Annotated in this window: 39 protein-coding genes; 25 read left to right on the forward strand and 14 right to left on the reverse strand. The window is 68.7% G+C overall.

Features of this window, described 5'->3' with window-relative positions; genetic code table 11:
* Positions 1-77: 77 nt before the first annotated feature.
* The 4 genes from ACFUN8_RS21515 to ACFUN8_RS21530 all read right to left on the reverse strand — a co-directional run bounded on the left by ACFUN8_RS21515 (position 78) and on the right by ACFUN8_RS21530 (position 3,492).
* A complete protein-coding gene (locus ACFUN8_RS21515; RefSeq protein WP_383639915.1) occupies positions 78-1,166 on the reverse strand; it encodes a pyridoxamine 5'-phosphate oxidase family protein in 1,089 nt (362 codons plus the stop codon).
* Between the two features lie 299 nt (positions 1,167-1,465).
* Positions 1,466-1,912: a MarR family winged helix-turn-helix transcriptional regulator gene (locus ACFUN8_RS21520; protein WP_383639918.1), complete on the reverse strand. Its 447-nt coding sequence runs from the start codon at positions 1,910-1,912 to the stop codon at positions 1,466-1,468.
* 46 nt (positions 1,913-1,958) lie between these two features.
* Positions 1,959-2,330 carry an antibiotic biosynthesis monooxygenase family protein gene (locus tag ACFUN8_RS21525; protein WP_382559711.1) on the reverse strand — a complete coding sequence of 124 codons (372 nt, stop codon included), beginning with the start codon at positions 2,328-2,330 and terminating at the stop codon, positions 1,959-1,961.
* Positions 2,331-2,625: 295 nt separating this feature from the next.
* Positions 2,626-3,492 (reverse strand): fumarylacetoacetate hydrolase family protein, encoded by an 867-nt coding sequence (locus ACFUN8_RS21530; RefSeq protein ID WP_383639921.1) that lies wholly within the window; start codon positions 3,490-3,492, stop codon positions 2,626-2,628.
* Positions 3,493-3,610: 118 nt separating this feature from the next.
* On the opposite strand from ACFUN8_RS21530, the gene ACFUN8_RS21535 reads away from it, so the two are divergent.
* Both ACFUN8_RS21535 and ACFUN8_RS21540 read left to right on the forward strand, forming a co-directional pair.
* Complete coding sequence (locus tag ACFUN8_RS21535) at positions 3,611-4,105, forward strand: VOC family protein (RefSeq protein ID WP_383639924.1); 495 nt, start codon at positions 3,611-3,613, stop codon at positions 4,103-4,105.
* Positions 4,106-4,208: 103 nt separating this feature from the next.
* Positions 4,209-5,012, forward strand: a complete 804-nt coding sequence (locus ACFUN8_RS21540; RefSeq protein WP_383639927.1) for an IclR family transcriptional regulator — start codon at positions 4,209-4,211, stop codon at positions 5,010-5,012.
* Between the two features lie 76 nt (positions 5,013-5,088).
* Here the strand turns inward: ACFUN8_RS21540 and ACFUN8_RS21545 are convergent, their stop codons facing one another.
* The 3 genes from ACFUN8_RS21545 to ACFUN8_RS21555 are packed head-to-tail and all read right to left on the reverse strand — an operon-like array spanning position 5,089 to position 8,164.
* The gene (locus ACFUN8_RS21545; RefSeq protein WP_383639930.1) at positions 5,089-6,009 is read right to left on the reverse strand and encodes a VOC family protein; all 921 of its coding nucleotides are present in this window, start codon (positions 6,007-6,009) and stop codon (positions 5,089-5,091) included.
* A gap of 15 nt (positions 6,010-6,024) precedes the next feature.
* A complete protein-coding gene (locus tag ACFUN8_RS21550) occupies positions 6,025-6,882 on the reverse strand; it encodes a fumarylacetoacetate hydrolase family protein (RefSeq protein WP_383639933.1) in 858 nt (285 codons plus the stop codon).
* A 34-nt stretch (positions 6,883-6,916) separates the two neighbouring features.
* Positions 6,917-8,164: an acyl-CoA dehydrogenase family protein gene (locus ACFUN8_RS21555; RefSeq protein WP_383639935.1), complete on the reverse strand. Its 1,248-nt coding sequence runs from the start codon at positions 8,162-8,164 to the stop codon at positions 6,917-6,919.
* A 122-nt stretch (positions 8,165-8,286) separates the two neighbouring features.
* Here ACFUN8_RS21555 and ACFUN8_RS21560 point away from each other — a divergent pair, with 122 nt between their 5' ends.
* From ACFUN8_RS21560 to ACFUN8_RS21595, 8 genes are all read left to right on the forward strand, one after another.
* Entirely contained in the window at positions 8,287-9,078 is a 792-nt protein-coding gene (locus tag ACFUN8_RS21560; RefSeq protein WP_383639938.1) for a FadR/GntR family transcriptional regulator, read from the forward strand.
* Between the two features lie 267 nt (positions 9,079-9,345).
* Positions 9,346-10,326, forward strand: coding sequence for a TAXI family TRAP transporter solute-binding subunit (locus tag ACFUN8_RS21565; RefSeq protein WP_383639941.1), 981 nt, complete (start codon positions 9,346-9,348; stop codon positions 10,324-10,326).
* Positions 10,323-11,030: a class II aldolase/adducin family protein gene (locus ACFUN8_RS21570; RefSeq protein ID WP_383639944.1), complete on the forward strand. Its 708-nt coding sequence runs from the start codon at positions 10,323-10,325 to the stop codon at positions 11,028-11,030. Before ACFUN8_RS21565 ends, ACFUN8_RS21570 begins: the two co-directional genes overlap by 4 nt.
* Positions 11,031-11,072: 42 nt before the next feature.
* Positions 11,073-11,819, forward strand: coding sequence for a dienelactone hydrolase family protein (locus tag ACFUN8_RS21575; RefSeq protein ID WP_383639947.1), 747 nt, complete (start codon positions 11,073-11,075; stop codon positions 11,817-11,819).
* A 91-nt stretch (positions 11,820-11,910) separates the two neighbouring features.
* Positions 11,911-12,897, forward strand: coding sequence for a hypothetical protein (locus tag ACFUN8_RS21580; RefSeq protein WP_383639950.1), 987 nt, complete (start codon positions 11,911-11,913; stop codon positions 12,895-12,897).
* An 86-nt stretch (positions 12,898-12,983) separates the two neighbouring features.
* On the forward strand, positions 12,984-14,084 hold the full coding sequence (locus tag ACFUN8_RS21585) for an alcohol dehydrogenase catalytic domain-containing protein (RefSeq protein ID WP_383639953.1): 1,101 nt from the start codon (positions 12,984-12,986) through the stop codon (positions 14,082-14,084).
* Positions 14,081-15,706, forward strand: coding sequence for an FAD-dependent monooxygenase (locus ACFUN8_RS21590; RefSeq protein ID WP_383639955.1), 1,626 nt, complete (start codon positions 14,081-14,083; stop codon positions 15,704-15,706). Before ACFUN8_RS21585 ends, ACFUN8_RS21590 begins: the two co-directional genes overlap by 4 nt.
* 154 nt (positions 15,707-15,860) lie before the next feature.
* Positions 15,861-16,304 carry a TIGR03618 family F420-dependent PPOX class oxidoreductase gene (locus ACFUN8_RS21595; protein ID WP_383639958.1) on the forward strand — a complete coding sequence of 148 codons (444 nt, stop codon included), beginning with the start codon at positions 15,861-15,863 and terminating at the stop codon, positions 16,302-16,304.
* Positions 16,305-16,330: 26 nt separating this feature from the next.
* Here ACFUN8_RS21595 and ACFUN8_RS21600 read toward each other — a convergent pair whose 3' ends face one another.
* Positions 16,331-17,779 carry an MFS transporter gene (locus ACFUN8_RS21600; protein ID WP_383639961.1) on the reverse strand — a complete coding sequence of 483 codons (1,449 nt, stop codon included), beginning with the start codon at positions 17,777-17,779 and terminating at the stop codon, positions 16,331-16,333.
* Positions 17,780-18,164: 385 nt separating this feature from the next.
* Between ACFUN8_RS21600 and ACFUN8_RS21605 the strand changes: the two genes are divergently transcribed.
* The 3 genes from ACFUN8_RS21605 (at position 18,165) to ACFUN8_RS21615 (ending at position 22,406) form a co-directional block, all read left to right on the forward strand.
* Positions 18,165-20,426: an MMPL family transporter gene (locus ACFUN8_RS21605; RefSeq protein WP_383639964.1), complete on the forward strand. Its 2,262-nt coding sequence runs from the start codon at positions 18,165-18,167 to the stop codon at positions 20,424-20,426.
* A 118-nt stretch (positions 20,427-20,544) separates the two neighbouring features.
* Entirely contained in the window at positions 20,545-21,744 is a 1,200-nt protein-coding gene (locus ACFUN8_RS21610; RefSeq protein ID WP_383639967.1) for a sensor histidine kinase, read from the forward strand.
* Complete coding sequence (locus ACFUN8_RS21615) at positions 21,741-22,406, forward strand: response regulator (RefSeq protein WP_383639970.1); 666 nt, start codon at positions 21,741-21,743, stop codon at positions 22,404-22,406. The genes ACFUN8_RS21610 and ACFUN8_RS21615 overlap by 4 nt, the downstream gene beginning before the upstream one ends.
* Before the next feature lie 327 nt (positions 22,407-22,733).
* Here ACFUN8_RS21615 and ACFUN8_RS21620 read toward each other — a convergent pair whose 3' ends face one another.
* Positions 22,734-24,179: a hypothetical protein gene (locus ACFUN8_RS21620; RefSeq protein WP_383639973.1), complete on the reverse strand. Its 1,446-nt coding sequence runs from the start codon at positions 24,177-24,179 to the stop codon at positions 22,734-22,736.
* Positions 24,180-24,672: 493 nt separating this feature from the next.
* On the opposite strand from ACFUN8_RS21620, the gene ACFUN8_RS21625 reads away from it, so the two are divergent.
* The 3 genes from ACFUN8_RS21625 (at position 24,673) to ACFUN8_RS21635 (ending at position 28,932) form a co-directional block, all read left to right on the forward strand.
* The gene (locus ACFUN8_RS21625; RefSeq protein WP_383639975.1) at positions 24,673-24,993 is read left to right on the forward strand and encodes a CU044_2847 family protein; all 321 of its coding nucleotides are present in this window, start codon (positions 24,673-24,675) and stop codon (positions 24,991-24,993) included.
* A gap of 5 nt (positions 24,994-24,998) precedes the next feature.
* Complete coding sequence (locus ACFUN8_RS21630; RefSeq protein ID WP_383639978.1) at positions 24,999-28,511, forward strand: ATP-binding protein; 3,513 nt, start codon at positions 24,999-25,001, stop codon at positions 28,509-28,511.
* Between the two features lie 205 nt (positions 28,512-28,716).
* Positions 28,717-28,932, forward strand: a complete 216-nt coding sequence (locus tag ACFUN8_RS21635; protein WP_383639980.1) for a hypothetical protein — start codon at positions 28,717-28,719, stop codon at positions 28,930-28,932.
* A gap of 427 nt (positions 28,933-29,359) precedes the next feature.
* Here the strand turns inward: ACFUN8_RS21635 and ACFUN8_RS21640 are convergent, their stop codons facing one another.
* From ACFUN8_RS21640 to ACFUN8_RS21650, 3 genes are all read right to left on the reverse strand, one after another.
* Entirely contained in the window at positions 29,360-30,511 is a 1,152-nt protein-coding gene (locus ACFUN8_RS21640) for a caspase domain-containing protein (protein WP_383640017.1), read from the reverse strand.
* A 2-nt stretch (positions 30,512-30,513) separates the two neighbouring features.
* The gene (locus ACFUN8_RS21645; RefSeq protein ID WP_329388656.1) at positions 30,514-30,879 is read right to left on the reverse strand and encodes a hypothetical protein; all 366 of its coding nucleotides are present in this window, start codon (positions 30,877-30,879) and stop codon (positions 30,514-30,516) included.
* 442 nt (positions 30,880-31,321) lie between these two features.
* Positions 31,322-32,659: a tetratricopeptide repeat protein gene (locus ACFUN8_RS21650; protein WP_383639983.1), complete on the reverse strand. Its 1,338-nt coding sequence runs from the start codon at positions 32,657-32,659 to the stop codon at positions 31,322-31,324.
* Positions 32,660-33,009: 350 nt separating this feature from the next.
* On the opposite strand from ACFUN8_RS21650, the gene ACFUN8_RS21655 reads away from it, so the two are divergent.
* From ACFUN8_RS21655 to ACFUN8_RS21690, 8 genes are all read left to right on the forward strand, one after another.
* Entirely contained in the window at positions 33,010-33,393 is a 384-nt protein-coding gene (locus ACFUN8_RS21655; protein WP_383639986.1) for an ATP-binding protein, read from the forward strand.
* A gap of 119 nt (positions 33,394-33,512) precedes the next feature.
* On the forward strand, positions 33,513-33,830 hold the full coding sequence (locus ACFUN8_RS21660) for a DUF6415 family natural product biosynthesis protein (protein ID WP_383639989.1): 318 nt from the start codon (positions 33,513-33,515) through the stop codon (positions 33,828-33,830).
* A 258-nt stretch (positions 33,831-34,088) separates the two neighbouring features.
* Positions 34,089-34,493 carry a hypothetical protein gene (locus tag ACFUN8_RS21665; protein ID WP_383639992.1) on the forward strand — a complete coding sequence of 135 codons (405 nt, stop codon included), beginning with the start codon at positions 34,089-34,091 and terminating at the stop codon, positions 34,491-34,493.
* 37 nt (positions 34,494-34,530) lie between these two features.
* Positions 34,531-35,556: a thymidylate synthase gene (locus ACFUN8_RS21670; protein WP_383639995.1), complete on the forward strand. Its 1,026-nt coding sequence runs from the start codon at positions 34,531-34,533 to the stop codon at positions 35,554-35,556.
* Entirely contained in the window at positions 35,553-36,164 is a 612-nt protein-coding gene (locus ACFUN8_RS21675) for a nucleoside-diphosphate kinase (RefSeq protein WP_383639997.1), read from the forward strand. Before ACFUN8_RS21670 ends, ACFUN8_RS21675 begins: the two co-directional genes overlap by 4 nt.
* Positions 36,161-37,339 (forward strand): radical SAM protein, encoded by a 1,179-nt coding sequence (locus tag ACFUN8_RS21680; protein WP_383640000.1) that lies wholly within the window; start codon positions 36,161-36,163, stop codon positions 37,337-37,339. The genes ACFUN8_RS21675 and ACFUN8_RS21680 overlap by 4 nt, the downstream gene beginning before the upstream one ends.
* Positions 37,336-37,938: an exonuclease domain-containing protein gene (locus tag ACFUN8_RS21685; RefSeq protein ID WP_383640003.1), complete on the forward strand. Its 603-nt coding sequence runs from the start codon at positions 37,336-37,338 to the stop codon at positions 37,936-37,938. Before ACFUN8_RS21680 ends, ACFUN8_RS21685 begins: the two co-directional genes overlap by 4 nt.
* Positions 37,932-38,540, forward strand: a complete 609-nt coding sequence (locus ACFUN8_RS21690) for an AAA family ATPase (RefSeq protein ID WP_383640006.1) — start codon at positions 37,932-37,934, stop codon at positions 38,538-38,540. The genes ACFUN8_RS21685 and ACFUN8_RS21690 overlap by 7 nt, the downstream gene beginning before the upstream one ends.
* A 730-nt stretch (positions 38,541-39,270) precedes the next feature.
* Here the strand turns inward: ACFUN8_RS21690 and ACFUN8_RS21695 are convergent.
* Positions 39,271-39,684 (reverse strand): hypothetical protein, encoded by a 414-nt coding sequence (locus tag ACFUN8_RS21695; protein ID WP_383640008.1) that lies wholly within the window; start codon positions 39,682-39,684, stop codon positions 39,271-39,273.
* Positions 39,685-40,013: 329 nt separating this feature from the next.
* Positions 40,014-41,423, reverse strand: coding sequence for a type I glutamate--ammonia ligase (gene glnA / locus ACFUN8_RS21700; RefSeq protein ID WP_383640011.1), 1,410 nt, complete (start codon positions 41,421-41,423; stop codon positions 40,014-40,016).
* Positions 41,424-41,753: 330 nt separating this feature from the next.
* Here glnA and ACFUN8_RS21705 point away from each other — a divergent pair, with 330 nt between their 5' ends.
* Positions 41,754-42,218, forward strand: coding sequence for an RDD family protein (locus ACFUN8_RS21705; protein ID WP_383640014.1), 465 nt, complete (start codon positions 41,754-41,756; stop codon positions 42,216-42,218).
* Positions 42,219-42,267: the final 49 nt, after the last annotated feature.

Consider the following 42,267-nt stretch of genomic DNA (forward strand, 5'->3'; position numbering starts at 1 on the left):
GCTCGGCTTCGGCCGTGCGGGGCGCGCGGTGCGTTCGGGCTGTGCGTTCGCGCGGGACGCGAGGCGCGGGGCCGGGCTCAGGGGCGGCCGGGCCGGCCGGGTCCACCCGGTCCACCGGGGCCACCCAGCTCGGGGTGGGCCTTCGCGTACGCGCCGATCGTCGGCTGCATACGGCCCGACTTCGTCACGACGCTGACCTCGGGCCACGGGGCCGCAGGCAGCTCGCTCTCCGGCGTGGTGATCGCCAGGTCCAGGTGGTCCAGGTGGATGTGCAGGGAGGCCATCATCGGCAGTACGGCGTCGTCCTTGCCGAAGGGGCCGTAGGAGACCTTGAGCGCACCGTCGGTGAGTACGTAGGAGAGCGTGACGTCCGGCGACAGGGCCGGGTGCGTCGTCGTCCACCGGAAGGCCAGGGCGTGCGGGGGCTCGACCCGGGTCACCTTGCCCAGGGCGAACGCCTTGGCCTGCGGGTTGAGATGGGCGAAGACCGTGGCGCCCTCGCGCAGTTCGGGGAAGAACTCGACCGGGTGCTGCCACAGCACCAGCCGCGCCGGCTCGGTCAGCGCGGCCCAGACCGCCTCGGGCGCGTGGGACACGGGGCGCTCGAACTCGATCCACCGGCCCGCCTCGTCCTCCCGGACGACGCCGTCGGGGGCGGTGTGCGGGACCTCGTCCCCGGCCGGTGCGCCGGCGCCCGGACGGCCATCCGGACTTCCGCCCGGCCGGCCACCCGGCCGCTGACGGGCGGCCGGACCGAGCTGACGCGGGTCGAAGCTGTGGTACGTGACCTTGGACGGCGTCACACGGATCTGGAGGACGGTGACAGCCGCCTGCTCCTGGTCGGAGGGCGCCTCCGTGCCGCCCTCCCGCGCGTGCCCCTGGAGGAGCCGGGCCTTCTGGTCCTGCTGGAGTTCGTGGACGGTGGCCGTCCCCCGTACCTCCACGTAGCGCATGGGGGAGGCGGGGTCGATGATCAGGACGTTGACCCGGGGGTCGGCCCGAAGGTTCTTCAGCCGCTTCGCGCTCGGAGCGGTGTTCGTGACCAACTGGTCACCCTCCAGCACGACTCCGGAGACGACGGAGTGCGGACTGCCGTCGGGGAGCAGGGTGGTGAAGGTGGCCGGGGTTTTCGTACTGAGGAGAGCTGCGGCTTCTGGAGGAAACATGGTTACTCCCTGGGTGCGTGAATGGGCTCGGGGTGCGGGGCTCGGGGCGCGGGGATTCGTGAGGTCCGCGGGACCCGTGGGACCCGTGGGCACTGGGGGACCGCGCGATCCTCGGGTCTCGGGTCTCGGGTCGTTCGATCAGCCGGCCGGGGAAGCGGAAGAGGGCCCCTGAGGACGGAGGGGTACCGCTGCTCGGTCCGTCGAGTCTTGCATGTCAGTAGCCTCGTCCCGCAAAGCGGGAATGGGGGCGTGTGTCGCGTCGACCGTGTGTCTCAGGACGTCAGGGCCGCTGCGGGCCCTCAGGGAGCCTGGTGGGCGGCCTCGGCGAGGTCGCGCAGGTCCGGCAGGGCCGCCGCGATCCGTTCGACGGCACCGGGGCTGAGCGTGCTCAGCGCGGCCTCGACGTTGCGGTAGATCCCGGCGTTGACCTCTCGGCCCTCCGCGAGCATGCGAGGGGTGGGCCGCAACTGCGCCTGCCGCCGGTCGTCGGGATGGGGCGACCGCTCCAGCAGCCCGTCCTTCACCAACTGGGTCACCAGGGTGCTGACGTTGTTCGGCTGCATACGGAGCATCCCCGCCGCCTCCCGGACGCTGACCCCGGGCCTGTCGGTCACCAGCTGGAGCAGTTCCACCTGCGCCGGGGGGCGTACGTGCTCGCCGACCGGAGTCCGGGTGGCCTGCAGCAGTGTCCGGTGCAGGGTCCACACCAGGCGGGCGAGGTCGGTGGGGAGATCCTGGTGCGGCATGGGCCGGACTGTACCTCTTGGCCGTACGGGGCACACGGACGCCCGGTCAGGCGACGCAGATGCCGGGCATGGCCATCTTCTGGTACAGGACCGGGTAGGCGACCGAGCCCTCCGGCGGGAGGATGAGGGAGTCCGCGAAGTCCTGGCGGGCGAAGACCGCCTTGAGCGCGTCTCCCGACTCCCACACCGCGATGTTGGTGAGGGCCCTGCTGTCGCCGACGCCGCGGTAGAGCTGCGCCGAGATGAAGCCGGGCTGGGCCGTCATCACCTCACACTCCTTGGCCCACGCCGCGAGGCATGCCTCGACTCCCCCTTCGGGGGCGATGAAGGTGTTGATGACCGTGACGGGGCTGTCGTCCGACTGCTCGACCTGGGTGAAGAAGGGACAGCTCTCGTCGATGTTCCTGATCTCCATCATGGTGTTCTCTCCGTTCCGGGTGCTGGATGGGTGCTGGACAGTGCTGGACGGGTGCGCCGGGTGAGGGCGCGGGACACGTGGTGACGTGTCGTACGGTCGCCGCGTCGTCCGGCGCGCGTGCCGTGGAAGGGCCGGCGGGGAGGGCTCCGAATCGGGAGTGCTCCGGGTTCGGGAGGGCTCCGGAGTGAGGCACCCGCGCCGCGCCGTGATGCGACCGGCCGCTCGCGCGGGTCGCCTTCGACCGCCTCGTAATTGACTCTACTACTAGAGGTTATGAAACGCATCCCGTCGCAGGTCAAGACTTTTCGGGAGATCCGCCGAACCCGCGCGACTCCTCCTGGACGCAGGTGTTGAGCGTCTCGCCCAGCCCTTCGACGACCGTGCGCAGTACCTGTCCCTTCTGTAGGTAGACCTTGGGATCGCGGCCGTCCCCCACGCCGCCCGGCGTCCCCGTGCAGACCACGTCGCCCGGCAGGAGCGTGATGATCTCGCTCAGGTACACCACGATGTCCGCGATCCCGAAGAGCAGGTCGGAGGTGCGGGACCGCTGCATCACGACCCCGTCGACCTCGCAGCTGATCTCCAGGTCGGGCTCCCGGCCCCCGAACTCGTCGGCCGTGACCAGCTCCGGGCCGATCGGGGTGGTCGCCTCGAACGTCTTGCCCGCGAGGAACTCGCGGGTGCGGCGCTGGTAGTCGCGGACCGTCACGTCGTTGACCACCGTGTAGCCCGCGACGTACTCCAGAGCCCGCTCGTGCGTCACATGGCGCGCGGGCCGGCCGATCACGAAGCCCAGTTCCGCCTCCCAGTCGACACGGTCGCTCACGCGCGGCAGCACGATCGCGTCGCGCGCGCCGATCAGGGAGCCGTCGTACTTCGCGAAGAGCGTCGGGTACTTGGGGGTGTCACGCCCCATCTCCTCGATGTGCGAGGCGTAGTTCAGGCCCAGGCAGATGATCTTGTTCGGGTGTGGCACGAGGGGCGCGTAGTTGGCCTCCTCCACGGCGACCCGTCCCCACCGGCCGTCAATCGCCGTCCGCCGGTGATCGCGCCCCGAGGCGAGCAACTCGCCCACGTCGGGCTCGGGAAACAGGGTGTACGAGTCCCCGTCCAGGCGTGCAGCGAAGGTCTGTTCCCGTACCCGCAGTGTGGCGAGTCGCACGGTGCACCCCATCTTTCGTCGTTGACCTACCGCACAGGCGATCGTACGCTAGTAGCGATATGCAGGAAACATGTCCTGCAAAGCGAGACACGAGAGACGCGAGAGACGGGAAGAGGACGTGGCGATCACCAGCCTGGGTCACACGGGGCTCTGGGTGTACGACCTGGAGAAGATGCGCGACTTCTACGAGAGGGTGCTGGGGCTGACGGTCACCGACGCCGACGACGGGCTGGCGATCGTCTTCTTCAGCGCCCGGCCCGACGAGGAGCACCACGAGTTCGTCCTGCAGCGCGGCCGGACCGCCGCGATCGGCGACAAGCAGCAGCACCAGATCTCCTGGCGGGTGGAGACGCTGGAGGATCTGCGCGCCTTTCACGCGAGGTTCGCCGCGGAAGGCGTCGACGTCCAGCAGGAGGTGACCCACGGCAACGCCTTCGGCATCTACTTCTTCGACCCGGAGGGCAACCGCAACGAGGTCTATCTCCGCGTCGAGCGGGACGTCCGCCAGCCGTTCCGCAAGTCGATCGACTTCGGCCTCCCGGCGGAGGAGATCCACGCCGAGGCCGACCGGCTGCTCGCCGACGGGGAGAACCCCTACCAGCCGGTGCGGTAGTCCGCGCCGACCCGTGCGCGCCCCGGTCCCCGGGGCGATGGGGCCCGGTCTCGGGACCGTCGGAGCCCGGCCGGTTCCCGCGCGCCCCTGGTACGTTTCCCGCATGTCAGGAATCACACGGCGGGAGACAGGCGCCGCCCCCGCGTACCGCGGACGCAACTCCACGGCGGACCGGGCCCTGGACATCCTGCTCATGTTCACCGACGACCGGCTCGACCTCTCCGCCACGGAGGTCGCCACCCGTCTGGACGTCGCACGCTCCACCGCCTACCGGTACCTCCAGAGCCTCACCTCCAACGGCTTCCTGGAGGAGAGCGACGGCTCCGGCTTCCGGCTCGGCCCCCGCGTCATCGACCTCGCCCGGCTGGCCCGCAAGGGCGTCGGACTCTCCGACCTGGCCCGGCCCGTCATGCGGGAACTGGCGGAGCGCACCGGGGTGTCCGTCCTGCTCACCCGGCGCTCCGGCGCGGCCGTGGTCTGCCTGGAGCGGGAGGAGGCGAGCACGACCCTGCGCCTGTCCTACGAGCGCGGCCAGGTGCTGTCGGTCAACGCCGGCGCCGCCGCGCTCGCCCTGACCGCCTGGGCCCCGGCGGCGGAACTCGACGAGTTGCTGGCCGTTCCGCTGCCGCGCTACACCGACGCGACCCACACCGACCCCGACCTGCTGCGCGTGTATCTCACGGAGATCCGCGAACAGGGGTACGTCGTCGGCCGAGGTGAGCTGGACCCCGACGTCCTGGGGGTCGGCGCGCCCGTGACCGGGGAGCACGACCGCGTGGTGGCGGCGCTCAGCGTCGCCGCGCTCTCGCACCGCGTTCCCGACCGCGAGGTCCCGCGCTACGTCAAGGCGGTACGGGAGGCGGCGGCCGAACTGTCGGACCAGGTACGCCGCATGGGTGTCGGCTGACGACCGCCCCACTCGGCGGCCCACCCGTCGCCCACCCGCCGTCCGTCCGTCGCCGCCGGGTCCACCCCGCCCGGACCTACTCGTTGTGGGAACCCGTCATCAGGCCCGCCAGATCGTCCGGCCGGATGAACGAAGGCGGCGGGGGCGGACCCCAGTTGAACAGTCCCTTGGCGCCCTCGAACACCTCGGGCTTCCACAACTGGTCGTCGACCACGCAGTCCATGTCGGAGTAGTACTCGGAGAAGTTGCCGGCCGGGTCCTTCAGGTACCAGAAGAAGTTCGAGCCCGCGTGGTGGCGGCCCAGCCCCCACACATGACGTTCGGGGTGGTCCTCCAGCATCGTCATCGCGCCCCGCCCGATGTCGTCCACGTCGTCGACCTGCCAGGAGGTGTGGTGCAGGAAGGTCACGGGCGCGGCCAGCACCAGGACGTTGTGGTGGTCGGTCGAGCAGCGCAGGAAGGCCCCGAAGTCGCCCATCAGGTCCGAGACCTTCAGCCCGAGGCCGTCCCGGAAGAATCCGGTGGTCGCGGTGAAGTCGGTGGTGCCCAGGACGGCGTGCCCCAGCTTGCGCGGCCGGACGCGGTCGTCCCGCGACAGACCGGGCGCGCGCCGGTCGACGCGCTCGGTGCGGCCGGGTCCGTTGTAGGGCGTGGCGGTGGTCGCCGGCTGGCTTGTCCGCGGCTCGACCCGCAGAACGGCGCGCAGCCCGGTGATCTTCTCGATCGAGGTCAGGGCGGAGCCGTCCCGGTGGGCGTGGACGCCGAGCCGGGTCAGCCGCGCGGCGACCCGTTCGAGGTCGTCGGGGCTGTCCACGCCGATGGACAGCTCCACCAGTCGGCGGCTGGGCGCGTGGACGACCCGGAGTTGGCGTCCGCCGTCGCGGGTGCTCAGCCAGCCCCCGTCCTCGGGGGCGAGGCCGAACTCGGTGTAGTAGGAGATCGTTCGGGCGGGATCGGGAACGCCCATGACGACGGAGGACAGACGGTGCAGGGACATGTGGGACTCCCGGGTTCAGAGACTCGGCCGGTCGTGGAAGGTCTGGCGCAGTTCCCCGATGCCTTCGATCCAGCTGACCAGTGAGTCGTCGGCGGATATCCAGCGCTGTGGACTCCTACCCATGCCGACACCGGCGGGGGTGCCGGTGAAGACGAGGTCACCGGGGAGCAGCGGCAGGACCGCCGACAGCCGGGCGATCAGCGCGGGGACGGAGAAGACGAGGTCGTCGGTACGGCCCTTCTGTACCTCCTCGCCGTTCAGCGAACAGCCGAGCGCGAGGCTGTCGGGGTCGTCGATCGCATCGGGGGTGACCAGGTACGGGCCGGTGGGGGAGAAGCCGGGGAAGGACTTGGCGAGGCCGAACTGCGGTGCGGGCCCGGACAGTTGGCTGACGCGCTCGGAGATGTCCTGTCCGACGGTGAGGCCGGCGACGTACCGCCAGGCGTCCTCCTCCGTGACGTGGTGGGCCCGTTCGCCGATGACGGCGACCAGTTCCACCTCCCAGTCGGTGCGGCCGTCCGGCGGCAGCTCCACGTCGGTGACGGGACCGGTGATGCTGGAGACGTACTTGGGGAAGACCGGCGGCAGCGTGGTCGGGACCTCGAAGCCGGACTCGGCCGCGTGGGCACGGTAGTTGAGCCCGATCGCGAAGACCTGGCGGGGCCGCGGCGCGGGCGCGCCCAGTTCCTCGGGGGTGAAGGGACGTCCTTGCGGGAGTACGGCGGTGGCCTGCCAGTCGCGGAAGCCCGGCCAGTCCTGGTAGATGTCCTGCGGATCGGGCCCGAACCGGCCGTCGCTGGCCTGTTCGACGTCCACGGCCAGGCCCTCGTCGGTGACGAGGACGAGACGGCCGGAGAGATTGGCGGTGCGCACGTGTTGCTCCTGTTCGCCACGGGGGCAGGGACCCTCAGACGAGGGGGGTGATGGTTTCGTCGACGCCGAGCAGGGCTTTGCCGTACACCTCCAGGGCCACGGCCGGGTCGGTCATGGCGTGCCGGCCGGCGGTGTTGGCGTCCCGCCAGATCCGCTGGAGGGGGTTGGTCTCGGCGAAGGAGGCGGCGCCGTGGACGTTCAGCAGGATGTCGATCGCCTCCAGTACGTTCTGGACGGCCCGGCCGGTGTACGCGCGGACGCGGGCCCGCCGGGTGAAGTCCGGGTAGGCGCCGCGCCGTGCCGCCTCGTCGATGTCGGCCGCCGCCCGTTCGGCGAGGAGGGCGGCGGTGTCGATCCGCAGCGCGGCCTCGGCGATCCGCAGCTGTACGGCGACCGATTCGGCCTGGGTCTCGTAGAAGGTGTACGAGACGGGCTTCCGGCCCGCCTGTTCCGTCACGTACCGCAACGCGGCTCGGCCCAGGCCCAGTTGGGGACCGGCGAGCAACAGTGTGAGGAGCGGCACGAACGCCGAGCGGGACAGGACCTCGTCCTCGCGCTCCGTGGCCCGGTCGCCCCCGATCGCGGCGAGCACCGAGATGACGCGGTACTCGGGGACGAAGACGTCCTCGCCGATCAGGCAGTCGGCGGCGGCGCCCCGCAGGCCCGCCATGAGCCGGGTGTCCTCCAGGGACAGGTCCGCACGCGGTACGAGGGCCAGCCCCTGGTCGACCACCGTGCCGCCGGTGTCGTTCAGCGGGACGCCCAGGACGGCCCAGTCGGATCGCGCGGAGCCGAGGCCGGAGCCGGAGTCGCAGTACCAGCGGCCCGACACCCGCCAGCCGCCCTCGGCCCGGACGGTCGTGGAGGTGGGGGTGAGGACGCCGGTGACCCGGGCGCCCGGGTCGGCGCCGAACACCTCGTCCTGCGCCTTGGTGGGGAAGAGGCTGGTCAGCCAGTTGCACGCGGTGACGAGGGTGACGACCCAGGAGGCGGATCCGTCGCCCTCGGCGAGCGCGGCCGACACATCCAGCATGGTTCGCACGGACGACCGGTGGCCGCCGTAGCGCTCCGGGGTGGCGAGCCCGAACAGCCCGGCCTCGGCGATGGCGTCGATCACCTCGTCCGGCACCCGGCGGTCGGCCTCGGCTCCGGCGGCGTGCTCGCGCAGCAGCGGTCGCAGGGCCACGGCACGGGACAGGAGTTCCTCGTGCGTCAGTTCCTCGTGTGTCGTCGTCGTGCGTTCCCTGTCACCGAGGGCGACGGCCATCAGGACTCCATTCATAATGATGAATATAGTGATGCTGCACGGTGATTCCTTCGAGCGTCAAGAGGTGCGCGCCAAGAGGTGCGACGCTGTCCGCCACAATGAACGGACTGTTGGGTGGACGGCGGGCGGGAGCGGTTGTGGCGGCGCGAGGCGGAACGGACGGCCGGAGCGGGCGGGCGCGGGGGGCGGGCGAGCATCTCGACCCTCCGGCGCTGCGCCGGGCGGAGTGGGAGCAGGCGCCCGTGAAGTCGCGGGCGGAGGGGGCCGCCGAGTTCGTGGCGCACCTCGCCGCGAGCGTCGAAAGCGGTTCCCGGCTGGGCACCAAGGACGAACTGCGCGTGCGCTGCGGGGTGTCGGTGGGCACGTTCAACGAGGCGCTCCGGCTGCTGCTGGTGCGCGGAGTCGTGACGGTCCGACGGGGGTCCGGCGGCGGCCTGTTCGCCGCCGAGCAGAACCCCATGGTCCGTCTCGGCAACTCGGTCCTGGCCCTGGACGCCTCCGGGGCGGACGTGACCGAGGCCCTGCGCATCCGCAGGGTTCTGGAGCCGCTGCTCTGGCAGGACGCGCTCTGGCACGCCTCCCCGGCGGACGTCCGTGACCTGCGCGTCATCCTGGCGGAGATGCGGGAGGCGGCCGAGGCCGGCGACGCGGACATGTTCGTGGGAGCCAACTGGAGGCTGCACAAGCGGGTCGCGGATGTCGCGCCCCACGCGCTCCTGCGGTCGCTGTACACGAATCTCCTCGATCTCGTGGCGAGTCATACCGTGGGCGTCCAGCCCGGTGCGGGCGTGTCGCTCGACGAGTACGTCCTGGACCGCTTCAGGCGGCACGAGGCGATGGTGGACGCGCTCGACAAGCGGGACGAGGCGGCCCTGATGCGCCAGGTCGCCGAACACGACACCGAGGCCGACGAGGCGGTCAGGGGCTGACCGGAGTCGGTGGCCGGATCGGTGGCTGACCACCTGGTGGTCGGCCGCTGAGCTGTCCGGCCGCTGAGGTGTCCGGTCGGCGTCGGCCGCACCGTACGAACTGTTCCGTCCGTCCTGTGGTGACTTCCGCCGGGATAAGTCTAGCATTATAGGTCTAGTAGTAGAGTCAAATCGGCTCCTGCTTTCCCCGGCCCTCGCTTTCCGGTGGGTGGCCTCCTATGCTTCCCGACAAGCAGGACATGCTTCCTCATATTCAGGACAGAGGCAATGATGGACCCGACTCACCCCGGCCAAGAGCGCCCCGCCGAACCCCGTATCGACCGTTCCCTCACGCTGCATCTGCGCGGTGACTGGGGGACCGCGAACCTGCACCGCGTCTGCGGCTGGATGGCCCAGGAACTCGCCGACCGCTGCGGCCCGTACACCCGGATCGCCACCTGGAACAGCCGCGGCTTCAGCGACGCCGTCCACGCCGTCGGCCGCGGCGAGGTCCAGGTCGCGCTCACCACCCCGGTCGCGTTCGCCGTCGCCGCCCTCGACGGCCGGGGCGTCTACACCGACGAGCACCACCCCGGCCTGCGCGCCCTCGGCGTGATCCCACAGCGCGACCGCCTCGTCGTCGCCGTCCACAAGGACCTGGGGATCACCAGCTTCGCCCAACTGCGCGCCGAGAAGCCCGTCCTGCGGCTGGCCACGTCCGTCCACGACGGCGTCAACCACGTCGGACTCGCCGCGCACGAGATCCTCACCCGCTCGGGCGTCGACGTGACCGGCTGGGGAGGCGAACTGCTGGAGGACGAGCGGCCGTTCGAGTCCCTCGACCACGCCAGGGACGGCCGGGCGAACGCCATCGTCCACGAAGCGGTCATGCTGCCCGCCTGGCAGGACATCGGCCGCGCGTTCAACTTCCTGCCCGTGGAGGACGAGGTGCTGGACGGACTGCGGACCGACTTCGGCTGGCCCGACGCGTACGTCGACGACGGCTGGTTCGCCGGCCAGGACGGCTTCCGCACCCTCGACTTCTCCGACTTCCTGATCCTCACCCGGGACGACCTCCCCGAGGACGTCGCCTACGCCATCGCCTGGGTGCTGGGGGAGACCCGCCATCTCATCGAGGGGCAGTACCGCCACCTGCCGCCCGAGCGCAGCCCCATCACCTATCCGCTGGACCCCGCCACCATGGGCCGGTCACCCGTACCCCTGCACCCCGGAGCCGCCCGCTACTACGACGCGCTGCCCCCGTCATGACCCCAGGCCAGGCCCAGCGGCTCACCGTCGAGGCGTCCCACGCCCTGGCCGCCGCCGGACAGGGCGACATGGTCTGGGGCCACGCCGCCGTACGGGATCCACAGGGACGGGGCATCTGGATCAAGGCCCCGGGCTGGGGTCTGGAAGAGGTACGGGAGGACCGCCTCCAGCTCGTCCACTGGGACGCCACAGTCCTGCGCGGCACCGGCACCCCGCACAAGGAGTGCCAGATCCATCTGCAACTCCTCGCCGCGTCGCCCGAGTTGGTCTGCACCGTGCACACCCACGCGCCGGCCGCCGTCGCGTTCGCCGCCCTCGGGACCCGGCTGCTCCCGCTCTCCCACGAGGGCGCCCTCTTCGGCGGCGAGGACGTACCCCGCTTCCGGGCCACCGGCGCCCTCGTCAGCACCCCTCAGCTCGGCAAGGCACTCGCCACCGATCTGGGAACGGCGCCCGCCGCGCTCCTTCCCAAGCACGGCCTGGTCGGCGCGGGCCGCACCGTGCCGAGCGCCGTCATGCACGCCGTCCTGCTGGAGCGCGCCTGCGCCGCACAGCTCCGGGCCGCGGCGGCGGGCACGGTCCGCATCCACTCCGGCCGGGCCGAGGCCCGCGCCAAACGCGCCGAGTGCTGGCCCGACAGCCAGTTGGAGGCCGGCTGGCACTACCTCCTGCGCCGCGCCGCCGGCACCCTCCCGCCCCCCTGAACCCCGCCCCCCGAACCTCCGTCTCCCGTAAGGACCCGCACCATGACCGACCGGAACAGCGCCACCCCGCGCGACGACGACTGGACCACCGTGGCCACCGCCGACGGACCCATGCGCGTCTACACGGCCCGCCCCCCGTCCCCCGCGCACCGGGCAGTGATCGTGCTCCAAGAGGCGTTCGGGGTCAACGAGCACATCCAGGACATCACCCGCCGCTACGCCGCGCGCGGCTTCCTGGCCGTGGCCCCCGACCTCTTCCACCGCAACGGTGTCGGCACGCTCGACTACCGGCAGCACGCCGAGGCCATGCCCCTGATCGGGGCGATCGGACCGGACGACATCGTCACCGACGTCCGGGCCGTCCTCCACCACCTGGAGTCGGCGGAGGGCATCGCCGCCCGCCGGACCGCCGTCAACGGCTTCTGCTTCGGGGGCCGGGCCGCCTTCACCGCCGCCACAGGCATCGGCGGACTGGGCGCCGTCGTCGTGTTCTACGGCCCCGGCATCGCCGCCGGACCGCATGCCGTCGTGGACCGCGCCGACCGGATCGACGCCCCCGTCCTGCTGCACGTCGGCTCGGCGGACCCCACCATCCCCGCCGACCAGGTCATCGCCGTCGACCGGGCTCTCACCGCCGCCGGAGCGGACTTCGAGAGCCACGTCTACCCCGGCGCCGGCCACGCGTTCGCCTGCGACGCCCGGCCGCACATGTACGTCGAGGACAGCGCCCGTATCGCCTGGCAGCGCACCCACGACTTCCTCGACCGGCACCTGCCCGACGGCGCCTGACCCGCCCGCACCGACGCCCGCGCGGACCCGCACCCGCCCGCGCACTCACTGCTGAGGACCCGCACCCACGACCGCAAGGAAGGGAAACGTCATGCCGACCGTCACCGAAGTACTCACCACCGCGTTCTCCGAACAGACCGACGTGCACCTCGAACGCGACGAACGCCTGCTGCTCTCACCCCCGCACCCCAACCCGTTCCCGGTGAAGCTGTGGAGCGACCACGAGCCACTGGGCGTCGTACACCACCCGCAGGAGTACGAGGCCGTGCCGTTCGCCCCGCCGCGCGGTGTCTACGAGAGCGCCCAGGTCCGCGTCGAGTGGCAGACCATGGACAACCGCCAGCCCTTCTACCACCGCAACTGCGACGTCGACGAGATCTCGTACCAGATCGCGGGCGACCGCACACTCATGACCGAACTCGGCGTGGTGGAGCACCGGCCCGGTGAGTTCTCCCGTATCCCCCGAGGGGTCGCCCACGACAACTACGGCCGCCGCGAGAGCCATCTGCTGTTCTACTCGCCCGCCCCGGTCACCGAGGAGACGGAACCCGCGCGCCGGTCCGAGGCCGTGCGACCGCCCTTCCCCGGCTGGGAACCCGGCGACCGCAACGAGGCCATCACCCAGTGCATGGGCACCCCCGGCCACGACATCACCGTGGCACCCGTCGACGAACGGCAGCTCCTCGACCACGTCCACCGGGACGAGCGGCGGCTCAGCGTCCTGGCGCTCCCGGACGCGCCCGACACGACCTGGCTCTACCGCTCCGACACCTTCCGGCTCGGCACCGTACGGCAGTTGCCCGGCGCGCCGCGCGTCTACCGCCGCACTCTCGACGCCGACGAGATCCAGTACCAGATCAGCGGCCGGCGCACCCTCGTCACCCAGCGCGGGACCGTCGAGCTGGACCCCGGCGACTTCGTCCGCGTCCCGCTCGGCATCGCGCACACCAGCCTGTGCGCCGCGGGGGAGAGCCGCCATCTCGCCCTCCAGTCCGACCGGGACCTGCCGCAGATCGGACAGACCACCAGGACCGCCGCGTACCTCTCGCCCGGCGATCTCACAGACCTGCTCGCCTGACCCCCTCGGCCAGGAACCTGTTCCCCCTCGATCGGGAACCTGCCCCCCTCGGCCAGGAACCCGACCCCTTCGACCAGGAGCCGCACATGACCGCCATGCTCGCCGCGCGTGCCCAACAGGGCTCCGACGCGCTGCACCTGCACAAGATCGCCGTCCCCGAGCCCGGCCCCACGGAGGTCCTGATCCGGGTCGCCGCCGCCGGACTCGCCCCCGGCATGATGACCCTGCTGGCCCAGGGCGCCTTCAGACATCTGCCGACCACCCTCGGGCACGAGGCCGCGGGGACCGTCGCCGCCGTCGGCGCCGAGGTCACCACCGTCGCCCCCGGCGCCCGCGTCCGGGTCCACCCCAACCTCAACTGCCTTACGTGCGGCCACTGCCGGTCCGACCGCGACATGATGTGTTCGCAGCAGGCCATGATCGGACACGCCGCCTTCGGCGACGTTCCCATGCCGCTGTACGAGCGCTACCACGACGGCGGCCTCGCGGAGTACCTGCGCGTGCCGCACTGGCTGGTCGACCCGCTGCCCGGCCATGTCTCCTTCGACGTCGGAGCGAAGGTCCACGATCTCGCCAACGCCGTCCGCGCCCTGAAGTGCGCCGAACTGCCCCTGGGAGCCACCCTGGTGGTCACCGCCGCCACCGGCACCATGGGCACCGCCACCATCAGTCTCGCCCGCCACTTCGGGGTCTCCCGACTGATCCTCGTCGGCCGCAGCGCCGAACGTCTCGACGCCGTACGCGGTCTCGCGGACGGCGTCGAGACGCACACGGTCGCGCTGGAGGAACTGCCGCCGAACTGGCCCGCCGAACGCGGACTGACCCGGGCGATCCGCGCCCTCGCCCCGCACGGCGCCGACGCGGTCGTCGACTACATACCGGACGGGCCGGCGACCGTACAGGCGCTGGCCTCCCTCGCCACCGGCGGAACCCTCGTACACATGGGCGCCAACAGGACCCCGCTGACGGTGCCGCCCGCGGCGGTCATGGTGAACTGCTGGCGCGTCGTGGGGACCCGCTCCTGCACCCGTACCGACGCGCAGGAAGTCCTCGACCTGCTCGCACGCGGCGGCCTGCGCGCCGAGGGCCTCATCACCCACCGCTACCCGCTGACCGAGGCCCACGAGGCGGTCGCCGCACTCCAGAGCCGCACCGAGCCGATCTGGATGGCGGTGGTCAACCCGTGACGGCGGCGGCCCCCCGCGCGCCCGTCCTCGTCGTCGGCGGCGGCCCGGTCGGCCTCACCGCCGCCAACCTCCTGGTGGCGCGGGGCGTGCCCGTCGTCCTGGTCGAGCGCAACTCCGCCACCAGCGACGAGGCCAAGGCCATCAGCCTGGACGACGAGTCGCTGCGCACCCTCCAGCCGGGCGGCCTCGCCCAGCGGGTGCTCGACATCGTCGTCCCCGGCACCGGCACCCGCTACTACGACCGGCGGGGGCGCCCCCTCTTCCACGCCCGGGGGCCGCGCCCGTACCGCCTCGGCCACCCGTTCAAGAACCAGTTCGCCCAGCCCGAACTGGAGAAGATCCTCCTCGACGGACTGAAGTCGCACCCGCTGGCCGACGTCCGGTTCGCCACCGAACTGCGCACCGTGCGGGAGCGGGCCGACGGCCGCGGCGTCACCGCCGGACTGGCGGCGACCGGCGGCGACGACGGTACCGAACCCCTCGACGCCTCCTGGCTCCTGGCGTGCGACGGCGCCCGCTCCACCGTGCGCGAACTGTGCGAGATCGGGATGACCGGGACCAGCCACCAGCAGGTGTGGCTGGTGGCCGACCTGACGGGGGACGAGCACGACGAGCGCTACGGCATGCACCGGGGCACTCCCGACCGGCCCACCGTGATCGTGCCCGGCCGGGGTGGACGCTGCCGCTACGAGTTCCTCCTGCACCCCGGCGAGGGGGAGAAGGGGACCACTCCCCGGTTCGAGACGCTGCGCCGGCTCGTCGCCCCGTACCGGACACTCGACGAGGACCAGGTCGAGCGCAGCACCACGTACACCTTCAACGCCGTCGTCGCCGACCACTGGCGCCAGGGACATGTACTGCTGCTGGGCGACGCCGCGCACATGATGCCGCCGTTCGCCGGGCAGGGCCTCAACTCGGGGATCCGGGACGCCGCGAATCTCGTGTGGAAGGTCGAACGGGTCTGGCACGGGACCGCCGCGGAGAGCCTCCTCGACACCTACGCGGCGGAGCGACGGCAGCACGTCACGGCGGTGGTCGGATACTCCGAACGGCTCGGCGACATCGTCATGACCACCTCACCGGCCCGCGCCCTCGTACGGGACCTGACGGTCCGTGCGCTGCTACGGGTGCCGGCCGGGCGGGACTACCTCACCGGGATGCGGTTCCGGCCCGTCGCCCGGCACCCGGCGGGGCTCGTCGTCGGGGACCACCCACTGACCGGCACCCAGCTGCCGCAGCCCCTGGTCCTTGTCCCGCCGAGTCTGCGCCCGCGCCTCCTGGACGAGGTGCTGGGGGAGTCGTACGCCCTGCTGGGCGTGGACGTGCCGGAGACGGCCTGGGCCCGCTTCGACACCGGCGACTGGCCCGAACACGCGCTGGACGTACGGCGCGTGGACGTCCTCCTCGGCGACCGGCTGCCCCCGGCCGGCGGCAGCCGGGCCGCCGTCGCGGACGCCGACCGCGGCCTGGAGGAGGCCCTCCGCGCCGCCCGCAACCGCTTCGTCCTGGTCAAGCCCGACCGCTACATCGCCGCCGTCATGGGTCCGGACGACATTCCCGCGGTCGCGGCGGCCCTCCGGAGAGTCCTGCCGGCGGCCGGTGGCGAGGGCGGACCGCACTGACCCTCGGTCACTGTCGTGTCGCGAATATCGAGAGTACTATCCCGAATAGCAGGACAGCATGCCCCGGAGCGAACCACTGTCCGCCCCGGGGCTCCGCCCAGATTCCCCACGCACCCGCGCACCCGCGCGCGTCGCCGTCCCGAGGAGATTCGCTGTGTTCTCTGAAGAAGTCGTGGCCCTGCTCAGCAAGCGCGTCACCGGAGTGATCACCACGCTGCTCCCCGACGGCAGCCCGCACTCCGTCATCGCCGGCGTGGTCATCGAGGGCGACGAACTCGTCTCCCACACCGGCCCCGGTGCCTACCGTCTGCGAAACCTCCGCGCCGACCCGCGCATCAACATCCTGGCGATCGACCCCGAGACCCCCATGCGCTACGTGGAGGTGCGCGGGACCGCCGTCATCGAGGAGACCAAGGGTGCCGAACTGGTCCAGACGTTCAAGGACCACGCCGAGAAGTACGACCTGCCGGAGGAGGCGGGCAAGGTCGAGGCCGAGGCGACGGTCGTCAAGATCCGCGTCACGCCGAAGAAGATCGGCTACCACGAGCTGGACCCCAGCCGCATGGGCCCCGAGAGGCTCCAGAACCGCCGCCCCTAGAGGCGCGCCCCCAACGAGCGGGCCGGCTACGTGGCAAGCGCGTCGGCCGGACGCGCCACGCGGGGCATGAGCGTGGAGATGAGAACGCCGAGGGCCGCCATGGCGGTGAGGACGTAGTAGCCGTTGGTGAAGGCCGCGTCCTGGTAGAAGGCGGTCCCGTTCAGGACGTTGGACTCGTTCGACATCACGACGAACACCAACTGGAGCCCCAGGATGGCGATGACGGCGCCGAGCATGCCGCTCAGCCCGTTGGCGGGGGCCTGGTCGTCGGGCCCGACCACCGACACGATCATCGCGTTCGAGGTGCCCTGGACGACGCCGGTGCCGACGGCGACCACGATGCCGGTCAGGATGATCTCGGTGGTGGTGCGGTGGTACAGCGCGCACAGGAACAGCCCGGCGGTCAGCGTCAGACTGCCCGTGAGCCACACCGCGCGAGGCGGTATCGCGCGCAGCGCGTACCCGGTCAGCAGTCCCGCCGCGATCCAGGCCAGCGCGGCCGGGATGCCGATCAGCGCCAGGTGCGTGAGGCTCCAGCCCAGGCTCGCGGAGACGTGCGGGATCGCGGGGAACAGCGCCAGGAACGTCAGGACCGTGGGGGCGATGTTGGAGGTGCCGACGAGGAGCGCCGGCCCCGTCAGCACGGTGGACACCGACCGGCGGCCCAGGATCCGGACGTCGAAGATGGGCCGTGGTGTGCGGAGTTCGACCCTCACGAAGAGGGCGAACAGTACGCCGCCCCCGATCAGGCAGCCCAGGACGCCCGCGCTGGTCCAGCCCCAGTCCCCGCCCATGCCGACGCCGACGGCCACGAGGGCGGTCCCGGTGCCCATGAGGACTCCGCCCAGCCAGTCCAGCCCGGCCAGGGTGCCGCGTATCGGTGTCTCCGGGATCGCGGCGACGCACACGACGGAGAGCACGGTGACTCCGGCCATCGTCCACAGCACGCTGCGCCAGCCGAAGTGGTCCATCAGCAGGCCCGCCACGAGTGGGGACGCCAGGGAGGCGCCGCCCATGACGGCACCGATGACGGTGTACACGTTCGCCACGCGCTCTCGCGGGAAGAGGTCGCGCACGGAGGCGAGGACCAGCGCGGCGACCGGCCCGTAGAAGCCCGCCAGTGCGCGGCCGGCGAGCATGACCGTGTAGTTCGGGGACAGCGCCACGATCACGTCACCGACCAGGCCGACGACGATCAGCACGAGCATGACCTTGCGCTTGCCGTAGATCTGGCCGAACCGCATGGCGAACGGTGTGATCGCCAAGGTCACGATGAACAGCGTCACGACGAACCAGGCGATGTGCGTCGTACGGAAGTGCTGGGCCACGGCCGCCTGTGTGTTGCCGCTCATGGTGCCCACGATCGCGATGACCTGGGCGGGCCAGGTCACGGCGGCGAGGAGATACAGATAGCGCCCGCGGGACATCGGCGGGGGCTCCTCGGAGACGGTTTCGGGCGCTCTGACTGTGGTCATGGTGCGGCTCCTGTTGGCTGAGGGGAGGTCTCACTCGCGAGCCGTGAAGTACCCGGGCAGGCTGTTCATCATGATGATTACAGCGAGATTGCATGTGGCCTGCACAGGCAGTCAAGAGGCGCGTAACCAATCATTATGATGTTTGCCGATGCGGGGTGATCGCAGGGGTGGTCCCGGCCCGTGGCCCGACCCGCCCGGCCGCGCGTCGCGGCAGCCACGTACAGCGGCTGCCGTACGTCCAAGGGCCTGCTGAGAGACGACGACGATGACATCGCCGCGGATGAAGCATGGGGACACATTCCCTGGGGCTGCCTCCGGCCTCCGCCGGCCGGCCCCGAACGGGGCGCCGCCCTGTTGCCCCGATCCCGACAGGAGAGCTTTCTTCGTGGCTACCTTTCTCTACCGACTGGGTCATCTCGCGTTCCGGAGACGACGATGGGTGGCGTTGATATGGGTGGCGATCCTGGCCGCCACCGCCTTCGCCGCGGTCAAGGCCCCGGCGGCGCCCGAGGACGGGTTCGCGATGCCGGGCACGGAGTCCCAGAAGGCGTTCGACCTGCTGGACCAGCGCTTCCCCTCGGGCAACTCCGAGGGCGCCGACGCCCGCCTCGTCTTCGTCGCGCCGGACGGCCAGAAGATCACCGCGACGCCGTACAAGGACTCCGTCGACGAGGCCGTCACCGCGGTGGCCGACGGCGGACAGGTCGCGACCGCCCTCAACCCGTTCGAGGCGCACGCGGTGAGCGAGGACGGTACGACGGCGTACTCCGGCATCACCTACAACGCGAAGGCCGAAGACCTCACCGACGCCACGAAGAAGGTGCTCACCGACGCGGCCGACGAGGCACATGAGGCGGGGCTGACCGTCGAGATCGGCGGCTCCGCGCTGGGGGTCGCGCCCGAGTTCGGCGGGACCACCGAGATCATCGGCGTGGCCATCGCCGCCGTCGTACTGCTCGTCACCTTCGGGTCACTCGTGGCGGCGGGTCTGCCGCTGCTCACGGCGCTGCTGAGCATCGGCGTCGGCGTGGCCGGGATCGTCGCCGTCGGCCTCTCCACGACGACCACCACCCTCGCCCTGATGCTGGGGCTGGCGGTGGGCATCGACTACGCCGTGTTCATCGTCTCGCGCTACGCCTCCGAACGAGCCGCGGGCCACAGCCCCCCGGAGGCGGCGGCCCGCGCCACGGGTACGGCCGGCTCCGCCGTGGTGTTCGCGGGTCTCACCGTTGTCATCGCGCTCGCGGGACTGTCGGTGGTGGGTGTTCCCACGCTCACCAAGATGGGCCTGGCCGCGGCCGCCACGGTGGTCGTCGCCGTACTGATCGCGGTGACCCTGGTGCCCGCGGTCCTGGGCTTCGCGCCGAAGGCGGTCCTGCCCCGCAAGGTCCGCAAAGCTCGACCGGGCCGGGACGGTCACGACGTCGGAGCGTCGAGCACCCCGGCCTCAGGGGGTACGGAGCCGCCCCGCGCGGCCAAGGCGAATCTGGGCACGCGCTGGGCCCGCTTCGTGGTGGGCCGGCCCCTGCCGGTGCTTCTCCTGAGCATCGTGGGTCTGGGGATACTCGCGGTACCCACCCTCGATCTGCGCCTCGGCCTGCCCGGTGACGAGGCGCAGCCCACCTCGACCACCCAGCGCCGTGCCTACGACGCCCTGGCGGAAGGCTTCGGGCCGGGCTGCAACGGCCCCCTGACCGTGGTCGTCGACGCGAAGGGCGCACAGGCTCCGAAGGAGGCGGCGCAGGAGGTCGCCGAGAAGCTGGCCGCGACCGACGGTGTCGTCTCCGTGTCGCCCCCCATGTTCAACAAGTCCGGTGACACCGCGATCATCAGCGCCACCCCCTCCACCGGCCCCAGCGAGGCCGGGACCAAGGATCTCGTCCACACCCTCCGCGGGGAACGGGCCGGCCTGAAGGCCGACACCGGGGCGACCATGCTCGTCACCGGCACCACCGCGGTCAACATCGATGTGTCGCAGAAACTCACCGACGCGCTGGTGCCCTATCTGGTGGTCGTGGTGAGCCTGGCCTTCCTGCTGCTGATGATCGTCTTCCGATCCGTCCTCGTACCGCTGAAGGCCGCTCTGGGCTTCCTGCTCTCCGTGGCCGCGTCGTTCGGAGTGATCGTCGCGATCTTCCAGTGGGGCTGGCTGGCCGACCTCGTCGGTGTCGAACAGACCGGTCCCGTGATGAGCATGATGCCGATCTTCCTGATCGGCGTGGTCTTCGGCCTCGCCATGGACTACGAGGTCTTCCTCGTGACCCGGATGCGTGAGGCGTACATTCACGGTGAAAGGCCGGGGCAGGCCATCGTCACCGGATTCCGGCACAGCGCACGCGTCGTCGTCGCGGCCGCCGTCATCATGATCGCCGTCTTCGCCGGATTCATCGGGTCCGGAGAATCCCTCATCAAGATGATGGGCGTGGGACTCGCCTCCGCCATCTTCTTCGACGCGTTCGTCGTCCGTATGACCATCGTCCCCGCCGTCCTGGCCCTTCTGGGCGACAAGGCGTGGTGGATGCCGCGCTGGCTGGACAAGATCGTGCCCAACGTGGACGTGGAAGGCGAGGCGCTGGGCCAGGGACAGTCCGGCCGGGCCGGGCCGGGACACCTGGACGAGCAGGACCGCGAAGCGGTTCACGTCTGAGAGTCCGGTACGCGAGCGGGAGGTCCACGCGTGTGGCGACACGCGTGGGCCTCCTCCCGGACGGACCCGGCGCTCTCCATCGCCGACGATGGTCGGACCTGAGGAGGAAGAGTCCAGTATGACCACCGATCGGTACTATCCGGACAGGCGTCGGCCCACCAGGGGCGACTGCCTTCTCGCCCTCGCTCTGTACGGTGTCTCGGTCGCCGGGCTCTCCATGACCGACGAACTGGGTCCGTCCGGCCTCGCACTCATGGCGGCCGGGTGCACCATGCTGGTCTGGCACCGGGCCCGCCCCCGGACGGTGGTCGTGCTGGCCACCCTGTGCACCGTCGCCGTGGGAATCCTGGGCGGCGAGTTCAGCCCGCTGCTGATGGCCCCGGTGCTCGCAGCCGTCTATCTCCTGCCCCAGCGGGTCGAGCGACGTACGGCCCAGCTCTTCACGCTCGCCGCCGTGAGCCTGCTGCTGATCACGTCGCTGACGTTCGGGACGGGAGGAATCCTGGGCCATGAACGGCTCGGCTTCGCCCCATGGGTGTTTCTCGCCGTCGCCATCGGCGACGCGGTCCGCAACCGACGTGACTATGTGAGCGCGGTGGAGGCGCGGGCCGAACTGGCCGAGCGCACGCGCGAAGAAGAGGCGCGGCAGCGGGTCGGCGAGGAACGTATGAGAATCGCCCGCGACCTGCACGACGTCATCGCCCACCACATCGCGCTCGCCCACGCCCAGGCCGGCACCGCCGCCCACCTGCTGCGCAGCAACCCCGGCCAGGCCCAGCGCCTGCTGGATCACCTCACGGACACCACGTCCTCGGCGCTACGGGAACTGAAGGCGACCCTCGGCCTGCTGCGCCGGCCCGACCACCCGGACGCTCCCCTTGAACCCGCCCCCGGACTGGCCCAACTGCCCGACCTGGTCGCCGCGTTCGAGAAAGCGGGACTGGAGGTCACCGTCTCCCGGCAGGGGACGGCGGAGCCCCTTTCCCCCGGCGTCGATCTGACGGCCTACCGAGTCATCCAGGAATCGCTCACCAACGTGGCCAAACACGCGGGCACCGGCGAGGCCGCCGTACAGCTGGACTACTCCCGCCGATGCCTCACGATCACCGTCTCCGACGACGGACAGCCGATCGAACCGGCGGACCGCACCCCCGGCTACGGACTGATCGGCATGCGGGAACGGGCCCGCTCCGCCGGCGGACACCTCCTCGCGGGCCGTCGTCCGCAGGGCGGATTCGAAGTGACCATGGAACTGCCCCTGCGGAACAACCATCCGGACCGGAGCGGCGGGCCCGACGAGGAAAGCGTGGAGCCGTGACCATCCGGGTAGTACTGGCGGACGACCAGGCCCTGCTTCTCGGGACCTTTCGACTACTGATCGATTCCTGCGACGACATGGAAGTGGTCGCGGTCGCGGGCGACGGGAACGAAGCCGTCGCGGCGGTACGGGCCACCCGCCCCGACGTGATCGTGATGGACATCCGCATGCCCGGCCTCGACGGCCTCGCGGCGACCGCCGAGATCTGCCGGGACGACACACTGCGCGACACCAAGGTCCTGATCCTCACGACCTTCGAGACGGACGAGTACGTCGCCCAGGCCCTGCGCGCCGGCGCCGGCGGATTCCTCGGCAAGGACGTCGAATCGGGCGCGTTCCTCGACGCCATCCGTACGGTGGCGGCCGGCGACGCACTGCTGTCCCCCTCGGCGGCCCGCTCCCTGATCAGCGACTTCCTGGCCCGCCCGGCCCGCGGCCGGCCGGGCTCCGCCGCGGCAGCCCTGGAGGTCCTCACCGCACGCGAACGCGAGGTCACGGCCCACGTGGCGGCCGGCCTCTCCAACGACGAGATCGCCGCACAGCTCTACGTCAGCCCCCTGACGGTCCGCACCCACGTCCACCGCGCCATAGCCAAACTGAACGCCCGCGACCGCGCCCAACTGGTAGTCATCGCTTACCAGTCGGGCCTGGTCCAACCATGAACGCCTGACGCCGGCCGCGGTCACACACCAACGAGGGCCGCTGCCCCGACCATGGGGCAGCGGCCCTCGTGCGTCCTCGGGCCAAGTGGCCGGACTTCGCGGTTTAGATGTCGAAGTACAGCTCGATAAGCCTCCTGAAGTGCATAGATCCTCTGGTGAGGAGCTGGCCGGTGCACAACCGGTGCACATGGCGGGGAAGGGAAGGGCTCTGCCTGGGCCTGCCGTCGTCCAGGGCACCCGTAGTCGGGTTGCGGCCTGTGTGACGTCGGCCTGCCAGTCGCGCCGACAGGCAGGCGAGCCCCACCCTCCGGGAACTCTCGGAGCCCGCTACTGGGCGGCCTTGGCGCATGGTGAGTCACTGTCAGGGACGATCTTGATGCGGGCGTCCTCCAGACGGATGCTTGTGTTTTGGTTGGCGGCGGGGTCCCAGAACTCGAGCCGGTCACCGGATTGCCCAAAGATCACCACCGGAATGCTACGGGGAGGCGAGGCTCCGTAGTACGGCGCTTCGCGGGAGGTTGGCTCCACGCACGCGTACTCGGCGCTGACGCCGAAGTAGTCCGGGATGTCGTGGCCGGCCGTGGCGAGCGCGCGATTCTCCGCGCCACTGTTCGCCGCCGTGTGGAGGATGAGCAGGCTGAACGCCATGCTCATGCCTAGACCAAGGGTCACCGCAGGGGCCCAGGACAGCCATGGCCCTTGAACTCGCAGGGAGGGGGCGAGGAATCGCATCCACCCCAGGTAGGCAACCGGCAGCAGTGCCGTTGCGACGAATACGCATAGCACCCAGAGTCCCGCCTGAATGTTGCCCAGCCCGTCGCTTCCGAGAGTGGGGCGCACGCCGAACGGCGACAAATACGCTCGCTGGACGAGTGCCCCGAGCCATGGCACCAGGGGAACCGCGAGGGGCACGGCCAGCGGGACCAGCCACGGAAGCGCGCGGTGAGTGGGGGTGCGCCGCGCCGCCAGAAGGGTTCCGCCCAGCAGATAGCTCCCGGCCAGGGCCACGAGCGGACCGCCAACTTGTGGGTCGTCCAAGCCGACCGCGGGCCAGAGCCCGGCACCGAGCAAGAGGATCGCCGTCGCGGTGAAGACGAGCGCCAAGACTGCCAGGACGTGCCAGCTTCGAGACACCGAGGGGCTGCCGACCTCGTGGACCTCTGGGTCCAGCCGCCGCAGTGCCAGCGGGTGGTGCGAGAACTCGGCCCGAGCGGCTCGTCGTGTACGCGCCAGGCGACGCGGTCGGGGCTCGTCGAGCCCGGTCGGGACGCGGACCAGCCGGACAGTGCCCGCATGCGGATCGTGCCCGCCGGTCCTGATGGCCAGGTGGAGCGCGTGGCTGATCCGTCGACTCAGCGGTCTCCGCTTGCCCCGCAGGTGCCATTCGATCTGTGGTCGCTGGACTCGCTCAACAAGGTAGGCGTCGCGACAGTGCAGGGAGAGCTCAGCATTCTGGGCCAGCGTGTCGAGGGTGGCGACCGCCTGTTCGACCGCTGTCTCGCGAACCGCGCGGATGCGGATCTCAAGCACGCGCAGCGTCCAGCTCGCGTCCGTGGTTACCGTGGTCTCCCCGGCCAATGCCTCGCGTATGGGCCAGCCCATCACGTCGCAGACCTGCTGGAGCAGGTCCAGTTCCTCAGGGTGGTCTAGGACCTCCGCGACGATGCGGATACGCCGGTTGAAGGGCAGCCCGGCCGGGCTCGCAGGCCCCGGGTCCGGCTGGGGGGCGGAACTCTGCCGGGCCGGGCCCGGTCCGGAAATCGGAGTGCTCATAGGTGGATTCTGCCGTCACAGCCACTGCGCACCTGCGGGCCGTGACCCGTCGGCGCCCCCACCCGTCTCGCGCGGCGGTTGCTCGCACATCTGGAAATGGCATTACGCCGTGAGCCGGGGTCTCGGTGGAGCTAAGAGAGCAGGAACGGAGTTCGTCGTTTGCTGTCTCGACACGAACCTCAATGCGCCGGTGGTCTCCCAACAGGTGCACTCGGGGCGTAGCGGTGCTCGCATTGGTCGGCGGGTCCGAAGCCCACCAGGACGCACCTGTTCGCAGAGTCTCGGGTGTCCGGACGCCGGGACCGTACTCCGCCGCGGTGCGCTTGTCCCGCCAGGAACGGTGTGGTGTGGGTCAAGTGGTTGGATTCGGCGGGCGAACTCTGAGAATTTCGAGGTCCCTTCTCGATTTACCTGCGTCGCCTTGTTGGATGGCACAAGATGAGAGGCATCGTTGTCGGTCCTGCTGGCGGGACCGCTAAGCGCAGGGGGAACTGTGGCGGAACTCGTCATGATGCCGGTGGACAGTGACGGCGATGGCGCCGCTGTTTTTGAGGTCGATCGTGAGTTGGTGGGATCCGACTTGGAGCTCGCGGCGGACGACGGCCTGGTGGCGCGTGCGCACACCTCGCTCCGTGAAGCACTGGACCGTGTCAGGCCGGCGTTGTCGCAGGTCTCCGAGACCGTTATGGAGCTCAAGCCGGACGAGATGGAGATCGAGTTCGGTCTGAAGATCGGCGGTGAGAGCGGCGTGATCATCGCCAAGGGTACGACCGAGGTGAACTTCGCCGTCCGAGTGGTCTGGAAGCGCAGCTAGTCCACATGCATGTGCGACGTGAGGGCTTCATCGTCAAGATCCGGTCGGCAGCTTCTGGTGCACCCGTCGGTCTCGGGTTCGTAGTCGGAGCCCGACACATCGTCACCTGCGCACACGTCATCAACGCGGCGCTCGGGCGCGACAAATACCAGACCGAGCGCCCACTCGATGACGTCCGTGTCCAGGTCGAGTTCGCGCTGCTGGGCGACGTCGACGGCGCACCGCTGCGTGCCTGCCGGGTGGCCGCGTGGGATCCGCCGGGAGGCCGAGGTGACTCTGGGCGTGATGTGGCGGGGCTGTTCATTGTCGGCGGAGACACGTTGCCTGTGGGGGCGGGGCCGGCGAGGTTGCTCGATGCGCATGAGGGTACGGCCGCCGACGCGGACGTATCGGTGTTCGGCTTTCCAGGCACTCCCAATCGTAAAGAGAAGGGAGCGTGGACAAGCTGTTCCATCAGGGGAACGGTCGGTGGTGGTCTGATCCAGCTGGATTCCCGTGCCGAGGCTGCACTGCGGGCTCAGCCCGGATACAGCGGCTCGCCGGTCGTGGCGGTGGACCGCTGGGGTGACGCGGCAGTGGGGATGCTCGTCATCGCCAGTAAAGGGGGCGCCGCGCACGACGCGTACGCGTTGCCCCTCTCCGAGGTGGCAGCCGTCTGGCCCGATGTTCTGGGCCGGTCGGTGCTTCCGCCCTGCCCCTACCGAGGGTTGCAGCCGTTTACCGCCGCCGACGCGCAGGCCGGCGTGTTCGTTGGGCGGGAGCGTGAAGTTGAACGGCTCCGGGGCATGGTGAAAAGACAGCCTCTTGTTGTGGTCACGGGCCCTTCCGGTGTGGGGAAGTCTTCCCTTGTCGCGGCCGGACTGCAGCCCGCGCTTTCAGCGGACGGGTGGGTCGTGGCCCCTTTCCGCCCGGGGGTGACTCCGTACGAGTCAGTTGCCCGCGCTCTGCTTGATCTTGAACGTCCAGGAGCAAGCCACTCCCTTGAACAGTTGGACCACCGGGCCCAGGCACTGCGCAGAGACGGGTTTTGGCATGTTGCTTCCAAGATCGCATTGCTGACGGGTAAGCGTCTGGCTCTGATTGGAGATCAATTCGAAGAGGTCTTCAGCGCTGCCCCGGATACTGAGAAGGCCCTGGAGTTTCTGCGGCAACTGCTCCCGCTCCCCGGGACGGTGCCGGATCCGAGGGTTCGGCTGGTCTGTACGTTGCGTGCCGACTTTCTGCCCGATCTTTTGGCGTTACCAGATGTTGGTCCCCGACTTCAGGACCGGCAGTTGAACGTCTCTCCGCTGGACGAGGCCGCCCTGACGAGAGTCATTGTCGAACCGGCTCAGCTCGCCGGCGTGGTCTTCAGTTCAGGGCTGCCGGAAAGTATCGCTGCAGAAGCGGGCAGGGCATCGGGAAGTCTGCCGCTGCTGGAGTTCACCCTGACCGAACTGTGGCCGCTCCAGCGTCAGCGCCAGATAAGTTTTGACAGTTATCACGGTCTCGGAGGGGTATCCGGGGCCTTGAACCAACATGCGGAGAATGCCTATCACTGGCTACGGAACCAAATCCCACTGGGTGAACAGAGAATCCGACGTACTCTCCTCTCTATGATTCGTGCCCGTGGCGGATCGTCTAGTGCCGTGCGCTTCACAGCGGATCGCGCTCACCTCGGAAAAGACTGGGACGTCGCCCAGTTACTAGCAGAACCTGACCGCCGTCTCGTCATTCTGGGATCCGATGGTCCTCAGACGGCCGAGATTGCCCATGAGGCGATCATTCGGGAGTGGAGCAGGCTGGCCGCCTGGGTTGAGGAGGACGCGGATTTTCAGCAGTGGCTTGCGGTGATGGAAGAACGGGCGCGAGACGGCGACCTGTTGTCCGACACTCGAGTAGCCGAAGCACAGCGATGGCTCGGTGAACGCGGACCAGATATTCCTCATGAAGTCGCCGACCTCATAGAGCTGAGCAATACGGTGATCCTCGAGCAGCAGAAAACCCGGCATTTACTCAGCCAGACGCAAGAAGTCACCGAGCAGCTTCTGGAGCGGTCCGCTGAGTTGGAGGTGCGACAGAGGCATCTTCAGAGATCCAATATCGAACTGGAGGAGAAAGCCGAGATTCTGGCCCAGCAGAACCATGACATCGAGGTCAAAAATGCCGAGATCGAAGAGGCGCGACAGGTATTGCAGGAGCGGGCTGAATGGCTCGCTCTTTCGATCCGGTTCAAGTCCGAGTTCATTGCCAATATGTCGCACGAGCTACGAACCCCTCTCAACTCCCTCCTGATTCTGGCCAAGTTACTCGCCGAAAACTCAGACAGCACTCTCTCCTCCAAGCAAGTTGATTTCGCCGAGACGATTCACGCGGCTGGTCTCGATGTGCTTCAACTGGTCGAAGACACTCTCGATCTTTCGATGGCGGAGTCGGGCACGATGGGTGTCAAGACGACCGGTGCACTGATCAGTCAGCTCGCTCGCGATCTTGAGGCCACTTTCCGACCGCTGGCCGAGACGAAACAGCTCGAGTTCACCGTACGCATCGAACCCGAGACGCCTCCCACGCTCCGTACCGACGAGCACCGACTACGGCAGGCCGTGCACCATCTGCTGTCTAATGCGGTGAAGTTCACCGATGCCGGATCGGTTAGCCTGGTCATCGGGCCTGCTGACGAGGATGTGCCGCAGGCTGTCCAGGAGCGATTCAGCTATTTTGGTTCACCGTTTGACTCGACTGCGGGACTCATCGCGTTCACTGTGACAGACACCGGCATTGGAATCACCGAAGCTGAACAAAGAGTGATCTTCGGGGCGTTCAAACAGGGCGGCGACGGGATCAAGCAAACATACGGTGGTACGGGACTCGGACTGTCCCTCTCGCAGGAAATCGTTCGGTTGCTCGGCGGCGAAATCCACGTGCGGAGCACGCCGGGGCACGGTTCCACGTTCACTGCCTTACTACCACTTGGCCCAGGCGACACACCGCCGCGCAGCCTGCCCCCGGCAGCGGCGCACGAAGAACTTCCAGCGCTCCTCGGGAAGCGCAACCACCAAGACACTGATTCCGTCCGACGGGACGGTACGTGGCGTCGGCCCGCACTCCATTCGCGCTCCAACACGCGATTCGGTGGCGAATTGGTGTTGATCGTCGGCGACGACATCCGTCATACGTTCACCGTCACCAGTGTCCTGGAACGGCACGGATTGAATGTGCTGCACGCTGATGACGGTCGCGAGGTCGTCCAAGTCCTGGAGCAACACGACGTGGCGGTCGTCCTGATCGATGTCACGACACGAGAGGCGGACGGATATGCGGCGGTCGCGGCGATCCGTGCCACACCGCGTCGCGCCGGGCTGCCACTCATCGTGTCGATCGCTACCGCGACGGAGGGGTACCTGGAAAAGGCCCTCGATTCGGGTGCGTCCGACTGCATGGTCAAATCTGTCAACCCTGACGTCCTGCTGCCCATGCTGCGTCGATGGCTTACAGGCTCCGTCGACCAAGACCCGTCCGATCCGAGTGAACGTGGCTGACGCACAGTACGGATCGCTCATACACGCGGCCGATGGGCTGTGGGCTCCTGCCATGGCGCACAGAGATCGACGAGCCGAAGATGCTCTCGTGGTGAAGCAGCCGGGGAGCTGATGCAGCGTTTCCGCAGCCGACGGTGCTGCCCTGCGGGCCGAGCTGTTCCCAAAATGCAGCACCCAGGAAATGGTGGGCTGTTGTGAACGAGCTTTGGAGAGCGCCAAGCAACATCAGGCGGTTTCGCGAGAGACGCTCGGAGATCTTCAGTCGAACTACGATCAGTTGGCCGCACTCGCGGATCAAGCCGGAGCGTTGGTGGATCTGTTGTTGCGCAACCAAGCGGCCCGTGAGCTCAGCCGCGAGCAGTTCACGGCCGAGGTACGCGCGGCCCTTGGTTCCTCTCCTCTCTTTAAGAAATCGGACTGACCAATCCGATCGTCTGAGGTGGCGCTTCATGCGGTATGCCCAGTGGCCTTAGCGCGAGTACCGACGAGCCATCAGCGGACGTCAGTGGCTCATCACATCACCCGCAACCGTCGCAAGAAGCAGTAGAGCGCCGCACGCCGACCAGATCCAGCCGCTGTTCCCCATCCGCCGGTTGCCGGTGCGACTCCTCTGTAACACTCCAGCTGACGGGCCCATGCACTGAATCGGGGGTAGGACAGTGGCACAACCGCGCAAGGGGTACTACCGGGCGGCGCACTACGTGCGACCGACGAATGTATCCAGCAAGGTCAAGATGCCAGCGTTCTGGGTGGTCGTGGTCGGTGTTCTCTTGGTGATCGCTGCCTGGAACACTCTCTTCGGCGATGGCGGCGACAAGACGACGCCGGAGCCTCAGCGCACGGCTCAGTCAGCCACGGAATCGCCGTCCGGTTAGTTTTCGGAAGGCTTGTCCCCAAGGGAACGTGGTGCGGGTGTTCTGGCTCCGGCCATGTGGCTCCTCGGATTCAGATCCTCTTGCAACCGGGGGAGTAGATCGAAGCCGTTCCCAGCACAACTGCCAGTCATTCAGCTGCTCGTCAGGTACTCCGCAGGCGGTCAGATAGACGCCCGTTGTCCGCCATGTCCTGGGCAAATCCTTGCGGTTGAGGAGGTTGCTGACCGTTCCGGGAGCGATCTGCCCGCCAGAGCGGTGGCTGATGGCCGCATGCGTGAGGGAGCTGGCGATGCGCACCTGCCCCAGCGCGTGGAAGAACCCTTCGACGGTGCGGATGGCTGCAGGATCTGGCCACGTTCGTTGGCCGGCATGCACGTCACTAGGGCTGCTGGACACAGGAGGTCGGCTGAAGGCGGGATTCCAGCCTAGCGCGAGCCGGCCGTTGCTGTTGCGCTCCCGTCCCTGGGGAACGGGGCGACCCTTTGCCGAAAGTGACCTTCGCAGCTCGCGAAAGACAGAGTCGAGCTCCAGCCGCTCGGGGCCTCCTGAGATACCGGAGGTGAGGATGGCGAGCAGCTCGCCGGTGAAAGCGGTGTGGGGTTCTCCGGGTGGGGCGAGCGCCTGACGGTTCTCAGAGGCCGCGGCCAGCAAGTAGCTCCCTTCGACATCGGCTTGGGCAGCCAACTCCGACGGCCCCATCGTTCCCAGAGCTTGTCCGCCGTAGCAGCAGTCGAGAATGACGACCGTTCGTTCCGCTCGCCCCTCCAGCAGAGCGCCACGGAGCCATCCGTACGGAATCCCTGTTTCGACCCTTTGCTGTTTGGATTGAGGCAGCCCTAGATAGAGCTCGCCCTCTGGCGTGACCAGGCCATGCCCCGCGTAGTACACGAGCAGCGTGTCCCTGGCTGTGGCACTGGCGTCGCGTAGGGAGTCCATGGCCGCCATCGCGCTGGGCGGGTTGGAAAGCACGATGCAGTCGTCTCTGCCAAGACTCCACGACATGGGCCCGGTGAGCACCTCTGCCATGGAGTTGAGGTTGTTGGAGACGGCCGGTAGATCTTCGAGGAAGTCGTACGTGCTCGTTCCGATCAATACCGCCTTCGAGGCGCCGGGATCTGGGAACACGCTCAACCTGCCGAGCCCTCCCCGCCGTTCCGCCGACTCTCTTGGAGTAGCCGTGTGATTCGTTCGATCTCCTCGTCACTGCAGTCGGTCAAGGCGTCAACGAGATCCTCGTGGCGGACCGTCACGCGCGAGGCTCGTGGACGTGTCTGCTTCCAAGCGGCAAGCGTGAGAGCAAAGTTCGCAGCGCTCCATCCGTTCTCCGTGACCAACTGCAGGATGTCGGAGACTGCCCCCATCTCGCCCTCGCGCGGCGGTTGCTCGCACATTTCGACGCTGGCAGTACGCCGGATGTCGGGGTCTCGGCGGAGCCAAGTGAGCAAAGAACGGAGTTCGTCGTCTGCTGGCTCGACACGAACCTCAACGCGCATGTGATCCCCCTACTGTCGCGTTCCGGGCGGTGGCGGTCTCAACCATGGTCGGGCACGGTCGGACGCGGAGGGGATGTCTTCGCTCAACCTCTCTGCGGAGAAGCGGGACGCGGCGCAGAAGGGTCTATGCGGCGGCTCGATATCGTCGGCCGATCGCCTTGCGGGCCTTCTCAACCGCTCCCATTACGCGGTGGACGTACCGGCGGAGAGTAAATGCAGGGTCCTCGTGACCGAGGAGGTCGGCCAGGGTGTAGACGTCCACGCCTTCGTTGATCGCCTCGGCCTCTGCCAACAGGCTTGTCGTTGAGGGTCTTTATCGTGCCGATCGCCTCCAGGCCACCCTTCCAAAGGTAGTTGAAGTAGTTCTTGGTCACTGGCTTGTGCTCCCGTGTGGTGAAACCCAGGCGCACCCAGATTGAGGCCGGCGGACGCGGCTGGTCGATTACGCGTTGGCCGGGACGCTCACCGCTCGCGCCCGCTCGTACAGGGCTTGTGCCGGGCGGTTGCGCAGGTGGGGACGTAGTAGTGCCTTCATCTGCACGACGCGCTCGTCGGCGCGCCCCGACTGGACCAACGGGTAGTCGTCAAGGACGCGGCCCCAGGTAGCGCATGCGGCCTCCAAGTGACCTAGTTCCAGTTGTCGTTCCGCGAGCATGGCGTCGTAGCGGACGCGGGTCCTGCGGTACACGTCATGGCGGAGCTGCGACGATTCTTCAAGGTTCTTGACCGAGCCGGCTACGTCTCCAAGGCCGTATTGAACCTGTGCGACGTGGTAGGCGAGGGACGACGGGTCGTAGCTACCGAATGCCGCAGTTCGTGATTCGGCCTTCTCCATCGCAACTTCCGCTTCCTTTATGAGCTGGAGCGCGTTCCGGCGGTCGCCCGAGGCGGCGTAGGCGTGGGCCTGCTGTCCCGCGAGGAATGCCCGCATGCGCGGGCCGGCGGCGGGCGAGGCAGCGGCGGCTGCGTTCGCCAGGCGGAGGGCGGGGGCGTGGTGGTTGAGGTCCACCGCCTGAAGGCTCATCCCGCGCAGGGTGGTGCAGTACGTGAGATGGTCCTCGGCGGCACCCGCGAGTTCCAGGGCTTTGACGTAGTAGCGCTGTGCCAGGCCGTGGAGGCCCTCGTCCACGGCCATGTACCCCGTGAGATAGAGGAGGTCGGAGGCCGCCGACAGCATGGCCTTGCGTACGTCAGTGGTGCCGTCAGCCCGAAGATGGGGCCCGACCGTATTGACCAGGAACGCGGCAGCCATCGGCCGTGCATGGCGTCCGCCGAACATGTCGTCCAGCTCGGAGACTTTCTCCGTCATGGCGATCACTGCATCGACTTCGGCGAATCCGATGCGGCGGGATCGGCCGGCCTGCACGGCTTCCATCCGGCCTACGACCTCTGGCCAGTTCGGGATGGTGAGCGCGACGGAGAACAGGGCCGAGCCCATGACACCGCGGCGGGATGGGTCCATGTCTTGCCTCCCCAGGTTGAGCAACCCTTCAACGGTAGCTCCGGGAGCGAACTGACCATCCAGCGGTGAGGGAAGCCCCGCGTCTACGTGAGTGATCGGACGGCCGAGCCTGCGCGCGAGGGCCTCCAGGATGAGCGGACGGACTTCCTTCCTCGGTACCGTCCCGTCCAGCCAGTGGCTCACCGCTGAGGCGTCGTATTTCAACGGTCGGCCCTGCTCGGTACCGACCCTGTTGACGGCAGTGGCGAACTGGCTGTGGCTCCACGCCGACTCGTTGAGCAGGTGACTCAGGCACCCGTTTTGCTCGCGCTTGGCCATGGCGTAGCTCCCCGCGTTCCGCGAACTTTCAACGCTTTCAATTTGCCGCGCTGCGCACACGGTACCGCTGTGCGTGTTCGTCCGGTTGCGTAGTGCGTGCAGGAACACCAGGCCCGTATGGCCATACATGACAGCGCCGGACTGCTGCTTGCAGCGCGACGAAGCGGACTGGCGGCACGCAGAACGCGAAGCCCCGTCCAGGTCGGGCCCGCTGGTACACGATCTCGGAGGGAATTCCCGTGCATCCGACGCTTCTGGCACAGCGCGCTCCCGCTCTGCTCTCTCCGCGTTTACCGGCCCGCCTCGACAGGATCCCGGTAGGTGGCGAGACGGCGACTTGGAGACGGCCGATGAGAAGTGCGCACGCCGACATGTCGTTCGACGCCGATCCGAGGCATGTGAAGGCCGCGCGTCGGGTGACGGCAGCCGTGCTGGAGAGGGCCGGCGTCAGGGACCGCGAAATGGTCGGGACGGTGCAGCTGCTGGTCAGCGAGATCGTCACCAACGCCATCGTCCACGGCACCGCCAACTCGGTCTCTTTCCAGGTCACTTGTGACCCCGCCGGTGACGTTCTGATTCAGGTCGACGACCACTCCTCCGGTGGCCCGGAGGTGCGGGAGCCGGGTCCGGATGACGAGGGTGGACGCGGCATGCAGCTCGTCTCTTTCCTCGCCCGTGACTGGGGCCGCAAAGGCACCTGCACCTGGTGCACGTTCACTGCCGGGAGCGGCTGATGCGCTGCTCCTCGATGGTCCTTGCCGAGACCGTCCGGGCCACAGCACCCCCGGTTGAGCGGTGGTCTCCACCCCTCGATTCCGAGGGTCTCGCCCGCATCGCCAGCCTGCTTCGTCAGGTGAAGCCACTGGAGGCGATCGCGGACGACATTGGTGACGTCCTGGGCGAACAGGACCCCCGTGAGAGCGAGTTCGGAGAGATCGCCGAGCGGTTGCGTGGCCATCTCCTGCGGCTCGTGGCTATCGCCAACGCCGCCGGGGACGGGGGCGGGGACGCCGAGGTGTGCCGTCTTCTTCAGCGTGCGCGCACGCTGCGCTCCGAGGCCCTGCCGGACGACTCCCGCCAGGCACTCGGGCAGCTGCGGCGGATGGCCGCGCTCGTCAACGACCTGCTGGAACGGCTGGTGGAAACCAACATTGTGAAGGAGGTCGCGTGACGGCCGCCTCTGCTGGCCCCGGCCCACGCGCCGGTCCGCCCCGCTCAAGGTCGATTGCCGACTCTGATGGAAACCACGCGGAGGGCAGGGCCGCTGACAAGACAGCCAAGACCCAGGACAGACCGGGAGACGGCGGGCGCCAACGGCCCCGTCTCGACCTGAACGGCAGCACAACTGCCAATTCCTTCTGGGCCGGTTGGCCCGCCACTCCGCTCAGGGCATTCGAAGCCCGCTCACGTACTTCCCGGAGACCCCACCATGCGCACCACGATCGCTGACGCAGACAGCACCACTCCCGTCCAGGAGATCGCCGACGCTCTCCGCGCCGCGTTCCGTCAGCACGGCCTTGCCGTTCCCGGTCTGTCTGTAGTCCGGGGCAAGCTGGAGCTGGGCGAGGTCACCGTCGCCACCGCCGACCGGCTCGCCTCTCTCCTGGGCGCTCCGGCACAAACGGTCGAACGGAACCTGGAGGAATGGCCCGAGGTGCGGCAGGTCATGCGATGTCTCGGCGCGGCCTTCGCAGCAGTGACCGGCGGCGGCTTCCTCGATCTGTACTTCCACCACGACTGTGTCCGCTGCGACAGCGACGCTGCCCTGGCACTCAGCCCCATCGACGCACAGGCCGCGCGAGGTCTCCTGGCCGCTCTCCGATCGCGAGCATGACCACCCCGGCCGCCCGTACCCGCTGAAGGAGGAACCCGTGTTAACTCCGCCTGTCTATCCGGACTTTGAGCGCGCGTATCTGGATGTGCTCGGTCATCTGGTGGATCGGTTCGAATACCGGAACGCACCGCGTGGAAACACCGCGCGCGAGCGTATCGGGCTCAGTTTCCAGATCGCCGATCCACGTGCGCGTCTTCCGTATCTGGCCGAGCGGAAGGTCAATCCTGTCTGGCATTTCGCCGAGGCGCTCTGGTACCTCGCCGGCCGCAACGACGTGGAGATGCTGGCGTACTACGCGCCGCATGTGCGGCAGTTCTCGCGTGACGGCCGGACGATGGGCGGCTCCGCGTACGGCTCGCGCATGTTCAACCCGACCACGCCCGGCGGCACATCACCGTTCGACCAGGTCCTGGAGCTGCTGCGTACGGAGCAGGACAGCAAACGCGGCCTGCTGCCGATCTTCACCGCCGACGAACTGGCCGTGACCGACAACCCCGACATGTCCTGCGTGGTCGCCCTGCACCTCCTCGTACGCGAGGGCCGACTCCACATGGTCTGCTACATGCGGGCCAACGACTGCGACCGCGGGCTGCTGTCCGACACGTTCTCCTTCACGATGATCCAGGAGTTCGCCGCCGTACAGCTCGGTCTCGAACTGGGCACCTACACCCATCACATCGGCTCGGCGCATGTCGGCGAGCGCGACGTCCCGCGCATCAGGCGGGTCCTGGCCGAGGCCGAACTCCGCGCGCCACAGGCGCGGTTCCCGTTCCCGACCATGCCTGCCGGTACATCCTTCTCGACCATCTCCGACCTCCTCGTACACGAGGAGAGACTGCGCAACGGCCGGGGCCGCCTGCAGCCGCAGGAGATCGCGGCGCTCGGCTTCGACCCGTACTGGCAGCAGGTGCTGCTGCTGTTCGAGGTGCACCGGCAGATCCGCCACTGCCCGGCGGACCCGGTCGAGGAGAGCGTGCTGGAAGCCCTCGCCCCCGGGTTTCGCTGGCTGGTGGCGCACCGCTGGCCCAAGCGCATGCCGCCCGGGAAGGAAGTCGGGTCATGACGATGCCCGGGAGGCCGTCGTGGAGCGGCGGTGTGGTCGACGGCGTCGACTGGGACCGGTGGACGGTGATCCTCTGCAAGCCGGACTGCGCGGAAACCGGACTCACAAACCAGGTCCTTGAGCGGATCGCCGCCTGCGGCGTCACCGTCCTCGGCCGACTCGACCTTACGGCGAGGGCGTGGCAGGCCCACGTGCACTACTGGGATCTGCTGGTGGACGCCGACTGGTTCACCGGCCGGGACATTCCCACCGCGCTGGATGCCCTGTACGCGGACAAGCCGGTGACCGTCGCCCTCGCCCATGGCGAGGCCGGTATCCACGGCAGGGTGCGTGACCTGCTCGGGCACTTCGACCCCACGCAGGCCGCCAAGGGGACCATCCGCGGGGACCTCGGCCGCGACAGCCTGGAGGCGGCGCTCGCCGGCGGCCGGCTGGTGAACAACCTCGTGCACACCTCGGACGACCCCGACGCCGCGCGCCGGGACTTCGGCACCTGGTACGGCGCCCGCCGCCGCAGGCTGCTCACCCCGCCCGCGCCGCACCCGCCGCACCCGCGTGCCGCAGCCGACCACCCGCTCCGGCACACCCCCGACTGGAGATCCGCATGAACACACCCGATGCCCCGTTACGCCGTGCCCTGCCCATCCTGTCCCCCGAGAAGATCGGCGGACTCAAGCCGGAACTCGCCGACGTGATCGAGTACCGCAAATCGGGGCTGTCGCTGAACTGGATCGTCGGCTGCCCGCTGGAGTGCGGATACTGCGTCCGGCACCTCTTCGACAACTTCGAAATGAAGACCCCCCGCCGCCTCATGAGCGACGAGGAGGCCGTCACCCGCCTCGTCGGGCACCCCTACTTCCGGCCGCACAAGACACCCGTCCAGCTCCTGAACCGGGCCACGGACCCCATGCTCCCCATCGTCAAACCGCACGTGTTCACCGTGCTGCGGGCCCTGGACGAACAGGGCCTGACCAACCACGTACTGATCATCACCCGGTGGCGCGTGACGCCCGAGGACTGCACGATCCTCAACAGCTTCACCCACCTGCGCCTGACCGTCCTCGTCACCCACTCCAACATCACCGACCCCGCCATCGAGCCCGTCGACTCCGCCATCGCCGCCCGCAGCCTGCGCACCCTGTATGAGCACGCCGAGCGCTACCGCACCGTCCTGTACTGGCGTCCGATCGTGCCCGGCCTCAACGACTCCGCCGCCGACATCGAACGGGCACGGGAACTGTCCCGGCACGCGCACGCGACCGTCTTCACCGGCCTGTTCTTCCGCGACCAGATCGCCTCCTACTACCAGGCACACGGACTGCCGATTCCCTACAACGAGACGGCACGGCGGAAGATCATGCCCGAGGAGGCCGAGCAGCGGATTCTCGACGCCTTCCAACAGGACGGCACGTGGGGGGCGTTGTTCCGAAAGACGAGCTGCGGGGTCGCGTACGCGCACGGAGAGGCCGACTACAACGGCCACTTCGGCATCCGGGAACTGTGCGACATCTGCCCCGAAACCCAGATCGCACGGTGCCAAGCTGCCTGGGTCAAGCCGGATCCGGCCACCGTCACACGCGAAGCCCGAGCACTCGGCGCGACCGGCGTCGTGGAGGTCAACGACCGTGCCATCGTCGTGGAGGGACTGGACGAGCCACCGCGCTACTACCTCCAGCACGGCTTCGGCTACCAGTGCCACGACCGCACCAAACCCCATCACCACCGCCGGCACGGCCGGGCCCCCATCGGCTGGACGGCGGAGAACGGACCCACCCCCGCATGAACTTCTCCTCCTGGCCCCCGCTGCTCGTGGTCGACGTCGAAGGCAACGGCGCCAACCCGCCCGACCTCGTCGAAGTCGCCGCGCTCCCCGTACGCGAAGGACAACCGGACACCAGCACGGCCGGGGCGTGGTTGACCAAGCCCCAGCACCCTGTGACCCCGTTCGCCGCCCGCGTGCACGGCCTGACGAACGGCCGGCTGGAAAACGAGCCGGGCTGGGAGGAGATCGCCGACCAGGTCCACACCCTCCTGGGCACCTCATGGATCTGCGCCCACAACGCGCACGTCGATCACCGAGTGCTCTCCGCGCACCTCCCGACGTGGCGGCCGGCCGGAGTCCTCGACACCCTTCGCCTTGCCAAGGCCACCCATCCCGATCTGCCCAAGTACACCCTCGACGCCCTCATCGACGACCTCCGGCCGGACCTGGCCGCAGCCCCGGCACACCGCCATCGCGCGACGTTCGACGCTTACGCCACGGCGCAGCTCCTGATCGCCATGGCTGACCGGTACGACACCTGGGACCAGCTCGTTGCCGCGGCTGTGCCGCCCGGAATGCCCGGAGCCCCCGAACCAGATAAGGACCCCACCCTGTGGTGACCACCCCTCAGCCCATCCGGATCGGCGTCATGGGCACCCATTCCAGCGGTAAGACCACTCTGCTCAGGCGCATCGAGATGGAGCTGCGCGGCCACGGAATCCCCGTGGCCCGTACCGGCCGTCTCGGGAAACGAGCCGCACTCGCCGGCCTGCCGAAGATGCAGCACCACACGGCTGCCTCCACCGAGTGGGTCATCGCCCAAGGCATCGCCGACGAGATCGCGGCCACCCGCCCCAACCCCGAACCGATCCAGGTCGTCCTCGCCGACCGGGCAGTCTGGGACGCCCTCGCTTACTTCCACGCCGCCGAGCAGTGGCGCCAGGAGACCCCTGACCCGCTGGAGCGCGAACGGCTACGGCTCCTGGCCTACACACAGGCCCCGAAGTACCACCTGCTCCTGGCCACGGTCCTCGACGAAACACTGCCGGTCGAGAACAAGCACCACTACGACGCCCGGTACCGCGCGCTGGTCGATCACCACACGTACGTGCTCCTCGCCGAAGACGAGGTCCCGCACCAGCGCGTCACCAGCGACCCCGACAGCCAAGCCCACGCCGTCGAAATGGCACTCCAACTCTGCCTCAACCAGGGCACGCCATAAGCATCACCCGGCAGGCAGTATCACCATTACCACCCTGGCCTCAGTTCAGGAACCAAAGCTGGAAAGAGGGACGCGTCGGCAAGCCGGCAGAGACTTAGGGCCCGTGACCTATGTCTCGTACTACTCCGTCGCGGCCCGAGCCGACTTCGCGTTGGAAGTTGCGTTGAGACGGGCTACCTGCGCGCGCTGCGAGACTTCGCCCCCGAAAGAGGACCACCCGAAGAGAGAAGCGAGCAGTTCGGCTGCGACAGCCGCTGCTGTCGTCAACGCTGCCATCACACCGCACATGGACGCGGGGGGCCTAGCAACCCATCGGCCTCGGCTTCTTGCAGCCGCGATGGCGCATTGCTCCGACCAGAGCTCAAGGACCTGAGCGAGACGGGCGAAGCAGGCTGCCGCCGCAGCCAAGCAAATATAGAAGCTAGTGAGCCCTCCGCCGATGCGCGCAGCGATACCAGGAGGTGGTCCTTCGTCGCTCCAAGGCCAACCCATGATGGAATAGACGACGGCCAGACCGGCCGAAGCTGCTATCCATGCAGACCCGAGCAGAGACTCCAGACGGCCCTCGTAGTCATCCTCTTCCTTGTCATCCTGTCTGGGCTGTCGTTCAGTCGACGCAGGTTTGCCGGACGTCTTTTTTCCTGAGGGCGGAAGAATGATCTGCCAAAAGCCACCGTGGACGTCGCCGCCCACAAACGTGCCGGAGCCGTGGTTGTGCTGTTCCCGGTACTCAGCGTCCGCCATCTGACGCCCCGCCGTAGTGAAATGTCACGCCACCGTGCACGTCACCACCGATGAACGTTCCAGTGCCAGTGTTGTGTTGGTTCCAAACATTCGAGACCGGCGGGTCAGGCACTGCGAGTTCGTTCACCTCGCTCATGGCGTCGCGGTGCTCGTCGAGATAGTGAGCGATGAGCTGTACCCAGGCAGTCGCTGCGAGCGCCTGAGCTTCTGGAGTGAGCGAGGTGAGCTGCGCTGCGGTGTCATCCACTGCTTGGGCAGCGGCGCGCTGTTGATCCGGGGCCGCCCGGCGGAAGAAACGCGCAACTCTCAAGCGCATCTTCTCGGAGCCCGATGTGGCTATGGCTGCGACCAGGGTGCCAGCGGCACCAGTGGCCACAGCCATTAATTCGGCGTCGTACATGATCGATATCTCCCCATCCGTGATGACGTGCCCCAGCAGAACCTACCGGGCACCACTGACACTCCGAGGGGACAATCCACAGTCAGTGGCTTCTGGATAGTGCCGCCGCACACAGCGACCGAACAAGCCAACGAGGGCCGCTACCCCGGCTATGGGGTAGCGGCCCTCGCGGTGTTTCTGACGGCATGTCAGGGAGTCGGTCCGGCGGTGCGCACTCGGTGCACAAGGGGGCGGAAAGTAAGCAGTTATCAGTGAGAACTGGTGAGGAGTGTTCTCGCAGGTCGCTGCTTGTTTGTGTGCCTTCCGCTCAAATGGCCGGACTTCGCGGTTTAGATGTCGAAGTACAGCTCAAACTCGTGCGGGTGCGGCCGCAGTTGGATCGGGGCGATTTCGTTTGTGCGCTTGTAGTCGATCCACGTCTCGATCAGGTCCGACGTGAACACGCCGCCCGCCTGCAGGTACTCGTTGTCGGCCTCAAGGGCTTCCAGTACCGCCGGGAGGGAGGTCGGGACCTGGGCCACGCCCGCGTGCTCCTCCGGGGCCAGTTCGTAGAGGTCCTTGTCGATCGGCTCCGCCGGCTCGATCTTGTTCTTGATGCCGTCGAGGCCCGCGAGGAGCAGGGCCGAGAAGGCCAGATACGGGTTGGACGACGGGTCCGGGGCGCGGAATTCGACGCGCTTGGCCTTCGGGTTGGAGCCCGTGATCGGGATGCGCATCGCGGCCGAGCGGTTGCGCTGCGAGTACACCAGGTTGACCGGGGCCTCGAAGCCGGGGACCAGGCGGTGGTACGAGTTCACCGTCGGGTTCGTGAACGCCAGCAGCGACGGCGCGTGCCTGAGGATGCCGCCGATGTAGTAGCGGGCGGTGTCCGACAGGCCCGCGTAACCCTGCTCGTCGTAGAAGAGCGGGTCGCCCCCGGCCCACAGGGACTGGTGGACGTGCATGCCGGAGCCGTTGTCGCCGAAGATCGGCTTGGGCATGAAGGTCGCGGTCTTGTTGTTGCGCCAGGCGACGTTCTTCACGATGTACTTGAAGAGCATCAGGTCGTCGGCCGCGGCGAGCAGCGTGTTGAACTTGTAGTTGATCTCGGCCTGGCCGGCGGTGCCGACCTCGTGGTGCTGGCGCTCGACCTGGAGGCCGACGGCGTCCAGCTCCAGGGAGATCTCCGCGCGCAGGTCGGCGAAGTGGTCGACCGGCGGGGCCGGGAAGTAGCCGCCCTTGTAACGGACCTTGTAGCCGCGGTTGTCCTCGGTGGAGCCCGTGTTCCAGGCGCCGGCCTCGGAGTCGATGTGGTAGAAGCTCTCGTTCGACGTCGTGTTGAAGCGCACGCTGTCGAAGACGTAGAACTCGGCCTCCGGGCCGAAGTACGCGGTGTCCGCGATGCCGGTGGACGCGAGGTACGCCTCGGCCTTCTTGGCGATGTTGCGCGGGTCGCGGCTGTACTGCTCGCCCGTGATCGGGTCGTGGATGAAGAAGTTGATGTTCACCGTCTTGTCGCGACGGAACGGGTCCACCCGAGCGGTCGAGAGGTCGGCGCGAAGCGCCATGTCCGACTCGTGGATCGCCTGGAAACCGCGGATCGACGAGCCGTCGAAGGCCAGTTCGTCATCCGGGTTGAACGCCTTCGCCGGGATCGTGAAGTGCTGCATCACGCCGGGCAGGTCGCAGAATCGGACGTCTACGAACTTCACGTCCTCATCCGCGATGAACTTCTTGGCGTCATCGGCGTTCTGGAACATCCAGCTCCTCCTCCTCCCGTCCCCGGGGAGGGGCGGGGGTTTATCGCTACTGGTCGTGCGGCCAGTGCGGTGGCACACGCAGGACCCGACCATAGGTATGCGGGATTTCTCAAGCATGACCCATTTGTTTCGCCGAAGTTAACCGGCCTGGGTGTGCGCCGTTCCACAGACCGGCCACCGCGGCCTGAAATGCGAGGGAGGGGAGGGAGGGGAGGGAAGGGAGGGCGGGAGAGGGGGAGGGGAGGGTGGGAGGAAGCGGGGGCAGGACGCCGGGGATGCGATCCGTACCCGGAGGGCGGTGCGCCGACACACGCGCAGTACCGTGGTCGGGTGGACAACAGGCAAGCAATCGGATCGTGGCTCTCCGGACCGCGCGCGGCCGCCGAGGAGATGGGCACGGACTTCGGGTACCGGGGCGAGCGCCTCGGGCTGCCGAAGGAAGGGCCCGGTTCCCTCGCCTCCGTCGGGCGGCGCTTCGGCGCGCTCTTCCTCGACTGGGCGCTGTGCATGCTGATCGCGTACGGGCTCTTCGGCCGCGACGGGCAGAGCGCCGCCAACTACGCGCTCGGCGTTCTCCTCGTCCTGCACATCCTCACCGTCGGGACCGTCGGGTCCACCCCCGGCAAGCGCGTCTTCGGCCTGCGGGTCGTCTCCGAGAACCGCGACCGGCTCGGCTTCGGACGGGCGCTGGCCCGCAGCGTGCTGCTCTGCCTCGCCGTACCCGCGCTCGTCTGGGACCGTGACGGGCGCGGCCTGCACGACCGGCTCGCCCGCGCCGTACAGGTGCGGATCTAGCCGGCCACCCAGGACCCCGAACGGTCAGGACGTAAGAGAGGGCGGCGGG

It is taken from the genome of Streptomyces sp. NPDC057307 (assembly GCF_042667665.1).
GTDB lineage: Bacteria > Actinomycetota > Actinomycetes > Streptomycetales > Streptomycetaceae > Streptomyces.

What these genes read in the sequence shown, in the direction of transcription:
- ACFUN8_RS21515 (WP_383639915.1), bottom strand. Translation starts at nt 1,166, where the DNA reads ATGTTTCCTCCAGAAGCCGCAGCTCTCCTCAGTACGAAAACCCCGGCC.
- ACFUN8_RS21520 (WP_383639918.1), bottom strand. Translation starts at nt 1,912, where the DNA reads ATGCCGCACCAGGATCTCCCCACCGACCTCGCCCGCCTGGTGTGGACC.
- ACFUN8_RS21525 (WP_382559711.1), bottom strand. Translation starts at nt 2,330, where the DNA reads ATGATGGAGATCAGGAACATCGACGAGAGCTGTCCCTTCTTCACCCAG.
- ACFUN8_RS21540 (WP_383639927.1), top strand. Translation starts at nt 4,209, where the DNA reads ATGTCAGGAATCACACGGCGGGAGACAGGCGCCGCCCCCGCGTACCGC.
- ACFUN8_RS21545 (WP_383639930.1), bottom strand. Translation starts at nt 6,009, where the DNA reads ATGTCCCTGCACCGTCTGTCCTCCGTCGTCATGGGCGTTCCCGATCCC.
- ACFUN8_RS21555 (WP_383639935.1), bottom strand. Translation starts at nt 8,164, where the DNA reads ATGAATGGAGTCCTGATGGCCGTCGCCCTCGGTGACAGGGAACGCACG.
- ACFUN8_RS21565 (WP_383639941.1), top strand. Translation starts at nt 9,346, where the DNA reads ATGATGGACCCGACTCACCCCGGCCAAGAGCGCCCCGCCGAACCCCGT.
- ACFUN8_RS21570 (WP_383639944.1), top strand. Translation starts at nt 10,323, where the DNA reads ATGACCCCAGGCCAGGCCCAGCGGCTCACCGTCGAGGCGTCCCACGCC.
- ACFUN8_RS21575 (WP_383639947.1), top strand. Translation starts at nt 11,073, where the DNA reads ATGACCGACCGGAACAGCGCCACCCCGCGCGACGACGACTGGACCACC.
- ACFUN8_RS21580 (WP_383639950.1), top strand. Translation starts at nt 11,911, where the DNA reads ATGCCGACCGTCACCGAAGTACTCACCACCGCGTTCTCCGAACAGACC.
- ACFUN8_RS21585 (WP_383639953.1), top strand. Translation starts at nt 12,984, where the DNA reads ATGACCGCCATGCTCGCCGCGCGTGCCCAACAGGGCTCCGACGCGCTG.
- ACFUN8_RS21600 (WP_383639961.1), bottom strand. Translation starts at nt 17,779, where the DNA reads ATGACCACAGTCAGAGCGCCCGAAACCGTCTCCGAGGAGCCCCCGCCG.
- ACFUN8_RS21610 (WP_383639967.1), top strand. Translation starts at nt 20,545, where the DNA reads ATGACCACCGATCGGTACTATCCGGACAGGCGTCGGCCCACCAGGGGC.
- ACFUN8_RS21620 (WP_383639973.1), bottom strand. Translation starts at nt 24,179, where the DNA reads ATGAGCACTCCGATTTCCGGACCGGGCCCGGCCCGGCAGAGTTCCGCC.
- ACFUN8_RS21630 (WP_383639978.1), top strand. Translation starts at nt 24,999, where the DNA reads ATGCATGTGCGACGTGAGGGCTTCATCGTCAAGATCCGGTCGGCAGCT.
- ACFUN8_RS21645 (WP_329388656.1), bottom strand. Translation starts at nt 30,879, where the DNA reads ATGCGCGTTGAGGTTCGTGTCGAGCCAGCAGACGACGAACTCCGTTCT.
- ACFUN8_RS21650 (WP_383639983.1), bottom strand. Translation starts at nt 32,659, where the DNA reads ATGGCCAAGCGCGAGCAAAACGGGTGCCTGAGTCACCTGCTCAACGAG.
- ACFUN8_RS21655 (WP_383639986.1), top strand. Translation starts at nt 33,010, where the DNA reads ATGAGAAGTGCGCACGCCGACATGTCGTTCGACGCCGATCCGAGGCAT.
- ACFUN8_RS21665 (WP_383639992.1), top strand. Translation starts at nt 34,089, where the DNA reads ATGCGCACCACGATCGCTGACGCAGACAGCACCACTCCCGTCCAGGAG.
- ACFUN8_RS21675 (WP_383639997.1), top strand. Translation starts at nt 35,553, where the DNA reads ATGACGATGCCCGGGAGGCCGTCGTGGAGCGGCGGTGTGGTCGACGGC.
- ACFUN8_RS21680 (WP_383640000.1), top strand. Translation starts at nt 36,161, where the DNA reads ATGAACACACCCGATGCCCCGTTACGCCGTGCCCTGCCCATCCTGTCC.
- ACFUN8_RS21685 (WP_383640003.1), top strand. Translation starts at nt 37,336, where the DNA reads ATGAACTTCTCCTCCTGGCCCCCGCTGCTCGTGGTCGACGTCGAAGGC.
- ACFUN8_RS21695 (WP_383640008.1), bottom strand. Translation starts at nt 39,684, where the DNA reads ATGTACGACGCCGAATTAATGGCTGTGGCCACTGGTGCCGCTGGCACC.
- glnA (WP_383640011.1), bottom strand. Translation starts at nt 41,423, where the DNA reads ATGTTCCAGAACGCCGATGACGCCAAGAAGTTCATCGCGGATGAGGAC.